A 55,618-nucleotide genomic window follows, 5' to 3' on the forward strand; every position below is an offset into this window, starting at 1 on the left:
CATCAATCCTTTTTTTCAAAAGGCAGAGCTCGCGCCCTCAATACGGGCATTGCGATGCCCTGCCTGTCTAACCCTATTTTTCTGCAAAGGTACCATATATGTGTTCAGGCAAAGCGAATAGATTACATTTTTTCTTTTAAATGGTTCTGATATGCATCCAAAATGGCCGACGAAGCCATGTCACCAATAAGGAACTCTGGTTCACCTAAATCTTTCAAAAGAGATTCTACATTCTCGCGCTCACCAGTATAGAGCCAATTATTTCGAATCCACAATCCTAGGCCAAAGTGAAAGAAAACCATATCTTCTGCTTCCACTATTTGCTTTTTCTCTTCCAGTGTTAGCCTCTTATCCAGACATTTCCAAGCCTCCGCTGTTGTTTTAGGACACCTTGCCATACGAATTTATATTTTATCACCTAAAACATAGTTCATAATACAGTCCGTATAATCGAGCTTTTCATCCTCTTCCTGTTCAGAATAGAGCTTATAATCACCATATTCAGAATCCATATACATCACATCTGTATTATTAATCTGACACGTGTACGAATCTTCTTTGTTAGTGAACTGAATAGCGTCGTATCTTCTCAACTGCGGAATTCCATTAATTTCCTTTACTGTCCCATCTGCGTTTAAGATGAAAAACATACTCAAATTCTTTGGGGTAATCTCTTTTGTGAATGATGCCATTTTGCCTGTTGCAATATCCTTAAAAACATCTTTGTTAACTTTGAGTTTTAGAATATTGTCATTGCTATCAGCCATTTTAGGAATTTCCAACACATCGATTGTTTTTCCTCCACAGAAACTTTCAAATTCACCTTCTTCAATTTTCTTACCAAACATGAACTGTGCAACCATCCATGCAATTTCGTTGCCAGTAAAATCCATAATGAAATAAGGCTTTGTTTCATCTTGTGGATCTGGGAGATTGTATATGCCAGATTCTTCAGCTAACTCAAAAGCCACATAACTATTGCCACAGAAAACTGTCACAGTTTTAAATGACTTCATTTTGAATGCGTCATCTACACATAGTAGATCAGTCAAATAAGGAGTCAAATACAATTCTATCCCCCCAAAATCGCCAGCCTTAATCTTTTCGAATGTTTCCTTTGTACAAGGTATTTGCACCTCAGTTTCGTCTTCAGTAACATCAACATTCTCCAACTGTACTTGATGAGCAGGAGGCAGATTGTTCTCATCCAAATCATAGTCGAAGAGGTTTAACTTGCCTTTCACGTCGAGTATTGGCTCATCAAACAACCATGCATCTTCTAGTTTCCATTTTATTGCACCAGCGTCAGCCCAAACAGAATCTACATCACCTTCTTCAAAACCAGTCACTGTAACATATCCAATAATGGCGCTTGTTGGCAATGTTTCTAGTTCCGGAATATTTCCAAAGCTTATTTGATTCTCAATACATGACTCCAGAGTTTCTGGAATTCCTGCATAGAAGTTCTTAGTAATTTTTTTAGAACTTGCGTGAATCAGAATCCTTCTAGGAACCTGAGCTGCTTTCCAAGTTCTGTTCTCTACATCTTTAATACCTGCGCATACCAATGATGCCCAAGGCTGCTGAATTGACAAGGTTTTCATAATTCTAAAGTATTTTGTTGTTATTTATCTCCGTACTTTTCTTTATTAAAGTCATGCTTTGCATGCTGATAGACATAGTTTATTGCCTTCTTCAACACATCTGCATCATTGCTCATTAGGTCGCCAAAAATGTCATCTTCTGGAACATACTTAATAATGTTACCTTTATAACCTACCATAAAATACAACCCACTAGGATCATAAACTGGATGGAAAATTCCCTGATAGCATGAGAACTCAAATGCTACTTCACCATTCTCGTTCTCAATGCGCTTACGAGAGAAAACCTGGCCTTTAGAGGTTGTGATTTCAAGACTAAAGACCTTTTCAAAATCGATTATACCATTCTTTTCCATAACTATATATTTTAATTTTTTCGGCAAAGTTAAAGATTATTTGTTCAGTCAAAATGAACAGATTTGAAAAAGTTCACTTTGCAAATAAAAATTAGATAATTTGATCTACACATTCTTTAGGAAAAATTTATCAATTATACAATATAAAATGAAGTATCATTAAAGTATCTTTGACTATAACAAATACTGTTCAAGCTACCAACTGGGAGGCAATATGATATTCTTGACATCGTGAGCTTTTTTGAAGAGAGGTGAGATTTCTTCATCGGTGAAGCCGGCGATGCCGCAACCGATGCGGGTGACGAGGAACGTCAAGTTCTGGTGCTGCTTGGCGAACTCGATGAAATCGTCGACGTAAGGACGGATGCTATCTACCCCACCTTGCATAGTGGGGATGGCATAGCTCTGACCCTGCAGACCGACACCTTGACCCATGATGGCACCGAAGTGGCGATATGCAACATATGCTGCACCTCCGCCATGCATACCGCGAAGGTTTGAGCCGAAGACGAAAATCTCGTTTGGCTGGAGCGAAGTAATATGCTCCGGAGTAGTACGCTTTTCTTCCATAGTTCTTCTTTTCATGAAATCCATAGGTGCGGCACAAGGTGCTGCCTCTTCCAGTATAGGTTCGCCAACTATGCCGAACTCCGGCATAATTTCAGGCATGTCAAAGTCCATATCAAAGTATTGACGGAAATACGGTACGATGATGTCTTCCTTGATTTTCTTGTATTTCTGTGATATGGCTGCAGGAGTCATTCCCATCTGGGCGGCAACATCCTTAGATTTGAAGCCCTGCAGGAGAATCATATCTATGATAAGTCGCTCCTGACGGCTCATAGGAACATGGTCGCAGACATCTTCAACCATATGATTAAACTGCAGACGGAGATTACTCGAGACATCGAATGACTGGAGATAGTCCTCAAAGGTGATGCTGCCGTATTCCTTGCGGTACCATTTCAGAGCATCGAGGACTATGAAACGAAAGCCGTTGATAAGCCAGGTCTTTAGGGAAACGTTTGGGGAATGGTCCTCCAGTGGCTTCCAATCATGTTCCATCAGGAATATAGCATACTGATGGGCAAGTGAGAGGAAGTCCAGATTCTCTTTCTCATGAAGCTGATAACGCTGGTCGAAAATGTAATAGCCGACCTCACAATATCCGTAAAAATAGGTACGGATAATGTCGGCGTCGCCCTGGCGGAAGCCCCTTAGAATCTCCTTGTCTGATAGTCGCCTATATGTCATATTATTGTTTTATGGGGCGAATATACGAAAAAAAATCGTGATACTACTTAATTTTTTTTCTAAAATCTTCTTTAAAGTGATAAAGACATGTCGAAAATAGTATTCACCCTTTAAAATTTACAACTATGACAGATTTAATTCCAACAAGAGTTCACAACTTGATTATTGTAGACGAAAGCGGTTCAATGGAGTGTATCCGCAAACAGGCCTTCACAGGTATGAATGAAACCCTGCAGACTGTTCGCATGATGCAGAAGAAGTACCCCAACCAGATTCAGTACGTAACGCTGATTACCTTTGACAGCGACCACACTAAACTGCACTTTGACAATACGCTTGCTGACAAAACAACGGATCTGAAGTGGAAAGCTTACCATCCTTGTGCTGCCACACCTCTTTATGATGCTATCGGAAAGGGAATCTCAAAGGTTAATGCCCAAGTGGAAGATGGCGATCATGTCCTTGTGACCATCATAACAGACGGTTACGAGAACTGTTCAGAGGAATGGACGCTGAAGATGGTACGTACCCTTATCGAGAAGCTGAAGAAACAGAACTGGACCTTCACGCTGATTGGTACCGACAATCTTGATGTGGAGGAGATGGCCCAGTCGTTTGCCATCGAAGAACACATGGAGTTTACTCAGGATGAGAAAGGTACCAAGGAGATGTTCGCCCGTGAGCGCCGTAGCCGCGAACGCTACAACTGCTGCGTGGCTGAAGGGGCACCAATGAATAAAGGTGATTTCTTCAAAGAAAACTAATGAAGAAGAAGCGGCTACTTTATGGTGGTCGCTTCTATCTTAATATCCGTATTTTTCCATTTCTTTCTTTGTAATTCTTTCAAGAATGTCAGATGTGCTTCCTTCAGTACTTACTCCTGCACGCTTAGCTTGTTTCACAACATCGGCATGAGTGATTCGCTCCAGTATCTTATTTCTCCAAAGCAACCAAAACCTCCTCTATTGAACAACAAATGTTATCAAAGAGTTTATACATCAGTTCTGGCTCCTGGCGTTCAGGAATATACACAAGAGTCTGGCATCCCGTTCCTGCTAACCAACCAGCTTCAGTATGTGCACTACGTCCACAAGGCAACACTATTACACAGGCATCACATTTTCCCATAGCCTCAAGGTCATTTGCAAATTGCCGTTCTGCTTTAGGATGATTTAGATTCTCGCGATACTCTTGAGGACTCCAATTCATATAATCCTCGCTAACGCAACTCCACTTAAACCCAGGATCACCCGACGGAGGATTTCGAAAATCATAAACTTCATGCCCTGCTTTCCTTAACCGCTCTACAACCTCTGAGTAATATTTGTTACGCCAGCTACTAGCAACATATATATTCCGTGCTCTTTTCATTCAATATTCATCCTCATTAAATAAAAAATCTTCTTTTGTTGGATAATCTGGCCAAATATCTTCTATACTATCGTATATTTCACCTTCATCTTCTATTTCCTGAAGGTTTTCTAATACTTCTAGTGGCGCTCCAGAGCGGATGGCATAATCTATAAGTTCATCCTTGGTTGCAGGCCAAGGCGCATCTTCAAGTTTTGAAGCTAATTCAAGTGTCCAATACATAATAAATATACTTTAGTTCTTTATATTATTCTAATTCGTGCGCAAAAATAATCATTTATTTTTTATAAACCAACATTTAAAACAACTATTTTATTTTTTTCTGATTCAAAATAATAATAAAATGATAGATATATATTAAAAATAGATTAACTATAAAAATTTGCGTGATTAGATATACAATTGTATCTTTGCACCGGATAAATCAAAAACATAACCGTATAAGTATTGTATTTATGGATATGTTTGTTAAACTAGTTTATAAACTAGAAGAAAAGAGAGACCAGCAGTGACATGCTCGTCTCTCTATCTTTTATGCCCACATACAATTAATTGTTATTATGGATGTTGGCATTCCTATTATTTGAATATCAAACTTCAAACTAGGTTCTATTAATGTCGAAGCATTATGTATTCTAAAACTAAATTGCCAGCCATTATCCATGTATAATTCTGCAGTATTATTACTTTTAGGCTTTAATCCAAAAGAAATAATTCTTGTTGGCAGTAACGATATTGGTATTTTTCTACTTGGCACCTTTGTCTTAGAAGCATGATTTAATGTACCTCGAAGATTAAATGCCATAAGTTGAGTCATTTTTGATGAATCTATACCAATAAGTTTATAAAAATCATATTTACCTAGTAAGTATTCAACCATACGAGAAGGAACCGTTTTATCTTTTTCATAATCCTTGTTAATTTCTTTAATAAAAGCCTTTAACAAAGGAACATATACGGTTGATTCTTTATTAGGGAGAGCACTCCAAGCAATTTTACCCCTGTTTTTTATCAGAGGGGCAAAAATTGGGGCAATTTCATCCCAATATGTTTTTGAGCATGGCATACCTAACCAACTATTGCCAAAGTCCAACACATTAGACAATCTACTATGTTTAACAGCCAGATGGTTATGCTTTACACTTATACCTATTACCCATTTTACACTATCTCGAATAATTAGAATATCTCTAACATCACCAATAATTCCTTCTTTGTCAGATTGTAATCTTATTGTGAGTATATCCCCAGAATTATCTTCTATCATAGGTTCAAGCTCACGTAAAGTTGGAATAGCAGCCAATGCTTCCTTTTTCATAATCGTCTTAGTATTCTCGTCAAGACAATTCCAATTATTCATATCCTGTATAAGGTTGTTGTTGTTTGCTACAACAACAGACCTTATTTTAGATATTTCTTCTTCGAGACATTTAACACATATGTATTCAAATGCTCTTCCGAGTTCGTCACTTTTTGGCATAAGCTAGAATTCTATAGCATCTTTAATCGCTAGGGCAATTTCATATGCAAGATTAACTGGAACAGCATTTCCAATCATCTTGTATGCATTGTCTACCTTGTCATAAATAAATTTAAAAGAGTCGGGGAAACCTTGTACTCGTGCAACCTCTCGAACAGTCATTCTTCTATACAAATGCTCTTTCCCTTCAACAAATCTACAATCATTTGTGTCAAATTTAATCATCTTTGGAGCTTGTGGATGTAATTGGCATTGTCTTCCAGATGCCTGAACAGTAAAACCTTGTTCATCCCAAGCCTTAACTCTATTTCTACTCATATAAATTGTAGAATAAGCGCCAATAAAATACTCATTGTTATTAATAGCCTCTGGATTATGATGGTTCTTTTCAAGTGCAGGTACTGCACTATCTTTTAAATCCCAAATAATATCACGTAGTGTAATTTTTTTCTTATCATCACGTGTACTACCTTCTGGAAATTTAAAATCTATATTTAAATCATTTCTAAAACCAATATAAAATACTCTTTTTCTTTCTTGAGCTACTCCATAATCTTTTGCATTAACTAAAGTAAGAGAAACATTGTAGCCACTTTCCTTGAACATATTTAATATATTCTGAACGGCACCAGAATGTCTATCCGCAAGCATACCGCTTACGTTTTCTGCTAAAAAGAATTTAGGTTTTACTTCCTGTAATATTCTTATATAGTCAAAGAAAAGCTGACCTCTAGCATCTTCAATACCACGTAAAGAACCAGCTTCACTCCAAGATTGACATGGAGGTCCACCTATTATACCATCAACATCTTTAGGGAAGTCACTTTCCTTGATATTTCTAATATCACCCCTGATTAGCTTTGTTTTGGGGTGATTTGCTTCAAAAGTTTCCCAAATAGAGGGATCAAACTCGTTTGCAACAGGTACTTCAAATCCAGCTCTTTCAAAGCCAAGATCTAGACCTCCACAACCGCTAAATAAACTTATTACTTTCATTTTTAAATTTTATATTTTATATTTTACTAGTTTTACTTCTATTAAATCAGCTGTATTATTGGGGTTTTGAACAAAAGTATCTTCTATTGTAAGATTATCAATCCTTTGAGAAAGCTCTGACAATTCATCTATGTTCTCAAAAGAATTATACTTATCACTTGGTATAATAGCCATTAACTCAAAATTACTTTCATCATATCTGTATATATCGGCAAAACTACCTACTTTAAATGGATGAGATATACCCCACATTCCCCTAGCTCTAAAAAAAGTTATTCTCAACGGGTCAACAGCATTTATATGCGCAAGTTCTTTGGTTTCTTCTAAATCTAATTCAGATGATTCTTCAATGCTTTGTTTCACACTATTAAAAACATTTTCATAACATTCTTTACTTGCACAATATACTGAACCATATACCAGGGCTAATGACTTTAAATTATTTTTCTTTTTTTCAACACAGCCAATGGCATATATTATATCTTTTACATCCCAATCTCCATTTTCTATTTCACGACAAGCCTTTGATATTTTACTATCATTTTTAAACAAATGAGATTTGGGATAGCTACTATTTAAATTAATGTTTCCGATTGACTCAACTTTTTTCACTTCAATTGCAGCTCCTCTTTTAAGAACTGCATCTGGGGGATTATTCTTTCCACCGCCATATGACAAAGCCTCTGCACGCTTCCTTGTTTTGTCAACACCACTTAAACCAAGAGAATTGGAAAAAGCATCTTTAATATACTCCTCTAAAGGCTCTCCTAACGAATGTAAACGATTATTAGAATTAGGGGAATTTCCAATAACTCTTCTATTATCTTTAATTATATTAATAATTGCAGTAATAATATTGTAATTGCTCATAAAATGACACTAATTAAATGGTATAAAATATGGTGTTATATCTAAATATTTTTGGTGTACTTGTGAACAATTTACAAATCTATAACCATTCTCTTTTTTATAAATATCAAATCTATATCGTTTTTCTCCTATCCTTAGTCCCTGTTTCCAATAGCAACCTTTTTTATAATTTTGTATTTGATCCATAGGTACGACTACTATACCACAAAGACCTATTGTAAAAATCATATATTTTACTCCTAAATCAAAATATCTATCTGCATATACATAATACCATGACAAAGCACCTTTATCATATAATCTTGAATTAGAAATGCTAATTAAATTTCCGTTTGCAGCACGATATACACCTCTTGAATGCCTTTCGGCATCCAACTTAAAATCATTAGGCAAGATTTTGTTTATATCATCAAAATCTAAAAAGGTTTTACCAGTATCACTTCTTTTCATTATATTATAAACTCAATTTGTTTTGAAAAAGAAAAATTTTCGTTCATCTTTAAAGAAGGGCGTGGAATGGTGTAGTGATACCAAGGTTTAGGACGACCTACATCAGGCAACAACCATTTAAGTCCACGCCCTTATAGAGAGCGCGAACATCCGTTGCCTCGTCTGACTGATGTGTTTGCAGAGGTCCTAATTCTGGTATCTCAGTCTTCTCAAGGATGTTCTATTGACTCAGTTTCTCTTTTGCTATTTCATTTTACTTTTCACTTTTATTAATATTAATTACTTGACTGCCATTTTTGGATGGCATCGTCCATTGTTTGGAAGTCAGCATCTGCAAGCAGTGCTATCTCCCCATTTTTGTACTCAATTCGAACAATGTCTTCGGTATCGTTGAACACGCGCTTAACTTTGTCTGTGTTTACGTTGATACATCCGTTGTTCTCATCGACTAACTTAATCAGCATATATAATGCTGCATTTCTCTTGGTTCTTGCATCCATAACGTTTAATCTCTGCAAAATTAATGGTTTTATTTGGAATATGCAAGCATTTAGTTTTTTTTAAATGAATATAGGTGTAAATTCAAAAATGCTATCTTTAGACGGTTGTGAGAATGAAACTTTATACTTAACTTTGCAGCCGAAAACCTGACTCATTCGGAACAAGGGATTCTGCACGAACTTCGTCGGCCAAATGTGCGCACAGAACTGGCTGTCCTTACGAAAAGCTAATTCCTCCGTCTGTTTAATTGGCAAGTGCTGCGAGCTGCACGATTCTTGGCAATAATGACTGTTGTAAATCCGCGAGGTCTTCAGTGAGTGCCCCTGTACGATCACTCTCGCCGCCTTGCCAAAGGTATATTTAATAATTATAATTATGGATATAGCTTTATCAATTACCAAACTCAGAACAAGTAGGCTTTATACCAGGAAAGGTTTTGCCTATAAAACAGGTATTGAGCTTAGGCATCTTATTGCAGTAGAGGAAAGACGGGTAGCTGCCACTCAAAATGACATTGAAGCAATCTGTAGAGCAATGAAGTTGAAATATGATGATTGGATTAGGTAATAAGGAACGTTATTGTATATATACTCGACTCGTTGATGATCCCAATGTACGACTGTATTACAAAGGACTGGATAAGTCGGAAAATGCATCGAGTGTACTAAGTGTAGTAGTTGGATTTTCAAAAGAAGACTCCATTGTGATGAACAAAGATACTGCAAAAGAAATATGTAGCCAACTTAATGAAAACTTAGACACTCTTCTTGCGCATGGATTCGATAAATTCAAAATTTCCCAGCTGACAGTAGTGAAAGCTGGGAAATAGTATGATTGTCGTAAAGATTATTCTTTAGACGAACCTTCTTTCTGGAATTCTTCAATTATAAAGTCGAATACAGAATATAATTCAGAAACGGATCTTTCTAATTCTTCATTATAGATCTCTGGTGCTAAAGTACGAAGTTTTGCAAAATTGAGTTTCATATCATAAAACTTAGCTTTAACCTCATTTTTTTTCTCAGACAAATCAAACTTTTCCCTGATGCCCCAATCCTTCTTCATTTGCTTTATATCATAATTTCGAATAGATTCACCATTGTCGAAATGTTCGATTTGGTCATTAAAAAGCATTTCCTTACTAACATAAGTGCGAATCAAATGAACAGTTCGGAATCTATATGATTCACCAAACCCTAGCCCTTCTTCCAATGCTACCACAATACCTTCGTTGCCATTCTCTAAAGAGTGGAACTTAACTGTCATTGGACCGACTCTATTCATCAATTTGTGAATTACTGCCTCACTGCATTCTTCAATGCCCATACGCTCTTTATAGCGACTAAAAAAATGAGGTTTGTAGACTATTGTTTGTACATTGTCCCGGTCGTCTTGACTAAGTTCATAGACAAATTTTCCATTAGATGATTCGTGAATGCAGTATATACTTGTAAGCGGTTGATTAATATTTTTCTTTGACAGAGCCAACATTGTTATAAACCAGCGATTCTTTCTAACTGTTCGCTGTTCATATCTCATTGTGACAGGAAATTGTTTTGCCTTAAGAACTTTTCTACGGAACTCTATTTTTTTATAATCTCTTTTGGCAAGGATATTTTCTAGATCGGCCTTTGATTCGTGGTCGATTTCTTCAGGAGTCATATTTGCTGTGTACATATACTTATTTCTAAAAATATATTATGGTGTCACCTTCCCAGCGGTAGTCGATAGTGACACAGACGTTGATACTAAATGATATTAAATCCACTCCGAATTCTCGGTATGCACTACGTATGTTTGTAACTGTGGGATTATACAGTTCATCCGATGTGGATTCTGGGCTTTTCTTCAAATAGCCCTGGAATTTCTCACGGAAACGATGGATACTATCAACATTGGTAGTAATCAGGCCCTGGCTCTCCTGAAAGTACTGGGGCATGAGGTTGAGCTGTTCATCTTTGTTGCAGCTAACAAAACTGAACAGTAAAGCTCCAAAGATTAATGCAACCAATGGGCGACCACATGTTGCGTTAATCTTAAGCCAAAAGCTTAAAAAGCTATTAGGAAAATCTTTCCCGTAAAACCTATTTCCCATATCTACCTGTTTATGATCTTTGTTTTCGGCAACAAAAATAAAGCAAATATTTGAAAGCACCAAAGGAATTTTGTTTTTTCCGGAAATAAAATGAAAAACCACTATGTCTATAAAGAAAATAAATCCTGCTATCAATAAGTGTAAACGTTAATGATAGCAGGACAGGATACTAGATTTTTTTAACCAATGCGTAAGTGTTTAGTGTAGAAATCCTGCAGGGGGAAGTCTTTGTTAGGAATGAATTCTATGTCGTATGAAGTGGTGATGTGTATTATTCTGTCAATTGGAATCTTGGCTGCGCGCTTGTTCGTAGAGTCGTGACAAAGGAGATAATATTTCGGGCAGTCGAACATGATATAGTACGGATGTACAACAATAACTTCTTCAGCTTTTTTGTTTGATTTACAAGTAATGAGAGCTGGCGATTTTGAACGGATATGCTGGTAAATAGACTTGAATATTTTACAAGCAGATTTAGAAGGAGTTTTCTTATAAAGCACAATAGGTTCACTTTCGACATCAACTTCAAGCATGTCAGAAAGCCTACGAGAAAGTGATTCGTAAACTAATGTACCTTGTATAGGGTCACAAAAAAGGATAGACATCAGAGCCGAATGAAGATGTTCTATCTCATCAAAAGTGAACGTATTTTTGAATATTGAATTACCGATTTGCTCATAACGATAATAGTTCTCATGACTGTGACGTTCTACGCGGATTTTCCTTCGATACACATACCGGATTGTATCGATATCGTTTCTAATGGTGTTTGTAGAAACCGGCGGAAATCCGTTAGCTTCAAGTCCGTCATTTACTGCTTCCAACATCTCTTTTACTGAGCTTCCATGTTGTCTGTTTAATAGGCGGTCGATGATAATTTCTCGAGCCGCAGCATGTTTTGTATTTGCCATTTTTGCTATAATTAAATCTAATGTTCCGTAAACGAGATGCAAAATTATAAAATAAATATTCAATAATAACAGATACCATCTGAAAACAGAATGACATCGTGCACTTTTTCCGAAATATGAACTAAACTGTTACAAATTGACTGGAAAAGATGGCAATTTACATAATACCACCCAATGAAATAGGATATGTTTCATGCTGGGGAAACTTCTCACAACCGATGTAGAGGGTATCAAAAGCATCGGTGCCGTCGGTTCGATGCTCGAGCAGGTCCTCTTCAGACTCGGGCTGCTTCTCCATAGACTTGTTCTTGCGGAAGCCCAACCTGCCCCGCTCTACCCCAGCCGACTGGATTGCCAGTATGAGATCGTCGTTGTTCTGACGATTGAAGAACGGCATGAGGCGCTGCTTACCAGCGAAGCCCTGATTGATGAGCAGGTACTTCTCATCGTGGCGCATAGGGTTGCCCAGGTACACATCCTGTACCTGCCACCCGTGGCGCTCAAATTCATGGACGACGACGTAGCGGAAGTCCTGGTCATTCACGGCATAGTTCGAGCCGAGGGCCGTGGCGTCGTAGTAGAAGATAACCGTCTTGTTCTGATGATAAGCGTAGTACGCGCAGAAATCATCGACCAAGGCGGGAATCTTACGCTCGAACTTGACGTAGAAGGATTTGAGAATATTCAGGCGGGAGCCAGATGGCTGGCCGGCTACAATCCAGTTGATATTGGCATTGTAGTCCATGCCGATGCAAATCGGGGCCAGGGGATTCACATCCTCGTCGGTGCGGCTGTCAAGCTGAGAGCCGAGGGTGCTGAACTGCGAAGCTGCTTTGATGTCGTAGTTCTGAAGGCTCGTCTCCTTCAGAATCTTGTCGTAACCGAGCTCGTCGAGGTACGCAAAGTTCGAGGCATCATACTTGTGGTGCTCCTGCATCGAGGAGTAAAAACCGTCGTGTGTGATGCCGATACGCTGGCAAAGGATACTGGTCTGAAACGTCTTGGGTGTCAAGTCACGTTTCATCTGACGCAGATACTCTTCGCCCAGGAGCTGCAGATTCTCAATGGTGCTGTACTCTTTGTAGTACACCGCCACTGAGCGGAACTTGTTGAGCGACTGGTCCAACCATTTCAAGTAGCCTTTCAGGTACTGAGGAATGGGCTGGTGCTGCTCTTTCAGACGGGCGATACGTTCCTTTGTCTCCCAAATCTTATAGATGGTGCCCTGAATGGTGGCAATCAGTTCTGGGTCCATCTTCTCTCGATAATGCAAGAACCAGGAGCCTTTCTGGGTCTGGGGCATATCGGATAGAACCATCATTGAGTGATTGAACGAATGATGGCCGAAATATGAGCGAATACCGCCGTTAGCGGGAAGTGTCTCATCTTTCAGTTTGTTGTAATCAATGAACTTGGCTTCGTCTATTAGCAGCCAAGAGAGTGTCAGAGAGTTAGAAGATCCAGGACGGTCCTGAGAGATGATAACTGCTATGGATCCGTTGTAGAACGTGATGACGTGTTCATAGTCAGCAGGTTCGGTAATTGGCTTGGCAAATGACCTCGGAGGCTTGCGACCAACGACGTAGTGGATACCGTTGAGATAGCCCCAGCGCTTCCATGCTGCAAGCAGACCAGGAATGGTGTTTGTCAGGCCGTGTTTGAATGTTGGAACCACAATTCCCCCAGTGGAACCGGGCATTCTCTGCATATTCCTTAAGACGAATGGCGAGGCTATGGAGTCTGTTTTACCGGTACGGCGACCAGCGACAATGACGGTTGTCTTGGCACCGATGTACTGTGCCATTAGCTGGGGCTTGTTGAAGTACACGCGCTTTTCGTGCTTACGGGCTTCATTGTCCCATTGCTTCAGGAGTTCAGGGTTTGTATGAGGGGATTGTGTGGACATAATAATACCTTTGCTTTTAGGGCAAAGGTATTATTTACTGACAAGACGAAGAAAGACATGGAATATTGTTCAAATCGATACTTAGTAACAACCGCCAATTATCAACATCGTCACTCTTTTATTATGCCTTGTTAAATCTTTATTTTGTTAGGAGGATATGCTACGTTGTTCTTGAATAGGAGCTCCTGTAGCACATTGATATAATCATTCTGCTTTTCAACAATACTCTTGAATTTAGATAGTTTATCCTCTGAAAGCAGTGAAGAAACCATACGTGATTCAAGAATCGTTGATTGGCTCTTGGACTGTTTACAATGCTTGAGTTCCTGCTCTAACTGAGTGATTCTTACTCGTGCCTCTTTCAGCTTTCTTTTGGCTTCTGATGCATTTTCTTGAACTTTCTTGGCTTCAATGTAAAACCTCGCCCATTTATCTTGGTCTTTTCTATAAGCCTTGAGAATGTACTTCATCCTTACCTCGAAAGGAATCTCGTCATCATCCAGTATATATTTGCGACCGATAAACTCGTAGTCGCTCTCTTCTTCGTCTATTCGAGAATTTAATTCTTTCATTGATAAATAACTTGTTAGAACCTTGGTTTATATTAAACGAGTGCAAAGGTATATAAATCCATTTAATTATCCAAAGGTTTATATGGAAAATGCAGGAAAAAGGGGAAGAGCGCCGATGTATTGAGCAATCAGCTTGGGAGTGTTGAAGTGCACGCGCTTTTCGTGCTGGTGTGCTTCGGAGTCCCATTGCTTCAGGAGATCTGGGCTTGTATTAGGGGATTGTGTGGACATAATAATACCTCGCTTTTGAGGCAAAGGTAAGTATTACTTATCGGTAGTAGAAAGACACTTACGCTATATTATTGGTGGCGGAAGTGGTCCGCGCCAATTGTGATTCTGAAACCACCAGTTCTTTTTCTTGCGCTTTCGTGGCTTCTTTTCCTCAGGCTCGGCTCTAATTATTGCAAGCACTATACCTATAAAGAATACTATTCCAAATATGTATATCATATTTTATATTTTTCTTTTTTTGGCAAATATAGGGAATTATTTTGAGAAATGCAAGTGGGAAAGGAAATTTTTGTTATTCTTGGGGCTTTTCGTCGAAAATCTCCTCGAAATTCATGTCGGCTTCCTCGTACTCGATATTGAGCGTATCAGGATTAGAAGCGCCCAGTTCCTTGGTAAGCTTCTTGATACGCTCGTCGATATTTGGTACGGGATTAATACCAACGACACGCGGATCGGTGGTAGGAAAGAAGGGCTGCACTACTATCATATGATAAGGTACTGCAGACTCGTCTTCGACATCGATGCGGTTGTACTTAGCATACGAGGTGGCCGCTTTTTCCATCGTTTTCGTATCCTTGCGCTTCTTGGCCATCTGGTATGTCTCGAGAATCATCTCGTTATAGCGCCAACGGTGGAAGTCGCGGGTGGCCTCACTTAAGTTAGGCAGCAGCGACTTCACGATTTTCAAGTCAGCGTAGGCAGTGACTTTGCTCAGGCCGTAACGTTGCATAATCTCATCAACGAACTGGCGATCCTTGGCATCAGGGTTAGCGATGCACCAAGTGACCATATCGCGTAGGCGAAGGATATGGTCGACTTGGGGGATGGCGTACTTTTCCTCTAACTCAGATTTCTGAGTGTAGAGGTCCGTACGGGCGATATCGACGATACTTGGTAATGGCATAAAGAAGATACGGATTACAATGTTATTTACTCGTCATCCTCCATATCCATGAGGTTTTTCTGAGCGTTTTCCAACGCGAGGGGGCTGCCGACATAGGCTAACTGCATTTCTTGGTGCAATAGTTTTACCTTTGATGCAGCCTTTCCTTTATGGTAGCGTTTGCTTACTTCAGTAGAACGATCGGCAATATCCTCGCGGAGCTGCTCGGCGGGGATATCGAATAGTACGGCTATATCTGAGATTTTCAGATAGATAGAGGCGTACTGCTCTACTTGATTGAGCTGTTCGGGGGTGTATTCTATTGTAGTCATCGTGATTATTCTGCTTGGATACGCTGAGAGAAAAGGTCAGTTAGCGGAACGCTGTGATTATTGATTAAATCAGTAACCTCTGCGTGGAGCGTGGCGAAAATGGCTTTGTCCGTAGAGATAAAAGCTGACTCGTGGCGATTTCCACGTGTCAGATTCTGTGAGGTAATGACTGAGACTGTCTGACCGGACTCAGCCTGTACCAACAGGATCTTCGAGTGATTGTCAGTAAGATAAGTACGCTGGATGACCTGTGTCATGAATGACCAGAGCTTCAGTGTCTTATTCGTGGCCTTGTGGTCGAGAACCAGATTAAACTCGGTGACTCTCCCACTCTTTTCTATGAAAAACAGGCGGCGTAGGAATTCCTCGGAGATGGAGAATGAAGTTTGCCACACCTTGGCATTTCCTACCTGCTCCAGTATCCATTCAAGGAGGTCAGCCACCTGAACGGCATTGGAGAGGTAGGCTTGTGAAGGACACTCGGCGAGCGGCTTCACAACGTCAGCCATAGATGCGGTACGCTTCATTCTTTCTTAGCGGTCTTCTTTGTGGTACGCTTTGCTGTGGTCTTTGCCTTTTTAGGCTTGGATTTTTCGGCTTCATCAGTAGGATTAACCACATCTGGCTCGGGATTAACCGAAGTAGATGAAGAAGAGCCGATGATGTAATGATCGTAGATATCCCAGTTCGAGACACGTTTCTTATCGAGAGTAATGATTTCCTTCAGGAAAGGATATCGCTCGCTATCTGGACAGGTAGTGTTATCTAGGCTCAGTGTGCGCAACTTCAAATGCAGCTCACGCATACGATGAACGATATCCAGATTCTCTACATAGAGTGCCTGAACTTCCTCAGGAAGTGAGTCATGATCAGCGCGCTTACCCGCTTTGAAGTCTGCGTATTCCGCTGATTTGTTGGGTGATACAGAATTATTATCTACTAATTCTGAAGCAACTACTGATGGAATAGCCAAATCTGGCTTAATTACAGATTTAGCGATTTCATCGACCTTTGCCTGCATGGCTTCCACCTCGTCATGGGTGAGCTTCTGCAGGCGGAAATTGAGGTATTTCTGCAGCTGACCCTTGATGAATTCGGCTTTTCCCTTGGGATTAACCGAAATGTTATGGTACATGATACGGTTGCCCGAAAGCTGAAGCAGCATGAGGGCTCCGGCATCCCAATTCTTTTCACTGTCAGGTGTGTTCATCCAGGCCTGCAGGGTGTTCGTAAAAGTATTATCTTGTTTCATACATTTAATATGTTTTGTACGGATTAATGTGAACTAAAATTCTATAATATACTTTAGAGTTTGTTGTTTATCCCGCTGAAAAACAGCAAGTTCTTGTTGTACGGCTCTAACGCTCGAAGCATTGCTTGAAGTGTCTGACCTGTGGTAACAAAGTCATCAAAGCAGATAATATTCTGTTCATCTGGAACTTGTTGAACATTGAAGATGGCCCCTACTCGCTGTTTTGTCCTACAGGTACAAACATCCTCGTAAAACGGGATGTTCAAGAGGTGGGCAATCTGCTCGGAGATGCGAGTGGCAAAGTTCTTCACCAGGTGACGACGCTTCGGCGTGGTAATGATGCACCAGGAGCCGCGTGAGAGGTCCGGACCGATGATATCAGAAATAAATGATTTCATCGTGCCGGCAAAGAACGGAACCATCGAATCATCGGCTTTGATTTCGGTGAGAGTACGGCCATAGACGGACTTCTGCCAATACGAGAGGAAAAAGAGCCCGGAACGGCGTGTCAGGCGTGGGCGCGGTGTGAAGTCGCAACGCGCTTCCACCGTCTTATCCCATCCTTTGCGCTTCTGCTCTGCAAATATATCTTGCTCGCGCTTTGCCTGAATATCTTTTAGAGCAAGCTGCGCACTCCCGATATCAGGGACTTCTATCTCTGATAGCAGTTCGCCCATATCTATTGGAGTGCGCATCTTCTAGTGAAGTTTTAAAGGATTAGTCGCCAATTGGCTCGCCGGCTTTAAGTATAGAGATTGTGAACCACAGCTCAATCGAATTTCCTGAAGCAGAGTCGCCTCTATAGACATCAATCGTATTTGGATAAGAGATACTGCCGCTCCACAAAGCCTCTGAGCCTCCGTTAGATACTGGAATCTGGGCTTCTGACTCTTTGTTGTTATAAACGATAGACAAACCATTCATGTTTTTGCCGGTAATCTTGATTGATTTTATCGGGCCATAAGCGCTTTGATTGCCATGTTTACTTACGGTATATGGATAATTGTTTATATATACTGTGTTATCATACGAAGGCGTACCACCTGTGCTGGTATTGCCGCTAGACGAGCTACCAGTATTCTGATTCGGGTTGCCCTCAGGATTGATGGTACCCTCATCGGCTTCGATAGAGCCAGCATAGAAAGGCGCTGGGCACTCATCCGTAGCTTCCACATTAATAGTGGTGGAAGTACTGCCTGTAGCCCCCTGGCCAAGGTCCTGAGTGACAGTAGTCTTGGTAGGCCACTTGTCAGAGCCTACGACACGGAAGGCACCACGCATATCCTCGACAAGGAACACGTTGTCATTGTTATTGAGGTATGCTGCAGCTGCTGTAGCTTCGGCTTCGACACCAGGGTGAACGGCTACCAGCTTGTTCAACTGTGTCTGCGATGGGTACTCGCCCTGAGCCTCAGATGTCAGCTGTGACTTGTCGGAGATGATATCGATGAACTTCCACTTCACATCAGAGCGCAGAATGAAGTCGCCTGAGTAGGAAGCAGATGTCAGACGGCCGTTGGCATCATGCTGGAGCGTGGGCCACTTAACAATGTCATACTTAGAGATATAATAGATACGGCGTTTTACGCCTGGTAGCTCGGGGCGTCCTTGACACCAAGCTAGTGATTTTTGTATTGAAGAACAATTTGGCATGATGTATTATTAGTAATGGTTATTGAAAATTAAAGCAGATTAGTCACCCCATGACTCATCTTCGTCATTGCTGCTTGAGCTTGTAACAAGTTCGATGGTAAACCAGACAACAACTTGTTTGTTATCTCCCTGGCCCTCAGTTCGACGAATAGTTATTGTTTTGGGAGCAGTAATATTTCCATTCCATGTGGCTACTGTGCCTGCTGGGTATTCAACGTCTATATCAGATTCTAATTCTCCTTGATATTCATAGGTAATAGAAGTCATGTTCTTACCAGTGAATTTCATCGAGCTCAGATTACCTGCGATAGTAAGCTTGCTTCCCTTGGTGATATTATATAACACGCCATTGAGATATACTCCTGAGTCATAAACAGGAACGCTGCTACCGCCACCAGAAGAACTACCACCAGAAGACTGGCTAGAGTTACCATCCTCATTTATTGTGCCTTCGTCAACCACGATTCTTCCGGCATAGAATGGAGCGGGACACTCATCGGTAGCTTCTACATTAATAGTGGTAGAAGTGGTACCAGTAACTCCCTGTCCGAGATCCTGAGTAACAGTAGTCTTGGTAGGCCATTTTTCTGAGCCAACGACACGGAAGGCACCACGCATATCCTCGACAAGGAACACATTGTCATTGTTATTGAGGTATGCTGCAGCTGCGGTGGCTTCGGCTTCAACACCAGGATGAACGGCTACCAGTTTGTTCAACTGTGTCTGTGAAGGATATTCGCCCTGGGCCTCAGATGTCAGCTGTGACTTATCAGAGATGATATCGATTAACTTCCACTTCACATCTGCTCGCAGGGTAAAGTCGCCTGAATATGCAGCCGAAGCCAGACGACCGTTGGCATCATGCTGGAGCGTGGGCCACTTTACGATGTCATACTTAGAGATATAATAGATACGGCGTTTAACGCCAGGTAGCTCGGGGCGTCCTTGACACCAAGCAAGCGATTTTTGTAGTGATGAGCAATCTGCCATATAAAATAAGGATTAAGCGTTAAAAATGGGAGCCAGAGCCTTCACAAGTACTGGCTCCCCAAAACTCAATATTATGAATACAGAAAATGAAAGAGTTCGAAACGAATTCAAGTAAAAGCGATGTTTAGTCGCCAATAGGGCCGCTTCCACCACCAGTGCCGGCATTGTTGTTGGTACTTGTTGGCTCAGTACCAGCAATCTCAATGACCTTCAGGCGGCGCTTGTCGATAGACTCGAACTGGCAGCCGAAGAACATGGTAGCAATATATGAGAGAATGAATGGCTCATACTCCTTGACCATGACAGTCTCGGTGTCGCCCATCTGGTCGTAGCCCACGAGCATGTTGATCTTGGGTGAGACGTGAATGAACTTCGAGTCTGCCTTGTTCGCCAACGGACAGAGAATCAGTTTCCCGTTCGAGCCCTCGACGGCGGTCTGATTGTACTGGTTGTTGTAGTTGATACCAGCGTGGGACAAGAGGTAGCCCTCGTTGTACTTGTCAGCGAAGTCCTGCGAACAGTACATGTAACAGGTCTGAGCGCGGAGATGAGGATCCAGAGAGAAGAGAACGGCCTTGGCGATATCCACGGCATTGGCGGTGGTGATTTCGTCGGTAAACTTCAAATAGTTGCCTTCTTCCTTAGAAATCTTTCCACTTGTGATTTCCTGGGCGGTGATGGTATCGAAGCCATCGAAGAGATCCAGAGTAGTATCACCAGAAGCATTGCGCTTACCTGCCCAGATGGCGTTGTTCAGATTCTCAGAAAGCGATTTGGCAATCAAGGCCAATACATGCTTTGCGGTGGGTGCCTGCATCTGTCCGTCGCCCTTGGTGTCGCCGATGGCGCCAAGAAGGGTGCTGATGGCTGAGTTAGGCTCAAACTGGGCTACTACGGAACCGAAGAACGTCTCCAGTGTACGGAAATCCATGTCGAGATTGAAGTTAGAACGGCGTGCGGGCTTGTAGGGGGCGAACTGTGCGTTGCCATTGAGAGCAGCCACGCTTTCCTTATAACGGATGCCTGGACGGCCTGTCATGAACTTCAGTGTGTCCTGAATGCCGATGATGGGCAACATGAGGAGGTCCTTGCGGTACTTACGTGCCGCGTCCTGGTACTCCTCGAGCGTAAAGTTAAGTTTTCCTGCCATAGGATTCTTTTAGTGTTTAGTGATTGTTTGTGTTGATGTTTAAGGGAGCGAGTCGAAAAGCGACTGAGCATTAGCACGAGACTCAAAATACTGTTCGGCCTCCGATTTTTCGGCAGGCTGATCGGTATGCTTGTCATTAACTACGTGGGCTGTAGTGTCACCGGGCTTCTGCTTCAAGGTGGCCACTTCTGCCTGCAGCTGTGTGTTAGCATCAGTCAGAGACTGCTTTTCACTCTTAAGAGTGGTAATCTGCGCGTTGAGGTCGCTGATGGTCTGCTTGTCTGCGCTAATAGCAGACTCGATGTCCTCCATCTGAGAGTCCGAAAGCGTGATTTTGCCTTCATTGCTCATCAGGTGCTCACAAGTCAGGATAGCACAGATAGATTTGAAGATCTTTTTCATTGGTGTTTGTGTTGAATTATTTGTGGATTGGATTTTCTGATTGCTGAATAACTGTCCCAATGCACCAAGGAACTTGGCGAATGCAGACTGCTCCTGGGCGGTGAGATGCATTGTGGGCATATTCGGGATGGGAATTCCTGCAGCAGACATTGCACAGGCCATTGTGTCGGTAAGGACTGGAGCTGATTCATCAGCGTAGTCCGTAAGTTCATCAACAAAGCCCCACTCCAGTGCCTCCTTTGCTGTGAGCCAACCGCCTTCTTTCATCAGTGCAAGAAGGGCCTCGGGCTCTTTCTTGCAACGTGTGGCATACATCTGGGCGATGTTAGCGTCCAGTTTGTCTAAGTCAGCCTTCTGGTGCTCGATATTGGCGATGAGCGCCTGCAGGCCGTCAGAGTTGAGCTGGCCCCACTCGAAGAAGCCTACGCTGCATTTATGAACCAGGTACATGGCCGAAGAATCCATTGTGATGTGCTTGGCGCCGAGGCTGGCGATTGTTGCAGCCGAGGCGTTCATTCCAACGAAATGCACATTCACATTGCCATGGAGCTTGAAAGCCGAGAAAATACTCAAGGCGGTAGATGACTGACCACCGAGCGAGTCAATCAGAACGTTGACCTCTGTATCCTTATGCTTGGAGAGCACGTAGTCAACGTAATCAGCATCGAAGTCATATCCTCCGACGAAACCCTTCAGGTGAAGCTGATAAGTGTTAGTTTTTGTGTTGGATGCCATAATTCAAATGATTATGGCGCAAAGATAATTACCTTTTATATAGGGGGAAAAGACGGAAAAAGCGAAGATTTACTCTTCGCTTTCTCTATAGATTCTTTAGAAAAGGAACTCTATTCAAGACGTCTTCCTCTATAGTAATCATGAAATGCATCTTTGGCATAGCCGTCGCCAGTGTATTTAAACGAACCCGCAGAGGCCCCCTCTATCTTTTTACCATAATAGAACACATCAAAGGCGTCCTTGGCGTAACCTCCTTCCAACAACTTAAAACTACCGGCAGAAGCATCAATCTTTCTTCCATGATAGAAAACATTAAATGCATCCTTGGCATAGCCCTCACCAATCTCCTTGAACGAACTAGGAGACGCGTCGATTTTCTTATCTCCGTAATAGACGTTGCGATCTGATTTATAATAGTCATCGTACCTTCTGCCGTGGTCATAACTATCATAGTGGTCGCGGAAGTGTGATTTAGAGTGCGGTTTTAAACGGAAAGAAGATGGGTCGACATATTCCAAGACACGACCGTCGAGATATACATTGTCGCAGTCTTTTGCATAACCACAACCTAAATCCACGAACGTACGAGCATCGGCATATGGCATCGACTCTCTTTCGAAATATACTCTACCTCGGTCGATTCTATACGACTGTGCAAAGCTCGACATACTCCATCCAACTAATCCTATCACCATGAGTGACTTAAGTGAAAATGCTATCTGTTTCATAACCTTTACAATTTTGAATCTTAAATTTCTGATGCAAAGGTATGACATTTCCATGAAAACACCATAAGAAAATCCCTATCTATCGATGGGGATATTCCTATTCCTCTTTGCGAAGCTTAAAGATTGTAGGGAATCAGAGCCTTGCGGGCGGTGAATGAAACCTCGTAGCGGTGAACTGCGGCTTCAGCATCGGGCTTTGAGGTGTTCGAAGTAACCTTAATTGTCGGGTATAGCTTTTCGCGCGTACCTAATATATAGTGATTGCCAGCAGTAGTGGTAATCAGGAAAGCCAAGGGCATACTTGTGGGAAGCGTGTCCAAAGTGGTGAACGATAGCTTGGCCTTTTCAATTTGTGTGTTGTTATCTGGCGATTCCTCCAGTTCGCACGAGGGAATTGATTTCAGGGATATTTCTGTAGTGCTGGAGGATATGTTGACTGGAAAGCCTGTCAGGGCTTGATAAATCAAGTCCGCAGGTAAGCTATCACAAGGTACATAGCTAATGGCGGTGATGCCGGGAAGAGATATACAATTCATAATCAAACAAATCAAACAATACCATAATTAGGACAAATACAGGCTTCAAGTCGGAATATTTTTCTTCTTTTTTCTGTTTTGGGCTGTTTTGTAGCTGTTCCGCTTGCGCTGGTATATCTTCTTGATGGTGTCCGATGACGTGCCGTCCTCCTTGATGCCACGCAGCTCCATGAACTGATATATGAGCCCGTTGAGCTCGCTGCCGCAGCGGTCGATGTCGTGTAGGTATTCCCAAAGATCGACCTTGAAGTCGTTCTTTAGCATTTCCAACAGGCAGCTTTTGCCGTTTTTGGAAAGGTAGTTGTAAGTGCGCGGGTCGTGGCACTTATAATAGGGAATACAGATTGCCAGTTCCCCTTCCTGCTGACGTGGCGGCATAACCCCGTCTGGAAGCTTTGATGTTGACTTCTTCAGGAAATCACTTTCAGCCGAACCACGCACGAGCGAGATTGGTTCACTTCCTCCATGTCGATGGATTAACCACTGTCGGAGATACGAAGGCATTTTCAGATAAATACAAATTTGGCTCATTGCAGTAATACTTTTTATTCTGCTGCAAAGATACTAAAAATCAATTAGATAACAAAAAGACAAATCAAATATTTCAAACGAAATCGATAAAATTAAAAAAAGGATAAAACCTCGATGAAGTCGGAGAAATTTTGTAACTTTGCCAGCGAAAAAGAAATTAGTAATGACAGAGACGATAATATATATACTCATCGGCATCAATGTCCTAACCTTCTTTGTCTATGGTTGGGACAAGTGGAAAGCCAAGCATGGAAAATGGCGTATATCCGAAGCCACTCTTCTGATGCTGGCTCTTGTTGGCGGCACTATAGGTGCACTCTTAGGTATGCAGGTCTGGCACCATAAAACGATGCACTTGAAATTCAAGTACGGGTTGCCATTGATATTGTTGGCTCAAATTGCTTTGATTGCTTTATTATAATGGCTTGGAAACTCAAATATCGCTGTCGAGAATGTGGCTACGAAGCCGAGGTGTACGAAGGCAGAGGACTCTTCCGCCAGGAGATCCGTGCCGTGTTGTGTCCTGACTGCAAGACCATCCAGAACATTGTGGTGGGTGGGATTATAGCCGACGTGGCACCTTCCTATAGAAGCGAGGTCGGCAGGCTCTGTTTGCAGTGCGGCAGCGATAAAATCAGAGTGTGGGATGGGCATACCTGTTCCAAGTGCCAGGGTGAGATGGAACAGACTGGCGAGAAAGAGTTTTGGACTTGAAGACTGACAGAATTTTTGGCCAATGTTTAAGGGAGTTTAAAGAAATGTCAGTCATGTTTAATTGAGTTTAAGGGATTGTCAGTATCGTTTAAGCGAGTTTAAAATCCTTGCCATCTTGACAAGGTAACGAGCGCTTTCTCCTGTAGGCATGTACTTTGCTTTTCAGTAAGTGAAAGCTGAAGCAAATAAGCCGAAGCGATCAAGAACAATTAAGTTAAACTAAAAATATAATTAGGAGGTAAAAGTTATGTTGAACGGATTAATGAAAAACAACAGTTGGTTCCCAACAATGTTTGATGATTTCTTTAACACTGATTTTATGCCTCGTGCCAACAGTACAGCACCTGCAGTCAATGTCAAGGAGAGTGAGAAGGCCTACACGATGGAACTTGCAGCTCCAGGCATTAAGAAAGAATATTGCCGTGTAGGTATCAATGACGAGGGCAACCTCACCATCGCTATTGAGAACAAACAGGAACACAAGCATGAGGACAGTCATCGCCATTATCTGCGTCGTGAGTTCAGCTATTCTAACTATGAGCAGAACTACATACTTCCAGATGATGTGGTACGCGACAAGATTTCTGCCAAGGTTGAGGACGGCATCCTGACCATCACGATGCCGAAGACCGAACCGAAGGAGAAAGTGACGAAAGCCATTGAGGTGTCATAAGGATGATGCTTCCTAATATGTAGAAAAGCCCTGGCTTGCTGATGCAGGCCAGGATTTCTTTTTTATATATGTTATGCAAATAGATAGTGATGAAAGTTGAGGTGTGGCGTTTTGCGTATTGTGCGTATGTATATGGAATGAGCGCACAATGGTGCACACAGTCGCTGCTATTTTGTTAAGTTGTTGATACTTAATGTTTTATGTTTTCTATTTAATTGCACAAACCCCTAATATTGTTGTGCATTTAGATACTTATTTGTGCAAATCATTTTATTTGTGCAAGATTTGTGCAGCGTTGAGCTGGATTTGTGCAGAAGTTAAAGCATCTTTGCAACCGGCTTAGTGCCTGATCTTTAGTAACATACAGATTCCTTGTGCAGTCTTGTGCGGTGTTGTGCATGGATATTCTCGCGCGTGCGCGCATATAAAGGAAAAATGTAAAAGCATAAAAATAGGCCTCGAGTGCTTCACAGCAGTCAGAGGCCCTTCGCTAATGAATAACTAACCAAAATCTAAAAAACAATTTCTTCTTTTCTTTCAAGTTCATCTGCCTCAGTGGCAGAGAAATGTTCCAAATGCAATCCGTAACGATTCTGAAGTATTTCGTAGTCGAAACAGAGACAGCGGTCAAACTTGTATGCAGTCTGTCCATTAACGGTCTCTTTTATACCATCTTTGATGGAAATAAAGCGTTCGGACGACTTCTGTCCGAGATAAGCGTTTCCTATCGTCAGGTAATAACGAATTGAGTCACGATCCATGATTATCTTCTTTTCACCTTCACGCTGGGCCAACTGCTTGTACTGAGAAACGAAGTTAATCAGACGCAGCATAAGCACGCGATGGTTTTCCTTGAATTCCCTTTCACCTTTGTCCGTCTTTAGCCTTCTCAATACTTTAATCTTAAAGTCGCAATCGAGATAAATCTTTCCCTGGTCGTAAAGTGTAGAAAGCGCGTTCCAAAGATTTCCAAGCTCATTGTTAGATGTCACCTCACTGTTCTGGCGTTTAATACCCTCTATACATAGCCGCTTAATATCGTCGTACTCAAAAGGCAGATTAAGCGTGGACTTCAGAGTTTTGTAACAAGTTAGCATGATAGACCAGTTACGCCAAAGGCGGTCTTCCACATTATTACCATCGATGCTGTCACATACCTCATTAGTAACATCGTTATATGTATCATAGAAAGCACTTTCAAACAAGGCTCTGTGTGAGAGAATCTCCATGGTCAGGTGCTGCAGCCCAAGTTTACGGATATCAGACAACCTATTGAAACGATCCTTTGCTTCGCGGTCATGAACCGTAGAGTCAGTAGGTAAATAAATCATTCTCGAGAACATCGCGATATCGAGTGTTGGCATCTCCTGTCCGCAGACGATTACACCGCAGTCGACAGGTGTACGCTCAATTTGTTTGCCGCGGTCCATATCCATTCGTGAGCGGCCGACACCGTCGTACGCCCCTTTGATAATTTCCACAATCCTCATGTCCAGCGTATTCTTATATTCGTCCAGCAGTACCAGTGAGTTAGCTGCCATCGAGAGCATTTGTGAAAGAGATGGAGCTGTTGTGTTTCTTAAGTTAAGGGGCTTGTCGCCGATTGTAAAGAAACGCATTAACGTGATGCCCAATTCTGTTTTACCACTTCCCTTCGGGCCAAAGAGATTGAGGATTGGGAAGTTTACCGTGTATGAGGTGATAATATCCCTATGGAGAGCAGCTAAAAGGTAACAGATACCTATTTTAGCGTTGTCACCGAAGACAGAAGCCATCAGACTGGCCATATCTTTTAATTCTATGCTTGCATGGGTAGATGGGAGAACAAACTGCCGCTCGAAAGAAAAGTAGCTTGTGTCGGCTGCATAGATTTCCGAGGCCCCCTGCAGATAGTAATTGTCCAAATGAGATTCTGCATCATGTAAGTGTACAATTCCCATGGCATCGGCCGGATACCATTCGTTCTGATAGATGCATCCGTTGCCAAAGGTAAAGAAACCGCTGTGATGCCAGCCATACTGCCGGATGCGAACAGCCGTTTCTGTCTGCTCGAAAAGGTATGTCTTTAGCTTGGTCAATTCTGGCATACCTACCTTCCAGATAAAGTTGCCTATGGACTCAACCTTCACCATGAACTTAGGCTGTGAGACCAGCTCTTCAGCAGCTAATTCGAGGATACGTGTGGTGCCGTCGATATTCGTAATTTCATAGAGACGGCGTGAATCATCGATACCCATTACATGATAGAGGGGACGCATCTTGAAATTCGACCATTGCTTCTCGTTACCTTCGTCATCGCGGCTCCAGTAACAGTTGTGATCCTCGTAGAAACCATATATAAGCGGGTCGATGCCCGTCCTTTTTGTCGTCGCCTTTGCTTTTTCTTCTGCCCGGCGGTGCTTAGCTTCGTTAACTGCGTTTTTCCAAAGGCCTTTATGGCCGTTGTGTTGCTTAACCAAGGCATCCAGGAGCGCCTTTTGCGTATATTCATCTTTTTCCAGGATAAGAACATCACATATCTGTTTGACGATATCAGAAATGTCTGTCTCGGTAGAAGATTTGCGCTCGATGTCATCAAATAGCTTGTTGGCATACCAGAGCACAAAGTCCTCTTCAGCTAGCAGTTTAACCTGCTCTCTGTTCTGGAAGTAACTGTCTGCATCCTGCTTTCCTCCACCCTCCTCCTCTGGCTTTGGTGGAATCTCCTTGACAGTGACACGGAAGCCTTCTTCCATGGCTGTACGACCGTTTTTGATGACCGCCTTTATGCCAGGAGCATCAGCATCGGGGATGAAGCACAGTTTTGGATGGAACCGCTTAAGTGTGTGCAGATGCTCCTTTGTGAGCGCTGTACCCAATGGCGCTACAGTATTTACCACACCAATCTGCTGCATTTTCATAACGTCGGGGCCTCCCTCTACCAAGTAGAAGAGCTCCTCGCGTGCCCCCACTTTCATTGCTGTATCCAAGCCGAATAATACGCTTGATTTATGGAATAACAGCGAGTCGCGGCCGTTAAGATACTTTTGAACATCCTTATTATCAGAAAGAGTGCGAGCTGTATAGTTAATTACATTGCCCCACCGGTCGCGTACGGGAATCATCAGACGGTCGCGAAAGAAGGCATATTCGCTTCTATCGTCGCTTTCAGCTATGAGTCCTGCTTCCTTACAAAGTTCCCAGCTCAGGCCTGTTGATTTGATAAAGTCAAAAAAACGTTTATTACCCTTTGGTGCATAACCCAGTCCTCGCTCCTCGATGGCCTCTTCCGACCAACGATGTTTAGCATAAGCCATCATAGCCTTAGCTTCTGGTGTATCTTCGTGGAGGCACTTTACGTAGAACTCCTGCACCCGAGAATAGATGACCTGCATGGACTCTTTTTTCTGTTGCTCCGCCAACTCTTCGGGTGTAGGATCCTTTTCTTCAAATTCTATATTGAACTTGTTAGCAATTATCTTGCAAGCTTCATAGAAATTGACATGCTCGTGCTCCATGATGAAATGGATGCCGTTGCCTCCTTTTCCACACACAAAACAATGGCAGATTCCTTTGGCAGGACTCACCATGAAAGAAGGATTCTTGTCGGCATGAAAGGGGCAAATGCCTTTATAATTGACGCCAGCTTTCTTTAGCGTGATATAGTCTGATACTATATCAACAATAGGCTGATCGTTTATCTTATCTAATGTTTCAGGCTTTATCATATTTTTTTCTTGCAAAAATAGCTATACCTTTTCTTCTTTTGGAAGACATGGCTCTATACGTGGATTTTTCCAAGACTGATGGTGCTTCCGACTGGATTCTTTGAATTTTTCCATCAGCTCAGTAGCTAATTCCAGTGAACGAGGGGGCGAAATGACCTCCCGTTCACCTGTCAGTCTGTTGATTGCAGAGATAATATACATCATACTACCCTTTCTAAGGATGTAGCCCCTAGCCTATCTAACACCAGAAGGTAATCGAGGAACAGCTGAAATTCTTCTTCGTTTCTGAATCTCAACTGTTTTTTCTGGCAACTCCCATAAAATGTCAGGATTATATGACCTGTATCTGTTTTCTTTTTCTGTATTACCGGCTTACTCATTTTCTGTCAACTCAGTGTTAATTGTTACTTCTTTAATCATAGGGAACCATTCCATTAAAAGCTCAGCCGCCAAGATTGGAGCTGCTTGGCTTCTTCGATAATGAATGATAGCCCTTATATAGTCCTTAATAGTCCATTGTTCTTGGACCTTAATCTTATCTTTGTATCTTTGAATTCTGATTTTCATTACAAATAATTATTTTTAAATATTCAACATACTGTTTGTTTCTCTCGCAATAACGTCCGTTGATGCAGTTGCATCCTTGATTGCATGTTCGACATTTATCCGGCATAGTAACTTAAAAATATGCCCTGGCTACGGTCTTCCCAGAAAGTAACTCAGGGACTTTACCAGTTCGAATCATTTTGCTTTCAAGCCTGCAATCAGCTCTTTCTTAAAGAAGTAGAGTCTTCTTCCATCTTTGTGGAATTGAACCATCTTTCGCTGAACTCTCTTGTACATAGCCTGCACATCAACCTTAAAGAACTCAGCTGCTTCTTTAATAGTCATTGGTTCGTCGCTCATGTCAATTTCGACTTGTCTGTCTGACTTTCTCATTGCTTTATCAGTTTACGCCATTCATTTTTATAGTCCGGGTCAGTAAGTTCCTTTCTTCTCTGTGCGAGGGTAACACCGACGAGTATCACACAAAGCTCGTCATAGAGATATTTGGCATGAATAAAGACGCCTTTCTCCTTCCCGATAGATCTATTGAATCGTGTCAACTGAACGTTGAGAGAAGTTATTGAACCATACGTAGGAAACTTGCCTTTTGCCACATCACCTGGTTTGATTGTCCTGAACCAGTATTCCTTATTCCTAATTTTCTCTGCCTTATACATATTATATATTATATATATTGGCCATTAGTAATGTTGGACTTAAATGCGTTACCTACTCTCTTTCCAGTTGGAATTAATTTTTTGATAATTTGTTTCATTTCGTAATTTATAATTTTATTAGTTAATATAAGATAGTACAACTCCTTTAGAATTGCGGCACAAAAATATAGCAAATAAATCCAATAGAATTGCATCTTTTTCAAAAAGGCTACTAACTAACTAAGTCTTTAACATGCGCAACTAACAAAATTAAGAATATAATACATTAATTAACTGTTAACTAACTCACAAACCAACTTACTGACCCATAAACTTGTCTGCAAATGCTCTCTATATAATAAAATAGGTGTTTTTTGCAAATTATGTAAGAAATATATTTGGTGGTAACAAAATAAATACGTACCTTTGCATCAACAAATAGTAAACAAACTAACTAACATAGTTCTACGAACTTGTTGGAAGGTTAGAGATATAAAGTACGATATAGAGATATCGACATGGCTGCTCATCTTAAGTCGTTTGTTACCAGTTTGAAAAGAATTTGTTACCACATGCGGATTAGTAACAAAATAATTCGCAACTTGCTGATAATCAGCATGGGTTCGACTTTCTGCGGGTGTACGAAATCTAAAAAAGGTAGACATTCAAGTCTACCTTTTTTTTTGTACAATCCATAAGAAATCTATATAAAACTAGCAATTATCCAAAACTTTTCGTACCTTTGCAGCGGTTTAATTAATCTCAATTATGAAGTTTACAATCATAATAACTACATTACTTTTCATGGTCTGCAACTCGGTCCAAGGACAGCCAATAACCGAGTGGAAGACAGGTCAGATACACGAAACGGGTACCAACGATTTCGATTATCGTCATGTTCGAATTACTCCTCAAGCCTATCTACATACCATTAGGATTGGAGTTGAATCGCTTGGCGATGGACATTATCACGATTCGCTCATCAGCCGTTTCGATAAAATAGTAGAGTATTATCCACAGATAGAAGACACAGTGAGTAACCGCTATTATCATGCAATCTTTAATGGCGACACACTCAGCTATCGAGAACGTAAAACCATATTCATCAATACTTATTTAGGCCGCAAGATACTCGAGGTTGAGAGCCTACTGTCTCCACATCAGCGATTTGGCGCTAATGTTTACAGCCTTGATACCGTCCAGATAACTGCACTCACCGATTCTATGCGCTACATGAAGACCTACGATAGTCTACTTAACAACGAGCAGACCTGCCTGTTTTATGCCCTTAACTGCTTTCTCGATGCCAATGGCATAAATCCAGCGCCAGTCATCACCCGCAACACCAACTTCACCAATGGCAATCAGCTAAACGCCTTCTTCAATCACATTCTTAAGCTTAAGGCAACCTATAAATGCCGATATAGCGTGATGAAGAAAGCCAATCTCCCTGATCAGTGCGTGATTGTGTTTCAGGATACTGACAAACAATACATTCATGCGGTATATTACCGCAAGGATCGCAACGAGTATTATACCAAAAATGGCTTCTGGTGCCCCGCTGTACTCAAAAGTCTCCGTCCCATAATCAAATGCTATAAACAAGCTGATGCATTACTGATATACAGTTTGTAATAATGTTAAAAAGTAATGAACCATAGATTATGAATAGGAAAGCCTTTTTCGCTACACTTCTTACTATCATTGCTATAACTGCAGATGCTCAACAGAGATTTTTCGTAAAGGATAGTCTTACACAAGATCCCGTAGCATTTACAAGTGTATGGTTCGGAAATAATACAGGAGGATATACTAATGAATCTGGAATGATAGTGATTCCTGAAGGAACAAAACAGATACGGTTATCACATATCTGCTATGAGACGAAAAATATATCAATCGTTGACTGCAGTCGAAATACGGTATTACTTGTCCCCAAGAGCGTTATTCTCGAAGATGTCTGCATTAGTGCTAAGTCTCCTAAAAGAATGAAAACTACAACAGTTGGCATGATAAAGGAGAAAACACAGATATGCCATAGAGGTTCTACCGGATTTGAGATGGCTTTATTCATTCCGTACGATAGTACATGGACGAATGCTCCTTACATTCATTCCATTCTGGCTAATCTCGACTATTCTACACACTGGCTTGCATTTACAATTATCAAGACTCCAATTTATGCTACTCTTCGCTTTGACCTTCGCCTGCCTGATTCCCAAACTGGTTCACCAAGAAACGAGTCAATTATAAATGGTGGTATTATTATTCAACCAAGTCAAAGGGTCAGCAAAGAAGGAGTAAAACTCGCCACTCCTTTGGTATTCCCGAAAACAGGTGTATTCGTTGTGATGGAATGGATAACCACAGCAGCTATTTCCGAGTCTCAAAACCTTGTGCCAGCTATTAACATGACACTGAGTATTAAAGAGAATCAAACCTGGAATAAGAAAGCCTTTCGTGGTAAAGACTGGATGCGGGAAGAAGACGAACCAATCAATCAGGACAAATCAGCAAGAGAATTATATAAGGGTAAAACTCCTTGCGCCAAGTTGGGCTTGGAAATTTCAAAATATGAAGTATTTCAATCAGACAATTGACAAGTTTTGCAAGAATAACATAAAAAACGTTCACAAATTTGTGAATATCAAAATAATATTGTATCTTTGCCCCCAAAATAAGAAAATATGTTAGTTATCTTTGAAAGAGATTATCTAAAAGAGCTCTATGATAATGGTCAGGCCAGCGATAAGAAGCATCGCTTCCAGCCACAGATAGTCAGAAAGTACACTCGCGTCATCGACTTGATGAATGAGGTACAGAATGTACAGACGCTGACTCAATATGGCAGTCTTCACTACGAGAAACTTCATGGTGATAAGGCAGGACTTTCATCTGTCAGAGTGAACGACCAATACCGAATAGAGTTTCGTGAAATTTTAAAAGGCGAGCAAACAATCGCCGAAGTAGTAAGTATAACAGAATTGTCGAACCATTATAAATAAGGTACATTATGAAACATATAGAAGGCGTAAACGACAACATGATTGCCAACAACCTGGAGCCACATTACTTGACTCATCCTGGTGAGGTAATTAAAGACGAACTGGAGTTTCGTGGTATTAGTCAGCGACGACTGGCTAAAGAAATAGGTATTCCTGCAAGCCAACTTAACGAGGTGCTTAACGGCAAGCGTTCGCTAAGTGCAGAATTAGCTCTGCTGATAGGCAAGGCACTTGATCTAGATGCAGCTCCCCTACTCTCACTTCAGATGAAATACAATCTCCTATCGGCCAAACGTAATAAATCGTTTATACAGCGCTTAAAGGAGATTCCTAAAATCGCTGCAGTATTCTAAAAAAGTGGGTTCGATATTTGGTGGTAACAAAAAAAATACCTATCTTTGCATCAACAAATAGTAAGCAAACTAACTAACATAGTTCTACGAACTTGTTGGAAAGTTAGAAATACTAAGTACGATATAGAGATATCGACAGGCTGCTTATCTTAAGTCGTTTGTTACCAGTTTGAAAAGAATTTGTTACCACATGCGGATTAGTAACAAAACAATTCGCAACTTGCTGATAATCAGCATGGGTTCGACTTTCTGCGGGTGTACAAAGAATAAAAGAGATGAGTTCAAAGCTTATCTCTTTTTTTTTATACAGAATTAAACAATCATGAGTATGAATAAGATAGTAGACGAAAAGTTTAGCGATGAAACGATTGCTGCCATTAATGAGGCTAAGTCAGGTAAGAACCCCAATAAGGTTTATGATAGTGTTGATGAACTCTTTGCTGATATGGATTGACGAAGAGATCGACACCATTGAACTTGTAAGACTTGGCTCCCACTCTGAGCTATTCAAATAAGAGTATTTATATCAATTACAATCAATAATAAATCCATCAATAAATGAAGAAACTTTTATCAACTATTGTGCTGGCCATTGTTGCAACTGCCGGGTGGGCACAAACTCGAATATGGAATAACATTGTTACAGGCTATTCCAATGTACCATTTGTTAAAATAACCAAGGTTGTACTGAGTGCCGACAGCACTGAGGTGTTCATGCATTTCGACATGCCAGAACGTGCTGCAGGCCAGGAAGGTGTATTGGCTGCGAAATCGCTACTCCAGGCCGACGGTAAGACCTACGAAGCAAAGAACGCCGTAGGTATGAAACTGGGGCAGCCCGTCAAGATACCTAAGGACTGTAAGGTAGACTTCTCGCTGGTGTTCGATGCCCTGCCAGCATCTACATGGCTGTTTTCTATAAGTGATCCCGGCATATGGATAATTAATGCTGTACGCGATGCTGATGCGAATGCTGATGTTGATGTAACCCCCGTTGGCATCACCGACACCTATTGGCGCAACACGCTTACGGGCGACTGGTTGATAGGATTCGCCCAGCACCACGTTATATATAATAATAAGGTGTGGGATATCCTGAATCAGACCGAGCAGAAGGACACCTACGTGCTTACTCTTAACGACGGACTAACCATCAAGGTGGGCAAACTCAAGAAAGGCATCCGTCCCATCACCATCGGTACCGGAAAGGCCATTGCCTGCAATCCGATAACCCAAGAAGCCCTACCCGACTATCCTACCAAAGACACTCGCAAGGGATTTGTTGACAATGGCTATCGTGAGGGCGACAGCGTAACCATCGTAGGCTGGCTGAAGGATATGCCCGAGCAAGCTTGGAAACAGAGCGGCGAATTTGAAGTCTGGACAAGTAATTTTATCACCGATAAAACAGAAAGCTTTACAGCAAAGCTCGACTCGCTAGGTAGATTCACCCTCCGTATGCCCCTGCTCAATTCTGCAACCGTTACGCTCGCCCCGCGCCAATCATGGGTACATCCTGTATTAGAGCCAGGAAAGACCTACTTCTTCCTCAACGACTTCAATACTGGTCAGAAACTGTTTATGGGCGATGACGTACGCCTGCAAAACGAGCTTGTGGCTTGTCCTGCAACATGGCCGGAGACACGCATCAATCCAGGCGAGAGCGCCATGCAATTCATGGAACGCGCGAATAAAGTCTTTGATGCAATCATAACCAAGATGCAGGCGGATATCACTCATCGCCCCAACCTATCGCAGCGCTTTATTGATTATATTAAAGGTCTGTGTATGGCTGGGCAGGGCTATTCGATGATGCAGGCCCGCTTTGATGTACCAGGCCGAAGTCTGCCCAAGGAGTATATGGATTATGTCAACACCAAGTTGTGGCAGCCCGCACCTAAACCCTATACGCTCTATTCTGAATTCCCGCGATTTATGCGCGACTATCTTGACCAGCTGAGAGATGAGCGCCACTCTGTGAGCATTGATCCTTACAGAATAACGTTGAACGACGGTGCCTATCCCATCATTTTGCGCCAGGCTAGGGCTGATGGCAAGGTATCGATTACCGACGAGGAGCTTGCCCTAATGGAGCGTTATGCAGTGGAATTTCACAAGGAGTATGCCAAACAAGCCAAGAACCAGAAGATAGATAGTCTAAACATTGATTTGGCTGGTACCGATTTAGATAAGCTTGGCATTGCGGAGCAGTATCTTGCCATTATGGAGCGTCCTGATGTGAAGAAGGAGATAGAGCAAGAATTCTCGTTGATAGATTTGTATTACCAAAAGCAGGCTATCGAATCGGCAACTACCGATAGGGCATTGATTGATCTGGCCTTGGCTCGCAAATTCTATTGGAAGCTTAACTCGTTCCGCAAGTCGCTTGACCCTTCTGATTTGAATTTCGCCAATAAAGAAATCAAGTTGGCATCGGCACTAAACTTTGTTTTGACCGAAAACGATAAGTATGTAGCTTTGGAGCATCAGGACTTGGCTAATGCAGCCAGTCTGCGACCGTCAACCGATGTGGCGAACATGACCGATGGCGAGAAGATGCTGCGTAAGATCATCGAACCCTATAAAGGTCGCGTCATCTATCTCGACGTGTGGGGCACATGGTGCGGCCCTTGCAAGCAGAAACTCAAGGACTCGTGGAAAGTAAAAGAGGCACTCAAGGATTACGATATCGTGTATCTTTACCTATGTAATGGCAGCAGCGATGAATCATGGAAGAATGTGATTAAGGAGTACAATCTGACAGGACCAAACTGCGTTCACTATAATCTGCCAAAAGAACAGCAGAGTGCTATCGAGCATTACCTGAGTGTAAACAGCTTCCCCACATATAAGATTATCGATAAGCAGGGAAACATTCACGACCTAGGTTGGCTCGACGATCAAAATCTGGAGGCATTCAAACAGACTATGGGCAAGTTCTGCAAGTAATGAGAATCATTTTCATTCATAAAGGGAGTTAGAAATTGTTCTAACTCCCTTTTTTACTAAATGGGTACAATATAATAACGTCTCTAAAATCAAAAAACTAAGTTCAATATTTGGTGATAACAAAATAAATACGTACCTTTGCATCAACAAATAGTAAACAAACTAACTAACATAGTTCTACGAACTTGTTGGAAGAAAGCAGACCTTTAAGGCCTGCTTTTTTCGTATATATTAGTTCTCCACTTTATACCCTTTTACGATGATTGGTGGGCAGGCTGGAAGTTTTTTCATCTTACCCTTTACGGCGTTGCGGGCGTAGCTGCTTTTAAAGTTGGCTGGGAAGAATATACCACCATTACCTTTATGGTCAACCACACTCACACTGATACAATATTTCTTTTTACCCTTAAGCACGATGTGTTCATCGGGACTTACGCTGAATTTCTTGCCATCGTCTGCGGGTGATATATGTTTGTATATGGGTTTGTTCATGATGTTGATAAACTTTTTGCCCTGTAGCTCATAGACATTGAAACTAAGCACGCACTCATCATATTTACATTTAGCTATGGTCAGAAGCATCTCACTTAGTACATAGTCCTTGCTGTTCTTGAATATCGGCCCCCACTCCGTGTCGCCGTTTATGTTTCCTATGAATCCTACTGTCCCTATTCTTACAAGCGAACGCCCCGATAACGTGTTCGTTTTGTTTTTCTTGCCGATTACCACCTCAGCCAGTTCTATCACTTTATCCTTCAGTACTACCTTCAGATCATTTCCTTTGCTGTAGGTGGCATAAGGCACGATAGCATCTTGATACGACACATGCGTGAACGATAAGTCCTTATTTCGTCCCGCAGGTATGGTGAGCGTAAAGTGCCCCTTCGCGTCGGAAATCACGCCCACACTATCCTCATCAAAACCAATGCTGACATATTCTACAGCCTCGCCGCGTTCGTTTACTACGTTGCCTCGTACAATGGTCTGAGCACTCGCTGTAATCATCAACTGCATAAATACAGTTAAGAGTATGGTCTTCTTCATTTTTTTGTAATTATAAGTGTTGCAAATTCGCATGCAAAAGTAGTTATTATCCCTGAATTACTCGTCGTTTTTCAAATTCTTTGTGATATGTTTTGATAGTTTCAGGTTTATGATGATGTTTTACCACGTTTTATTTGTACCTTTGCAGCCCGATATGTCTATTACAATATGATATGAGTAATATAATGATTAGGAATATTGCATTTGATTTGGGCGGTGTGGTTGTAGCCCTGAGCTATGAACAGGCTGTTAAGCGATTCGAGGAGCTTGGTCTCCGCGATGCCAGGAAGCATCTGGATGCGTTTTGTCAGAAAGGCATTTTTGGCGATCTGGAGAAAGGCATGATATCGCCTGAAGAGTTCCGTGCAGAGCTGAGTCAGCTTGTGGGTCGTGAGTTGTCTCACGATGAGTGTAAGTATGCCTGGCATGGTTATGTTGAGGCTGTACCACAAAAGAATCTGCAGATGCTGTTGAGATTGCGTGAACTCGGCTACAAGGTATGTCTGCTCTCCAACACCAATCCGTATATGATGCAGTGGGCCAAGAGTAACGAGTTTGATGGCAATGGCCACTCTATCGAATATTACTTCGACCATCTCTATCTGAGTTACGAGTGTAAACAGATGAAACCATCGGCAGAGATTTTCAGGATGATGCTCGATGGCCAGCAATCTTCAGCCGAAGAAACGCTCTTTATTGATGATGGACAAAAGAATATCGAAGCAGCGAAAGCACTTGGTATTCATACGCTCTTTCCTGAGAATAATGAAGACTGGACAGAGCCACTCGAAAGATTATTAGGCATAGATAAATAATACTATATTACGAATATTAAAAATGGAATATTTACCCAAAGATCCCGCTATATTGGTTTCGAGCGTGAACATGCTCCTGAGAGATGAGGAGTTTGACACGCTGGAATCACTTTGCTATAATTTTGAAACTGAACCCGCAGATATCAAAGATTACCTGTTCGGTCATGGATATGTGTATAGCGAAGAGCAACGTCAGTTCCGCCCTATTGGATATAACTCAGAGCAAAATGATAACAAAAGATAGTATCGAGACCGCCTATAGTTTCCTGCATCAAAAGCAGCGCATCTATGTTCACTCCACGCTCGACTGGCAGAAGGATGACATTGAGATGGCTATTGCTGCCTATGCCGACGATATGAGTCAGGAACTGTTTGAGGCCATCAGTGGTGGCAGGGCTGATTTCTTACACGATCATAAGCAGTTTCAAGAAGATATCACCAAAGCGGTTGAGATACTCGAAAACATGCTATAATTTTAATAAAATCAAGAATATGAGTTTTTTAGATTTAGTAAAGCAGAGATATAGCTGCAGAAGCTATCAGGAGAAAAGTGTGGAACAGGAGAAGCTCGACTACGTGATGGAGTGCGTACGCTTTGCTCCTTCGGCTGTGAACAAGCAGCCTTGGATGTTCCGTGTGGTTAAGAACGATGCTGAAAAAGAAAATCTGCGTGAGTGCTATAGTCGCGATTGGTTTAATACTGCACCTATGTATATTATCTGCAGTATCCTGCACGATGAGGAATGGGTTCGCAAGGATGGCAAGCATCATGGCGATATCGACATAGCTATTGCTGTTGAGCATCTGTGTCTGGCTGCAACAGAGCAAGGTCTGGCTACCTGCTGGGTATGCAACTTTGATGCCGAGAAATGCAAGCAGCTTTTTACTTTTGCTGAGAATGAGGAGCCTGCCGTGCTGATTCCTATCGGTTATGCAGCCGACGAGGCGAAGGAAAAGAAACGCAAGGATATGGATCAGATTTGCAAATAATGAATAGCCGCCATCGTTGGTGGCTATTTTTAGTATAACGAGAAAAGGCTCGCTTCACAGCGAACCTTTTCCGTACAATTACTTAAAAAACTAAATTAATCAACCATAAACCTTAACCATATTATCTATGCTGCAAAAGTACACATAAAACGGGAAATCAATGTTTGTTTATCGTTTATTTATGTTCAATCTACATTATTTGGCGCAGATTAAACAAAATTACACCGATTTTAAACATCGCCAGTCTATGCTACTACATGCTTGATGTGACGCGCTGTAGTTTTGTTGGCATCGTAGAGAACGGTTATCTCACGAGTGCGTGGATTGTACTTGGTATCCTTCACACCGTTGATACGCTCTGCCCGCGCCATCATCTTGGTAGGAGAATCGTGACGACTCAGCTTGAATGTGCAGATTCTCATCTCAGGATGATATGCATGTCTCTTGTCGAAGTGAGCAGTATGCTTATCAACCCTGTCGAAGTGCGTCTTTTTCTTGTCAACTACTGCAACCACTTTCTTATCGCGGTTGTTGTGATGCTTATTACCTGCCATTGCTGGCATTGCTGCTGTCATTGCCATCATCATCATGGCTGCTATCAGCCGATTAGTGCTAACTATCGTCATTTTCATAATCGTAATCTTTAAATGGTTCAACATTAAGTTATTATTCACATTGCAAAGATATGACGATTATGTGGGATATGAAAATGAAAACTCCTATACTTAATGGGGGAATACCCTATACTTGCGTAGGATATTCCCTCATGAGTGTTTTTATGAGTGGTACATACCATGTTTTTGTTTCCTGTTCGGTTGGCGTGTGGGCGCCGGGGAAATGGAATGCGTGCTGGTAGTGCTCTAAGAAGAGCGGTTCGAAGTGGGCCAAGGTATCTTGCTCGCCAAATAGGCCCCATATACGTTCGGGATTACGGCATGAATCGTTAGAGAACTGCTGGGTTTCCAGTTCAGCGAATTCATTGATAAGTGCTTCGTCGATAACAAAATCCTGATTACCATTGGCACGTGGCGATTTGTATTGCTGGGCGCCGATTCGGGGTTTCAGAAACTCGGTCATCTTGAAATGTGGATTACCAAGCAAAGCGGGAATGCCGATAGCAGGCGCAATCATCTGGGCGTAGAACGATCCGCAGCTGTTACCTACCAATACATCGGGCTTTTCGCGGTCGCACATATCGCGGATAAACGCCAAAGCCTCTTTGGGATGCAGGGGCAGATCGGGAGTCAGTACGATAGCCTCGCCATCGAATGCCTCCCTTAGTGCCTTTGCCGGCACGCATTGGCCACTGGCGTAGAATCCGTGTAGGAATAGAATCTTTGGGGTATCCATCGGATGCTTGATAGTGTTATGAGATACCTAAGAGTTCGATTTCGAAAATGAGTGTTGAACCACCGGGGATGCCAGGCTGCGAGAACTTACCGTAGCCCATTTCGGCTGGGATGTAGAGTTCCCACTTGTCGCCCACATGCATCTGCTGGATAGCGATGATCCAGCCCTCGATCAGGTCGCACAATCTGCAAGCCAGAGGCACACCACCACGACTGCTATCAAACTTCTTGCCGTTAATCGTTCGGCCTGTATAATGTGCTGTGATGATACTGCGAACCGTTGGTTGGGCACTTGTCTGATCGCCCTCGCTTAATACCTTATAATATATACCCTTGGGCAATGCCTTTACGCCCTCCTCTTTTGCTTTAGCCTCCAGCCAATCCTTGTTGGCCTGGATATATTCACGTTTTCCCATATTTTATATCTTAATTTTTCTTGCAAAGATAGTAGATTTTGCTGAATATTCGAGTTTTATGTGTAATTTTGTGCCCAAAATTAACAAATTATGGGATACATGGATAAATTCACGAAGTCGGAAGACTTTCGTCGAGAAGAGTTGATACGAATAATCGAGCACTCTGTAGAGCACTTGACTCTACAGGAGCTCGAGGCATTATATTATGATATGACCACCAAGAATTTTATTAATGATTGAGGCGTTACCCCCAATCGCTGGTGGCTATTCTCTTCTTAAATTATAAGGATACGACAGTTTCCAAGGTGAATCTTCGAGTTTGAACTTCTTGGCGCCCTCTTGTGTGGCAGGAGTGCGTACAAGGGGAATGTCGGAGAGGTCCATCAGGTAATAATAATAGGCGAACAGCTGGGTTAAGCCGCCTTTTACCGAATAGCGTGCCGAGATATATTCGGGTGTGATGGCATCGTTGCCACGTATGGCTTCTACCTCTTTATTGTAGGCTATCAGTTTGGCTATGGCATTTTTATAGGATGCTAAGGTTGCTGTTGGCGATTTCTGAATCCAGCGCTGTAAAAGCTTGCGGTTGTACTGGGCTACAATCTCGCCTTCGCGCTTACGTCCCTCTATAAACCAGTCGGGTGTTTTCTTGGGGTTTTCGGCTGCTACGCGGGCACGCAGTTCGTCTTCGATGGCCTGCACCTGCTTGCACTCAGCCGACCCGAACCACTCTTTAATTATCTGCTTTACCAGTGGTGAATAAATATTGTAATAGAATCGTGGTGCACCGCCCTGTTTCTCGAGCAGCCACGATCCTCTGTCAAAATCTGCAGCCTCGGTATGAAGCACAATGTCGGTATTCATTTTGTAAAGCGATGTAATAACAGCTTTCATCTTGTCGAGCACCTTATTATATTGGGGCCATTTCTTGTCTACGTGAATGGTATCGAACGGCTGACCTTTGCGCGCTTTCTTGGCAATCTCCATTCGTAGCTTATTAAATCTGTCGCTTTCTGCTTTCAGTTCGGGTTCGGGCTCGTAATTATTCACGCCCTCGTTCAGTGGTCCAACTACACATACTGTATAGCGGGTCATTTTCTCACGTGTGTCAACTTCTGATGGATTAGGCAGTACGGGCAGATTCTTGTAAGCTTCCTCGTATGTGCTATACGAGTATTTCTCTACCAATGCCTTATGCTCCTCTTTACTGATTTTAAAGTCGGTTTGCAAGCCATTTCCTTCTTTGGCGGTATAGTCCCAGAACATGTGTCCACCCAGGTTCTGTGCGTAGTTACGCTCCTCGGGTTCTACATAAAGAATGTTAGTTTTTGTTGTTGTACCTTTGCCTTTGCTTTTGGCTTGGGTTTTCTTCTGTGCCTGCATGGGAGCAGCTCCCGCTAACAGTAGAGCAGCAACACAGATGTAGAGATGATGTTTCATAAAACTGATTAATTGATTCTTGTTTCTAAATATTTTTTATATCGACTGCAAAGATACTAATAAAAAGTGTAATTAAAATATCCTATGCCACCTGACGAACATAAAATATGAAACAAAGAACATTGATTTCTCATTTTTTATGTCTACTTTTGCACCCGACAACATGAAATATCGAATATTATATGGATATCAAGGACTTAAAACCAAGAACTGGAGCAGGCAGCTTACGAATAGCCGACAGCGACGAACTGGTGGTTATGGAGCACTTTGGTGGCGTTCCAGCTGGCAGGGTACGTCCCTTAGATCATGGTCTTGTTATTATCTGTACTGCCGGTGTGGCTCAATTTGAGTACGACGGTCATACTGTACAGTTAAGTAAGAACGACTTGTTTTTATTAATGGCCCACTCGGTGGTTGAGAAGTTTATGTCGTCGGTCGACTTTGATTGTCGCGAGCTATGGTTCTCGCGCGGTGAAATGTGGAATATGAATATGTATGTAAAAAATAGTTTGGCCGATCTGTTGCCGCTCAAGCATAATCCTAAGGTAACACTGAGCGACGTCGATGCAGCCCTGTTCGAGACTTACTTCAAGCAACTTAGTTACCACATACGTAACAGTTCGCAGCTACTTTATCCCGAGATTACGCATTCTATTGTTGGTGCCTTCCTGCTCGAAGTTCTATCGGTACTGCGTCGCGGCAATAATATGCTGAAGGATAACCACCTAATTAATAATAGCGGACTGCACGGCAGGAAACTGGCCGACCGCTTTGTACAGTTGGTTGAACAGAGCGATGGACGCATACGTCGCGTGGATGAGTTTGCCCAGATGCTGAATGTTACACCCAAGTATCTGTCGAAACTGCTGATGGACACCATGCACCGTAAGCCCAGCGTGATAGTGGCCTTTTTTACGCTTCAGGCCATAGAGAACAGATTGCGATATACCGATATGACCATGCAGCAGATAGCCGATGATCTACACTTCGCCAATGCCTCGTTCTTTGGCAAGTACTTCAAGGAACACTCGGGCATGACGCCGATGGAGTATCGCATCAAATATCATCAGGACGAGAAGAAATAATCCTACACCTATTATATAATAATACACGAAAATTAATTTATGGCTCTTATTAAACAGGATATCGAAACACTTTTGAATTTAAACTTAGTTGAGGCTGATGCCATTCGCGAGCGCAAGTTCCATGTATGTGTTGATGCAGTTAACTCTGACGATTGCATTGTTTTGGCAGAGTTGTTCCGCGCTCTTAACGTTGATTTTCTGATGCTGCAGAACGATAAGTATGGCATTTTGAATCGTACTAGAAAGGATGGGTTCGACCTTGGTTTGGTGGTTGATACTCAAACCTGCAGTTTGTCGATTATTTGCGAAGATGGCACTATGTTTGGTCAGGACTATACGCTGGTTGCTGTGGCCGACTACGTGCTTGGCCGTACTCCAGGTCATACTGTTAGCAGTCTTAATTGCACGCGGGCATTGCACGATATAACACTGAAACATGGTGGCATCCACTACACATCAGCCGTAGGTCAGACCAGCGTTGTGGAAAAGATAAAAGAGGTGGGCGCTGTAATTGGCGGCGAGGATAATGGTGGCATCATCTATCCCGAGTACAGTTACGAAAGCAGTGTACTGGTGGGCATTGTGCTTTTTCTCAGCAGCCTGGCTCAAAAGCAATGCACGGTTAGTCAGCTGCGTAGTACCCTCCCCAACTACCACATCGTAAAAAATCATATCGACCTTGCACCCAGTATTGATGTAGAATCAGTACTTAAGAGAGTTGAGAATCGGTTTGTACACGACGATAGCGCACAGATAAGCGATGTTGACGGACTAAAGATTGACTTCCCTGATCGTTGGGTATATCTTCACAAGTCGGCTGCCACGCCTGCTATTAGCGTATATAGTGAAGCCAAGAGCTTTGAGAATGCTGATAATCTGGCCAACCAACTGCTGCTGTTTATCTACAATCTGCAGAAGGATATTCTGTTAATCCGTAAAATACATATATGACATAAAAAAATTTAAGGGGTATTCTCACGAATACCCCAAAAATAGACTAACCAATTACTAACTAAAAACAAATATGAATTCTTACTTTATTATTCCACGGTTTTTGATCGTGGCATTGAGAATGGCCATGTACTTACTCATCTGTTCGTCGTTAAGTACGTAGCTCATATGCTTCACATCAGTATCGATAGCGCGCTTAACCATAATCTCGCGCTCGCTACTGCTGTACTGTGTAGCATAACTCATCTCAGTATTAAACATGTTGTAGATGTTCTCTACAGCCTCTTTCTGATCGTTTGTCAGATTCAGAGCGTCTGAGAGTCTGTTGATATTGATGTTCAAATCATAAGCAGCAACGTTTGTTGCCTCGGGGGCAGCTGCTTCGTTCTTTGCAAAAGCTGTAGTCATACACAGCAAAGCAATCATTGTCAAAAATATCTTTTTCATCTTTTTACCCTTTCTTTTCTTTACTCGGAACGGTCTTTTTTGCCGCCCTACTTTTACCTATTGTAGTTATCCTTTATGTCTTTCGACGATGCAAAGGTACGACGTTTTTTGATAGATTGAGCATACTTTGTGTGTTTTGTGTGCGAACACAGTCCTTTTATTGACCAAAATCAAAACATTGATTTATCTCAACAGTGTGCTGAATACACAAAAAATCAGGCTTAAACGAAAAAAAAGGGCGTAAAATTTGCAGGTACCAAATAAAAATGTTACTTTTGCACCCGCTAAAGGAGACCTGCCGATATGGCTCAGTTGGTAGAGCAACGCATTCGTAATGCGTGGGTCGCCGGTTCGAGTCCGGCTATCGGCTCTCCTCAGCAAAATCAGAGATCTTATTCAGCATTGCGGAATTAGCACATCGGTAGTGCACGGGCTTCCCAAGCCTGGGAGGCGGGTTCGATTCCCGTATTCCGCTCATAGATGTAGAGGGCACTGAGCCCCCTACTATTTTTTTATCTTAAGCGCAGACCATCACCCACACGAATCTGGTAGTCGGGCGTCAGATGGTTCATCTTATACAGATTCTTCAAACGGATACCGTACTTCTGGGCGATAGTGTACATCGACTCGCCATCGCGCACGTAGTGCAGTCGACCCTTGTAATCCTTTGGTGCCTTGCGCTGTTTCTTCTTCAACCAGATAATCTCGCCCTCTTCCAACTTGTCCTTGCGATAACGCTCGTTGTATTTGGCTATCTTGCGGTAGCTGATGCCAACCTCCTCGCCTATCGACTTGAAGGTGTCGCCGCGACGGGCAATCATATAATAGTTCTTATTAAATATCTTGATGGAATGCAGCGAAGCACCGCCCACCTCCTGATCCTTGGTGCGCTGAGCCATAAAGTGATCGTAGCCCCTGGCGCTGTCGTATTGGTAGAGCTTATACATCTGTATAATCTCAATCAGCTTCTCGGCATAAATAGGATTGGTGGCATAACCGGCAGCCTTCAGTCCGCGAGCCCAACCCTTGTAATCGGTGGTTTTCAGATTAAACAGCGAACGGTAACGCTGGTTGGCTGCCAGGAATTTCGAGTGGTCTTCGTACGACTCGTAGGCATTGCTGTACACACGGAAACAGTCGTTACGTGCATCATCATCGTGATACGTACGTGGACCCGTCCAACCGTTATTGCACTTAATACCAAAGTGGTTGTTACTGGTGCGGGTGAGCTCGCTTCTACCAGCGCCGCTCTCCAACAAACCCTGCGCCAAAGTAATCGATGCAGGTATGCGATAACGCTGCATCTGCTCGATGGCAATGTCCTTATATTGATCTACATATTGTTGATAAGCTTGATTCCATCTGATCTGCGAAAACGCCGAAACCGACAGGAAAAAAGCTATGAAGACTATAAATTTTCTCATATTATGCATTTTATTTGTGCAAAAGTAATGATTTCTCTCGAATTATTTGTATTTTTGCAGAAAAATATAGGATTTTTATGAGAGAACTGGAGCTAAAGTCGGTTATTAAAGTGTACGCCATGGAAGAACTGAGTGCTGAAGAACGCCACTTGGTAGAGCTTGCTATCGAGGCTACAAGCCGCAGCTATGCCCCCTACTCTAAGTTTTGTGTAGGTGCAGCAGTACGTTTGGACAATGGTGTTGAAATTATAGGTTGCAATCAGGAGAATGCAGCTTATCCATCAGGCTTATGTGCCGAGCGTACCGCCTTGTTTGCAGCCGGCGCTCAGTATCCCGATCAGCCCGTACGTATGCTGGCCATTGCCGCTCGTGGTACTCATGGCGATCTGGAAGAAGAACCCGTTGGTCCTTGTGGCTCATGCCGTCAGGTCATCATCGAATCTGAGACCCGTGCCAAAGCCCCCATACGCATTCTGCTTTACGGAAAGAAGTACGTATATGTGATTGATGGCGTAAGAGAGCTGATGCCGCTCACTTTCTCAGAGTTTTAACGATAACATCCCAATCCCGCCGCTGTAGATAAAGCATCGAGGTGGAAATCGTAGTCAAGGTTGTCTTCATCAATCTTGATGAAATGGGCTTTTCCTTGAATCTCATCATTGGGCGATTCCCAGATGATATCGTTGAAATGGGCTGTATCGTCAATCTTTGGTGTTCGCAGCAGACTATGGGCAAACGTATAGTTAAACGCTGCACTATCTTTGGCCTGTTCGCCTATCAGCACATCATCGTCGTAACCTGTGATGATGGTTCCCTCGCACATTATATTATATAAAGGTGATGTTTGGTTGGTAAAACGCAAGGCAGCCCCGCGCCCACCTGTAAAGGGATAGAATTGCGCCAAGGTGCAATACACTATTTCTACCATTCCACCGTTAATATTCAGGCAGTCGCCCATCGCATTCGTCAGCTGACAGTTCTCCAAGCGCACGTGCGCATTGGTTAACTTTACGCCGTCGCCCTGACAATTATGTACCACACATTGCTGCATTTTAAGGCGATAACTTACGCTGTCGATGGCTGTAGAATCGCAAATCAAACCTTGATTAGAATTACGTATCTGTGTGGTGTTCAATACGTTATTGTTTGATGTGTTATAGAATCTGATACCCTTCCACTGACCAGGCACGCGATCGTATGGCAGATACGAGAACATACGATCCAGACGGTCGCCACGCATGGTGCAGTTGTCGGTATGCAGTGTTCCATATATCTCCATCCCAGCGTCGGCATGGAAGTAAAGTGTGGTGTTACGGATGGTGAGGTGTGCTCCTTCCTTTACGATGAAATCTTCGTAAATCACCAAGGGCTTATCTGATTCTATCACCGAGTCGCGCTCAATCACAGGCTGCTCGCACTTGATGGCATCCCAAGCCCATGCCTTCAAACAAACGCTCTGTTCGGTACCGCTCTCCATTAAAAACACCAATTCATCGGTAATCTCTTTGGGCGCAGTCTGATAGGTTTCATACGGCGTTATCTCTACAACCACCAGAACGCTGTCGTTCTTACGAATCTCTACATCGTTGGTTTGCGAACCATTGTTGTTGTCCAGATACATGCCATCCACATTTACGCGAAAGCCGGTCTGGTTGCCGCGTTTCAAGCGTACGCTTTGCAGTTTTACGCCATTGTCATTGCGGTTGTTTACCCAGAAGGTATAGGTAGAAGACGCCGTACGACTGAATACGGTATCGAGTTTGATAGTGTCCGAAGGAAAATCGAGGCGCAAGCCTGTACTGGTCGAGAACGAGTCGTCATCGGCGCAGGCCACCAGGCCTAATATCAGTGGTATAAAAAAGAAAATCCGTTTCATCTTAATGATAAAACGGATTATTCTTTAATTTATTGTGTAGATTACTTGCCAAAATAGCGTTTCAGCAGTCCTGCAAAGCCTGCACCATGACGGGCCTCGTCCTTAGCCATTTCGTGAACGGTGTCGTGGATAGCATCGAATCCGGCAGCCTTAGCGTTCTTGGCAATACGGAACTTATCCTCGCAAGCACCAGCCTCGGCAGCAGCGCGCTTCTCCAGATTGGTCTTGGTGTCCCATACGCACTCGCCCAGCAGCTCAGCAAAACGTGAAGCGTGATCAGCCTCCTCGAAAGCATAACGCTTAAATGCCTCTGCAATCTCAGGATAACCCTCGCGGTCGGCCTGACGAGCCATAGCCAGATACATACCTACTTCGCCGCACTCCCCGTTAAAGTGTGCACGCAGATCGTTAATCATTTCTTCTGATACCCCCTCGGGCTTACCATCGCCAATACGATGAACGGTAGCATAAGTTACGTCGCCATCGTCCTTCAGCTCAGAGAACTTAGAGGCAGGAGCCTTACAGATTGGACACTTCTCGGGAGGATTCTCGCCTTCGTAGATGTAACCACAAACAGCGCAAATAAATTTCTTTGTCATAATTGTAATTTGTTTAGTTATTAATACATGATATTTTGTTAGTACAATATTCTTCTGCTGCAAATATACGCATAAAAAATAAATCCCGCAAGTATTTTGCAGGATTTATTTTAAAATGTTGCGCAATTATGTTATTTCTTACGATATTTACTCAGTATGGGAACCTCTTGACAGAGTGCATCGGCCAGCAGATTGGCTACCACTCTGGCGCCATATATATTATAATGTGTATTGTCCTGCTTGCCCTTTGGCTCCGATGGCTCTTCGCCAGGTCGATACCACATGTGCAGCTTCTTCGACGCCTCGGTTCCCAAACCCTGCTCCAGGTTGTGGGTAATGGTGTTGGCATCTACAAAGTGGCAGTTCATACGGGTGGCCACATCCTTTGGTGCCACACGATACAGGCCGTGGGTATCGTAAAGCGTGTCGCCCTCAATCATTTTTACGCCATCCTTAAAGGTAGATGTGCGCAGCTTCTCGTCGTCGTCGTTCTTAGGTGCTACCACAAAAAAGTTGCGGCGCACCACCGGGTTCATCAGTACGGGAATGCCGCCACGTTCACGGGTTTCGCGCACGTATTTGGCCAGATTGTAGTCGAACGTAGAACCTGGGTCGGTATGGCGGTCGGCTTTGGGCTTCTCGTCGTTATGTCCGAACTGGATAATCACATAGTCGCCTGGTTTGATACGCTCCAGCACCTTGTCCCAGCGACCTTCGTCGATGAAACTCTTCGAGCTGCGACCGTTCACAGCGTGGTTGTCTACCACAATGTAATCGGCATCAAAGCACTCCTGCAGCATCATGGCCCACCCGCGCTCCTGCTTACCACCGGTTGTGTCCTTGTTGGCAGCTGTCGAGTCGCCAATCACAAAAATGGTGGTATGCTTGTCGGGAGTCATCGCCGTAAAGAGCAACAATCCGCCCAAAAAGAATAAAAAGGTAAGTTTCTTCATTGTTTTAATTGTTTTAGTAGAAATCCCCCTCCAACGTGCGGAGGGGGATTGGATAGTTATATCAACGATTACGCAAGAATCGTTTTGATAATCTCGTCGATGGTGATCAGGCTCTGCTCACCAGTCTCCATGTTCTTCAGTGTCAGCTTGTCGGCAGCCATCTCGTTCTCACCAGCCAGTGCTACGAATGGAATCTGCTTAGCGTTAGCATACGACATCTGCTTCTTCATCTTGGTCGAATCAGGGAATATCTCTGTGTGGATGCCAGCCTCGCGAGCCTTAGCAACCGATGGCAGACAGTAAGCTGTCTCCTTTTCGCCAAAGTTGATAAACAGCAGCTGGGTGCCGTTGGTAGCATCCTTTGGATAGCAGTCGAGTGCGTTCAACACGTCGAAGATACGGTCTACACCAAAGCTGATACCTACACCCGAGATACCAGGCATACCGAAGATACCAGTCAGGTTGTCGTAACGACCACCACCTGTGATCGAACCAATCTGTACGTCGAGTGCCTTCACCTCGAAGATGGCACCTGTGTAGTAGTTCAAACCACGAGCCAGTGTCAGGTCGAGCTGAATCTCGTTCTTCAGTCCGAGTGTCTTCAGTGTGTCGAGGATAAAGCGTGTTTCCTCAACGCCCTTCAGTCCAGTCTCGCTGGTAGCCAGCACCTCGGCAATGGTGTTCAGCTTCTCGTCGTTGGTGCCCTCGAGCGAGATGATAGGCTGCAGCTTCTCAATCTGCTCGTCACTCAGGCCGTCCTCGCGCAGCTCCTGGTTCACGTTATCGAGTCCGATCTTATCCAGCTTGTCGATAGCAACGGTGATATCTACAATCTTCTCGGCAGCACCGATTACCTCGGCTATACCAGTCAGAATCTTGCGGTTGTTGATCTTGATCTGAACACGTACGCCGAAACGGCTGAATACGGTATCTACAATCTGCATCAGCTCCACCTCGTTCAGCAACGAGTCGGAACCTACGATGTCGCCATCAAACTGCCAGAACTCACGGTAGCGCCCCTTCTGTGGGCGGTCGGCGCGCCAAACGGGCTGCATCTGGTAGCGCTTAAAAGGCAACTGCAGTTCTTCGCGATGCATCACCACGTAGCGGGCAAAAGGTACGGTAAGGTCGTAACGCAAACCCTTTTCGCAGAGTTTGGCTGCCAGTCGCAGCGAGTTACGCTCAGCTAGTTCCTCGGGTGTAACCTTCGAGAGGTAGTCGCCCGAGTTCAGCACCTTAAACAGCAGTTTGTCGCCCTCTTCGCCGTATTTACCCATCAGTGTGCCGAGGGTTTCCATAGCGGGGGTCTCTATCTGCTGAAAGCCGTAGAGCTGATACACCTGTTTGATGGTATCAAAAATATAATTGCGCTTCGCCATCTCCATTGGCGAGAAATCGCGCGTGCCTTTAGGAATACTTGGTTTCATATTTTATTAAACATTAAACATTAAACATTAAACATTGTTTTGCTTTGTGGTATTCACAATCTTAACTAATGTTCCTGTAATTCTTCCAAGATCATCCGACATCGAATCGTACTGTTCTTGGCTTATATACTTAGTTTCATACAGAAGATCAAGCCAGTACTTTGTTTCGCTGGCTTCTTTTAATGATATGCTCATCTTGCTGACAAAGTCCATACGGCTTTGAGCAAACACACTTTCGCTGATATTAGCTCCAATACTTGTGCCGCTTCTAAGTATCTGCTTAGAAAGTACAAACTCTTTTTGCATATCCGAAAGATATTTATAGAGTCGTATAATTCTTATAGCAAACGACTTGGAATCGATGAGTATCTGATTATCAGCCTTCATAACAATGTATAACGTTTAATGTCTAATGCGCTTATATAATGTTTAATTTTTAATCTTTAATCTTTAATGTTTAATGTCTTACAATTGTTTGATCGCGGTCGGGGCCGATAGAGATAATCTTGATAGGAGTCTCTAACTGGGCCTCGAGGAATTTGATGTAATCGTTGAACTCTTTGGGGAACTGATCCTCGCTGGTAAACTGGGTCATGTCGGTCTTCCAGCCTGGCAGCTCCTGATATACGGGCTCGATACCATCCTCGATGTTGTATGGGAAGTAATCGATCTCCTGTCCGTTCTGCTTGTAAGCCACGCAAGCCTTGATGGTGTCGAAACCATCCAGCACGTCGCTCTTCATCATAATCAGCTGGGTAACACCGTTCACCATGATAGAGTACTTCAGGGCTACCAGGTCGATCCAACCGCAACGACGCTCACGACCGGTAACAGCACCGTACTCGTGACCCAGGTCGCGAATCTTCTTGCCTGTCTCGTCGAACAGCTCTGTGGGGAATGGACCAGCACCTACACGTGTGCAGTAAGCCTTCATGATACCGTAAACGTCGCCAATCTTGTTGGGACCGATACCCAGACCAGTGCAAGCACCAGCGCAGATGGTGTTAGATGATGTAACGAAAGGATACGAACCAAAGTCGACGTCGAGCATAGTACCCTGAGCACCCTCACACAGCACGCTCTTACCGCTCTTCAGCAGGTTGTTCAGCTCGTGCTCTGAATCTACGATGGGAAACTGGCGCAGGTACTCGATACCCTCCAGCCACTTCTTTTCTACCTCGGTGATGTCGTACTCAAAGTTGAGCGACTTCAGGATAGCCTCATGGCGAGCCTTTGCCTTAGCGTACTTCTCCTCAAAGTTCTCAAGGATATCACCAACGCGCAAACCTGTGCGGCTTACCTTGTCGGTATAAGTAGGACCGATACCCTTACCGGTAGTACCTACCTTATCCTTACCCTTCTGAGCCTCGTATGCAGCATCCAGCACACGGTGGGTAGGCATGATAAGATGGGCTTTCTTTGAGATGTGCAGACGGCTACGCAGCTCGTGTCCGCTTGCCTCGAGTGCCTTGGCCTCTTCCATAAACAAGTCTGGAGCCAGCACTACACCATTACCGATAATGTTTACCTTGTCGCCCTGGAAAATACCTGAAGGGATTGAGCGAAGCACATACTTCTGACCCTCAAACTCCAGTGTATGACCAGCGTTAGGACCACCCTGAAAACGGGCAACCACATCGTACTTAGGGGTCAGCACGTCGACCACCTTACCTTTTCCTTCGTCGCCCCACTGCAAGCCCAGCAGGACATCAACTTTACCTTTGTTCATTTTTCAGTTTTATTCTTGTTGTTACTCTTTTTTGTCGTGGTTGTTGTCTTCTTGCGCTTTGTCATCTTAGTCTGACAGGTACTGCACACGCCGTAAACATACAGCGTAAAGCCGTCTTTTCTGAATCGTTTCAGATGCATATTCTCCACAGCAGCTTTGATCTCAGGCGATTTAACCTCAGTAACCTTACCGCACATGGTGCAAATCTGATGACAATGACTTTGGTTATCGTAGCAGGCCTCGTATTTGGTCGTACCTTGAAAACGGTGCCTAACTACCAGTCGGAGCGACATAAACAGATTCAGCGTATTATATAAGGTAGCCCTGCTAACGGGGAAATCCATCTCCTGTGCCAGTCGGGCTTTCAGGTCGTCGAGTGTAAAGTGCCCGTTGATGCTGTAGATGGCTCTGAGGATGGTGTATCGCTCAGGTGTCTTGCGATGATTGTTCATCTCAAGATAGTTGTCCAAAAGCCTTTCTACGGCCACAATCACACTTTCTTTCATCTGAATCTATCAAGAAAACCGCACAAAGGTACGCATTTTCGGGCAGATAAAAGAAACTTTATTTAAAAAAATTCTAAATTAGCCCTTTTTAATGCACTTTTTGCAAGACGTTCGTATACTAATCCAAGTTCTGCAAATCTAATCATGGCATTCATGGCTGCTTTCTTCACCATCAAGCTGTCGCCTTCGAGGGCGGCCAATGCCTGATCGATAAACTCGTTGATGCCACGCTCGTTGGGCTCCTGTTTATTCATAAACAGACGCGACAGAATATGGAATCCGCACAGCTGATACAGCTCCTTATCCGATGCCATCCAGGTGTAAGCCTTGTCGGCAGCATAAGGCAGATACTGATATAAATTAAATGAAGCTTGCTCTGCAATCTCCTGACTATCAGTTTGTTCCATCCAAATATCTACTACTTCAGGCAGCATCTTGTCGGCTGGCATCAGCATGGTGGCCAATATCTTGCATTCGCGCACGTTCTCCTTCCACAACGCTATTGCTAAGTCATATTGATTAAACATTAAACATGAAACATTAAACATTTGTTTCAGTTCTTCTGCTTTATCTCTTAGCCTGGGAAGGGTGGCACCCCAGTTCAGTTTGTAGTTGGCGCCTTTATTGCGCATAGAAGCAGCAACCATTCCGTCCATCATCAGGCGGAATGATTGCTTAATCTCTTTTATCTGTTGGTTTAAATCCATTAATCTTAAAGTATAATGTTTAATCTTTAATGTTTAATCTTTAATGTTTAATGTTTAATGTTTAATGTTTAATGTTTCATCAAATCAGCGTTCCGTACTCCGCGCTGTAGCGCAGCATCTGGTGGGCATAACTTTCGCTGTAGCTTACCGTAATGTCGCTTATTTCGCCGTTTTCATCGTAAACGGGCATCAGCTGCGGATTGATAAAGCCCTTGTAAGGTGCCAGGTTCAGCTTCTTGTATCTGTCTAATACTTCAGCGTGCAGCTCGGCATCTACCTTTACGGCATAACGCTCCACCAGATCGCGGGCAGCCTCGTAGTCACCCTCGCTCTTAATACGCTGAATCTCAGCCAGCAAGCGGGCAATCAGCGAGCGCAGTTCGGCATAATCGCTGATCTCAACGTAGGTTTTACCCTCGCGCTTCACCAGCTTGATTACGTCGCCGTTCTCGTAGCACCAGTGGGCTATCAGTGCGCGGTTACGCATGTGCGCCTCCTCCAGCTGGTTGCCTGGGGTAATACGTATCAGCTGTGTCATCAAGCCATTCATCATATACGTATAATACTGCGATTTGTACGCCTCTTCATCGGGTACCAAGCCTAACTCTACCAGCTTCTTGTCGGCTATATAATACAGTCCGAATAGGTCGGCTCTCGCCTCCTCTATCGTGCTGCTGTAAGCCTTCAGCGCATCGGGATCAACGCCAGGCAACAACTGTCCGCTACCATGACCCAGGCACTCGTGCAGATCGGTATGCAGGTCGTCGCACACGTCGCCGTATTTCTCAATCAGGTGCAGCGTCTCTTCGTCGCTTACAAACTCCTCCTTGAAACCGCTGCCCTTCGAAGCCTTGTTATACGCATCGGTAATATTGCTGATGGTAATGCTCTTACTGCCGTAAGCAGCACGAATCCAGTCGGCGTTTGGCAGGTTAATGCCGATGGCCGTAGCAGGATATTCGTCGCCCCCCAGCATAGCGGCACAAATCACGTTGGCCGATACACCTTTTACTACAGGCTTGCGGAAACGCGAATCTACTGGCGAGTGATCCTCGAACCACTGGGCGTTCTGGCTGATGGTCTGTGTGCGATGAGTGGCCTCTTCGTCGATATACTCCACCAAGCCTTCCCACGAACCTTTCAGTCCTAATGGGTCGCCATACACCTCGATGAATCCGTTGATAAAGTCGATTTTCGACTCTTTATCCTGCAGCCATTCTATACAATAGTGATTAAAGAACTGCAAGTCGCCTGTCAGATAATACATAATCAATAAAGTAATGCTTGATTTCTGCTTATCATTCTCGGCCACATCGTAGGCTTTTCTTAACCAATATATAATATGGCGGATGGTGTTGCCATACTTGCCGTCGGCTTTCCATACCTGCTCCTTTACTTCGCCGTTCTCCTTTACCAAGGTAGAGTTCAAACCGTACGAAGGTGGTGTGTCGTGCATTTTGTTCTGCTG

67 protein-coding genes and 2 tRNA genes (1 of these 69 cut by a window edge) are annotated in these 55,618 nt (G+C 43.1%); 22 read left to right on the plus strand and 47 right to left on the minus strand.

All coding sequences use genetic code 11. The features are described from left to right. Window positions 1-122 precede the first annotated feature (122 nt). From PRU_RS04785 to PRU_RS04800, 4 genes are all read right to left on the minus strand, one after another. Complete coding sequence (locus PRU_RS04785; RefSeq protein ID WP_041385698.1) at window positions 123-398, minus strand: DUF6794 domain-containing protein; 276 nt, start codon at window positions 396-398, stop codon at window positions 123-125. 6 nt (window positions 399-404) lie between these two features. Then, window positions 405-1,604 (minus strand): ASCH domain-containing protein, encoded by a 1,200-nt coding sequence (locus PRU_RS15220; protein WP_013063404.1) that lies wholly within the window; start codon window positions 1,602-1,604, stop codon window positions 405-407. A 20-nt stretch (window positions 1,605-1,624) separates the two neighbouring features. Further along, window positions 1,625-1,960 carry a hypothetical protein gene (locus PRU_RS04795; RefSeq protein WP_041385699.1) on the minus strand — a complete coding sequence of 112 codons (336 nt, stop codon included), beginning with the start codon at window positions 1,958-1,960 and terminating at the stop codon, window positions 1,625-1,627. A 195-nt stretch (window positions 1,961-2,155) separates the two neighbouring features. Then, window positions 2,156-2,530, minus strand: coding sequence for an A1S_2505 family phage non-structural protein (locus tag PRU_RS04800; RefSeq protein ID WP_041386640.1), 375 nt, complete (start codon window positions 2,528-2,530; stop codon window positions 2,156-2,158). 809 nt (window positions 2,531-3,339) lie between these two features. On the opposite strand from PRU_RS04800, the gene PRU_RS04805 reads away from it, so the two are divergent. Next, window positions 3,340-3,978, plus strand: a complete 639-nt coding sequence (locus PRU_RS04805) for a vWA domain-containing protein (protein WP_041385701.1) — start codon at window positions 3,340-3,342, stop codon at window positions 3,976-3,978. Window positions 3,979-4,147: 169 nt separating this feature from the next. Here PRU_RS04805 and PRU_RS16260 read toward each other — a convergent pair whose 3' ends face one another. The 7 genes from PRU_RS16260 to PRU_RS04840 all read right to left on the minus strand — a co-directional run bounded on the left by PRU_RS16260 (window position 4,148) and on the right by PRU_RS04840 (window position 8,881). Further along, the gene (locus PRU_RS16260; protein ID WP_224083020.1) at window positions 4,148-4,423 is read right to left on the minus strand and encodes a TIR domain-containing protein; all 276 of its coding nucleotides are present in this window, start codon (window positions 4,421-4,423) and stop codon (window positions 4,148-4,150) included. Window positions 4,424-4,585: 162 nt separating this feature from the next. Continuing rightward, complete coding sequence (locus tag PRU_RS04815; protein ID WP_013064562.1) at window positions 4,586-4,807, minus strand: DUF2795 domain-containing protein; 222 nt, start codon at window positions 4,805-4,807, stop codon at window positions 4,586-4,588. A gap of 310 nt (window positions 4,808-5,117) precedes the next feature. Then, window positions 5,118-6,065 carry a HaeIII family restriction endonuclease gene (locus tag PRU_RS04820; RefSeq protein ID WP_013063750.1) on the minus strand — a complete coding sequence of 316 codons (948 nt, stop codon included), beginning with the start codon at window positions 6,063-6,065 and terminating at the stop codon, window positions 5,118-5,120. Window positions 6,066-6,068: 3 nt separating this feature from the next. Continuing rightward, window positions 6,069-7,061, minus strand: coding sequence for a DNA cytosine methyltransferase (locus PRU_RS04825; protein ID WP_013063123.1), 993 nt, complete (start codon window positions 7,059-7,061; stop codon window positions 6,069-6,071). Window positions 7,062-7,070: 9 nt separating this feature from the next. Continuing rightward, window positions 7,071-7,931, minus strand: coding sequence for an NgoPII family restriction endonuclease (locus PRU_RS04830; RefSeq protein ID WP_013065582.1), 861 nt, complete (start codon window positions 7,929-7,931; stop codon window positions 7,071-7,073). A gap of 9 nt (window positions 7,932-7,940) precedes the next feature. Next, window positions 7,941-8,381: a hypothetical protein gene (locus PRU_RS04835; protein WP_041385705.1), complete on the minus strand. Its 441-nt coding sequence runs from the start codon at window positions 8,379-8,381 to the stop codon at window positions 7,941-7,943. A gap of 275 nt (window positions 8,382-8,656) precedes the next feature. After that, on the minus strand, window positions 8,657-8,881 hold the full coding sequence (locus tag PRU_RS04840; RefSeq protein ID WP_041385706.1) for a hypothetical protein: 225 nt from the start codon (window positions 8,879-8,881) through the stop codon (window positions 8,657-8,659). A gap of 376 nt (window positions 8,882-9,257) precedes the next feature. On the opposite strand from PRU_RS04840, the gene PRU_RS04845 reads away from it, so the two are divergent. Continuing rightward, window positions 9,258-9,449 (plus strand): hypothetical protein, encoded by a 192-nt coding sequence (locus PRU_RS04845; RefSeq protein ID WP_028907040.1) that lies wholly within the window; start codon window positions 9,258-9,260, stop codon window positions 9,447-9,449. Beyond that, window positions 9,430-9,711 (plus strand): hypothetical protein, encoded by a 282-nt coding sequence (locus tag PRU_RS04850; RefSeq protein ID WP_041385707.1) that lies wholly within the window; start codon window positions 9,430-9,432, stop codon window positions 9,709-9,711. Before PRU_RS04845 ends, PRU_RS04850 begins: the two co-directional genes overlap by 20 nt. A gap of 17 nt (window positions 9,712-9,728) precedes the next feature. Here PRU_RS04850 and PRU_RS04855 read toward each other — a convergent pair whose 3' ends face one another. From PRU_RS04855 to PRU_RS04935, 17 genes are all read right to left on the minus strand, one after another. Further along, entirely contained in the window at window positions 9,729-10,544 is an 816-nt protein-coding gene (locus PRU_RS04855) for a hypothetical protein (RefSeq protein ID WP_013065505.1), read from the minus strand. Window positions 10,545-10,569: 25 nt separating this feature from the next. After that, window positions 10,570-11,112 (minus strand): hypothetical protein, encoded by a 543-nt coding sequence (locus tag PRU_RS04860; protein WP_041385711.1) that lies wholly within the window; start codon window positions 11,110-11,112, stop codon window positions 10,570-10,572. A gap of 44 nt (window positions 11,113-11,156) precedes the next feature. Beyond that, the gene (locus PRU_RS04865; RefSeq protein ID WP_041385712.1) at window positions 11,157-11,888 is read right to left on the minus strand and encodes a helix-turn-helix transcriptional regulator; all 732 of its coding nucleotides are present in this window, start codon (window positions 11,886-11,888) and stop codon (window positions 11,157-11,159) included. 157 nt (window positions 11,889-12,045) lie between these two features. Beyond that, a complete protein-coding gene (locus PRU_RS04870; protein WP_013063882.1) occupies window positions 12,046-13,794 on the minus strand; it encodes a hypothetical protein in 1,749 nt (582 codons plus the stop codon). A gap of 131 nt (window positions 13,795-13,925) precedes the next feature. Beyond that, window positions 13,926-14,366, minus strand: coding sequence for a hypothetical protein (locus tag PRU_RS04875; protein ID WP_013063301.1), 441 nt, complete (start codon window positions 14,364-14,366; stop codon window positions 13,926-13,928). Window positions 14,367-14,889: 523 nt separating this feature from the next. Continuing rightward, on the minus strand, window positions 14,890-15,501 hold the full coding sequence (locus tag PRU_RS04880) for a hypothetical protein (RefSeq protein ID WP_041385714.1): 612 nt from the start codon (window positions 15,499-15,501) through the stop codon (window positions 14,890-14,892). 26 nt (window positions 15,502-15,527) lie between these two features. Further along, window positions 15,528-15,812, minus strand: a complete 285-nt coding sequence (locus tag PRU_RS04885; RefSeq protein WP_013063214.1) for a hypothetical protein — start codon at window positions 15,810-15,812, stop codon at window positions 15,528-15,530. 5 nt (window positions 15,813-15,817) lie between these two features. Continuing rightward, window positions 15,818-16,339: a hypothetical protein gene (locus tag PRU_RS04890; protein WP_049769081.1), complete on the minus strand. Its 522-nt coding sequence runs from the start codon at window positions 16,337-16,339 to the stop codon at window positions 15,818-15,820. Further along, window positions 16,336-17,064 (minus strand): hypothetical protein, encoded by a 729-nt coding sequence (locus PRU_RS04895; protein WP_041385715.1) that lies wholly within the window; start codon window positions 17,062-17,064, stop codon window positions 16,336-16,338. The genes PRU_RS04890 and PRU_RS04895 overlap by 4 nt, the downstream gene beginning before the upstream one ends. Window positions 17,065-17,117: 53 nt before the next feature. Further along, window positions 17,118-17,741, minus strand: a complete 624-nt coding sequence (locus PRU_RS04900; RefSeq protein ID WP_224083021.1) for a hypothetical protein — start codon at window positions 17,739-17,741, stop codon at window positions 17,118-17,120. Between the two features lie 40 nt (window positions 17,742-17,781). After that, window positions 17,782-18,717 carry a hypothetical protein gene (locus PRU_RS16025; RefSeq protein WP_013063853.1) on the minus strand — a complete coding sequence of 312 codons (936 nt, stop codon included), beginning with the start codon at window positions 18,715-18,717 and terminating at the stop codon, window positions 17,782-17,784. Window positions 18,718-18,756: 39 nt separating this feature from the next. Beyond that, window positions 18,757-19,707 carry a hypothetical protein gene (locus PRU_RS16030; protein WP_074684074.1) on the minus strand — a complete coding sequence of 317 codons (951 nt, stop codon included), beginning with the start codon at window positions 19,705-19,707 and terminating at the stop codon, window positions 18,757-18,759. Between the two features lie 124 nt (window positions 19,708-19,831). Continuing rightward, window positions 19,832-20,857, minus strand: a complete 1,026-nt coding sequence (locus PRU_RS04915) for a hypothetical protein (RefSeq protein ID WP_177168197.1) — start codon at window positions 20,855-20,857, stop codon at window positions 19,832-19,834. A gap of 39 nt (window positions 20,858-20,896) precedes the next feature. Continuing rightward, a complete protein-coding gene (locus tag PRU_RS04920; RefSeq protein ID WP_013064795.1) occupies window positions 20,897-21,994 on the minus strand; it encodes a Clp protease ClpP in 1,098 nt (365 codons plus the stop codon). A gap of 110 nt (window positions 21,995-22,104) precedes the next feature. Then, complete coding sequence (locus tag PRU_RS04925) at window positions 22,105-22,689, minus strand: DKNYY domain-containing protein (RefSeq protein WP_224083022.1); 585 nt, start codon at window positions 22,687-22,689, stop codon at window positions 22,105-22,107. 149 nt (window positions 22,690-22,838) lie between these two features. Continuing rightward, the gene (locus PRU_RS15805) at window positions 22,839-23,189 is read right to left on the minus strand and encodes a hypothetical protein (protein WP_143040165.1); all 351 of its coding nucleotides are present in this window, start codon (window positions 23,187-23,189) and stop codon (window positions 22,839-22,841) included. Window positions 23,190-23,303: 114 nt separating this feature from the next. Then, on the minus strand, window positions 23,304-23,789 hold the full coding sequence (locus tag PRU_RS04935) for a hypothetical protein (RefSeq protein ID WP_041385720.1): 486 nt from the start codon (window positions 23,787-23,789) through the stop codon (window positions 23,304-23,306). Between the two features lie 163 nt (window positions 23,790-23,952). On the opposite strand from PRU_RS04935, the gene PRU_RS04940 reads away from it, so the two are divergent. The 3 genes from PRU_RS04940 to PRU_RS04950 all read left to right on the plus strand — a co-directional run bounded on the left by PRU_RS04940 (window position 23,953) and on the right by PRU_RS04950 (window position 25,176). Further along, window positions 23,953-24,210 (plus strand): DUF1294 domain-containing protein, encoded by a 258-nt coding sequence (locus tag PRU_RS04940; RefSeq protein WP_041385721.1) that lies wholly within the window; start codon window positions 23,953-23,955, stop codon window positions 24,208-24,210. Then, complete coding sequence (locus PRU_RS04945) at window positions 24,210-24,503, plus strand: hypothetical protein (protein WP_013063053.1); 294 nt, start codon at window positions 24,210-24,212, stop codon at window positions 24,501-24,503. Before PRU_RS04940 ends, PRU_RS04945 begins: the two co-directional genes overlap by 1 nt. Before the next feature lie 247 nt (window positions 24,504-24,750). Further along, window positions 24,751-25,176, plus strand: coding sequence for an Hsp20/alpha crystallin family protein (locus PRU_RS04950; protein ID WP_013064574.1), 426 nt, complete (start codon window positions 24,751-24,753; stop codon window positions 25,174-25,176). A 512-nt stretch (window positions 25,177-25,688) separates the two neighbouring features. On the opposite strand, the gene dnaG is transcribed toward PRU_RS04950, so the two are convergent. The 3 genes from dnaG to PRU_RS04970 all read right to left on the minus strand — a co-directional run bounded on the left by dnaG (window position 25,689) and on the right by PRU_RS04970 (window position 29,822). Continuing rightward, window positions 25,689-28,883 carry a DNA primase gene (gene dnaG, locus PRU_RS04955; RefSeq protein ID WP_013063739.1) on the minus strand — a complete coding sequence of 1,065 codons (3,195 nt, stop codon included), beginning with the start codon at window positions 28,881-28,883 and terminating at the stop codon, window positions 25,689-25,691. Window positions 28,884-29,255: 372 nt separating this feature from the next. After that, on the minus strand, window positions 29,256-29,450 hold the full coding sequence (locus PRU_RS04965; RefSeq protein ID WP_041385725.1) for a hypothetical protein: 195 nt from the start codon (window positions 29,448-29,450) through the stop codon (window positions 29,256-29,258). Between the two features lie 174 nt (window positions 29,451-29,624). Then, window positions 29,625-29,822, minus strand: coding sequence for a helix-turn-helix domain-containing protein (locus PRU_RS04970; protein WP_013063165.1), 198 nt, complete (start codon window positions 29,820-29,822; stop codon window positions 29,625-29,627). Window positions 29,823-30,853: 1,031 nt separating this feature from the next. Between PRU_RS04970 and PRU_RS04985 the strand changes: the two genes are divergently transcribed. From PRU_RS04985 to PRU_RS05005, 6 genes are all read left to right on the plus strand, one after another. After that, complete coding sequence (locus PRU_RS04985; RefSeq protein WP_049769082.1) at window positions 30,854-31,720, plus strand: hypothetical protein; 867 nt, start codon at window positions 30,854-30,856, stop codon at window positions 31,718-31,720. 29 nt (window positions 31,721-31,749) lie between these two features. Further along, complete coding sequence (locus PRU_RS04990; protein ID WP_041385731.1) at window positions 31,750-32,685, plus strand: peptidase associated/transthyretin-like domain-containing protein; 936 nt, start codon at window positions 31,750-31,752, stop codon at window positions 32,683-32,685. Between the two features lie 87 nt (window positions 32,686-32,772). Then, on the plus strand, window positions 32,773-33,090 hold the full coding sequence (locus tag PRU_RS04995) for a type II toxin-antitoxin system RelE/ParE family toxin (protein WP_013065059.1): 318 nt from the start codon (window positions 32,773-32,775) through the stop codon (window positions 33,088-33,090). Window positions 33,091-33,098: 8 nt separating this feature from the next. After that, a complete protein-coding gene (locus tag PRU_RS05000) occupies window positions 33,099-33,443 on the plus strand; it encodes a HigA family addiction module antitoxin (RefSeq protein ID WP_041385732.1) in 345 nt (114 codons plus the stop codon). 328 nt (window positions 33,444-33,771) lie between these two features. Next, complete coding sequence (locus tag PRU_RS16400) at window positions 33,772-33,897, plus strand: hypothetical protein (protein WP_255327036.1); 126 nt, start codon at window positions 33,772-33,774, stop codon at window positions 33,895-33,897. 104 nt (window positions 33,898-34,001) lie between these two features. Further along, window positions 34,002-36,392, plus strand: coding sequence for a TlpA family protein disulfide reductase (locus tag PRU_RS05005; protein WP_013064002.1), 2,391 nt, complete (start codon window positions 34,002-34,004; stop codon window positions 36,390-36,392). A 231-nt stretch (window positions 36,393-36,623) separates the two neighbouring features. Here the strand turns inward: PRU_RS05005 and PRU_RS05010 are convergent, their stop codons facing one another. Beyond that, window positions 36,624-37,436, minus strand: a complete 813-nt coding sequence (locus PRU_RS05010) for a carboxypeptidase-like regulatory domain-containing protein (protein WP_013064134.1) — start codon at window positions 37,434-37,436, stop codon at window positions 36,624-36,626. A 185-nt stretch (window positions 37,437-37,621) separates the two neighbouring features. Between PRU_RS05010 and PRU_RS05015 the strand changes: the two genes are divergently transcribed. From PRU_RS05015 to PRU_RS05030, 4 genes are read left to right on the plus strand one after another with little or no spacing between them, the layout of a single operon-like run. Then, entirely contained in the window at window positions 37,622-38,251 is a 630-nt protein-coding gene (locus PRU_RS05015) for an HAD family hydrolase (RefSeq protein WP_013064044.1), read from the plus strand. A gap of 22 nt (window positions 38,252-38,273) precedes the next feature. Beyond that, entirely contained in the window at window positions 38,274-38,495 is a 222-nt protein-coding gene (locus PRU_RS05020; protein ID WP_041385734.1) for a DUF4250 domain-containing protein, read from the plus strand. Further along, window positions 38,479-38,724: a hypothetical protein gene (locus tag PRU_RS05025; protein WP_041385735.1), complete on the plus strand. Its 246-nt coding sequence runs from the start codon at window positions 38,479-38,481 to the stop codon at window positions 38,722-38,724. The genes PRU_RS05020 and PRU_RS05025 overlap by 17 nt, the downstream gene beginning before the upstream one ends. 19 nt (window positions 38,725-38,743) lie before the next feature. Further along, window positions 38,744-39,241 carry a nitroreductase family protein gene (locus PRU_RS05030; protein ID WP_013064691.1) on the plus strand — a complete coding sequence of 166 codons (498 nt, stop codon included), beginning with the start codon at window positions 38,744-38,746 and terminating at the stop codon, window positions 39,239-39,241. Between the two features lie 245 nt (window positions 39,242-39,486). Here the strand turns inward: PRU_RS05030 and PRU_RS05035 are convergent, their stop codons facing one another. From PRU_RS05035 to PRU_RS05045, 3 genes are all read right to left on the minus strand, one after another. Further along, window positions 39,487-39,873, minus strand: coding sequence for a hypothetical protein (locus tag PRU_RS05035; RefSeq protein WP_143010855.1), 387 nt, complete (start codon window positions 39,871-39,873; stop codon window positions 39,487-39,489). Between the two features lie 109 nt (window positions 39,874-39,982). Further along, entirely contained in the window at window positions 39,983-40,591 is a 609-nt protein-coding gene (locus PRU_RS05040) for a YqiA/YcfP family alpha/beta fold hydrolase (RefSeq protein ID WP_013064069.1), read from the minus strand. Between the two features lie 16 nt (window positions 40,592-40,607). Continuing rightward, window positions 40,608-41,006 (minus strand): FKBP-type peptidyl-prolyl cis-trans isomerase, encoded by a 399-nt coding sequence (locus PRU_RS05045; RefSeq protein WP_013064915.1) that lies wholly within the window; start codon window positions 41,004-41,006, stop codon window positions 40,608-40,610. A 99-nt stretch (window positions 41,007-41,105) separates the two neighbouring features. On the opposite strand from PRU_RS05045, the gene PRU_RS16035 reads away from it, so the two are divergent. Continuing rightward, entirely contained in the window at window positions 41,106-41,246 is a 141-nt protein-coding gene (locus PRU_RS16035) for a hypothetical protein (RefSeq protein WP_170857791.1), read from the plus strand. 24 nt (window positions 41,247-41,270) lie between these two features. Here the strand turns inward: PRU_RS16035 and PRU_RS05050 are convergent, their stop codons facing one another. Continuing rightward, window positions 41,271-42,446: a hypothetical protein gene (locus PRU_RS05050; protein ID WP_139294585.1), complete on the minus strand. Its 1,176-nt coding sequence runs from the start codon at window positions 42,444-42,446 to the stop codon at window positions 41,271-41,273. 182 nt (window positions 42,447-42,628) lie between these two features. On the opposite strand from PRU_RS05050, the gene PRU_RS05055 reads away from it, so the two are divergent. Both PRU_RS05055 and PRU_RS05060 read left to right on the plus strand, forming a co-directional pair. Then, window positions 42,629-43,531, plus strand: a complete 903-nt coding sequence (locus tag PRU_RS05055) for an AraC family transcriptional regulator (protein WP_013064644.1) — start codon at window positions 42,629-42,631, stop codon at window positions 43,529-43,531. 39 nt (window positions 43,532-43,570) lie between these two features. Then, window positions 43,571-44,482: a phosphohexomutase domain-containing protein gene (locus tag PRU_RS05060; RefSeq protein WP_013063850.1), complete on the plus strand. Its 912-nt coding sequence runs from the start codon at window positions 43,571-43,573 to the stop codon at window positions 44,480-44,482. A gap of 81 nt (window positions 44,483-44,563) precedes the next feature. Here PRU_RS05060 and PRU_RS05065 read toward each other — a convergent pair whose 3' ends face one another. After that, window positions 44,564-44,929, minus strand: a complete 366-nt coding sequence (locus PRU_RS05065) for a hypothetical protein (RefSeq protein WP_013063550.1) — start codon at window positions 44,927-44,929, stop codon at window positions 44,564-44,566. 297 nt (window positions 44,930-45,226) lie between these two features. Here PRU_RS05065 and PRU_RS05070 point away from each other — a divergent pair. Together PRU_RS05070 and PRU_RS05075 are read left to right on the plus strand one after the other, a co-directional pair. Continuing rightward, window positions 45,227-45,299 (plus strand) — tRNA-Thr (locus PRU_RS05070). 34 nt (window positions 45,300-45,333) lie between these two features. Next, window positions 45,334-45,404 (plus strand) — tRNA-Gly (locus PRU_RS05075). 37 nt (window positions 45,405-45,441) lie between these two features. On the opposite strand, the gene PRU_RS05080 is transcribed toward PRU_RS05075, so the two are convergent. Further along, window positions 45,442-46,353, minus strand: a complete 912-nt coding sequence (locus PRU_RS05080) for a glucosaminidase domain-containing protein (RefSeq protein WP_013065085.1) — start codon at window positions 46,351-46,353, stop codon at window positions 45,442-45,444. A 77-nt stretch (window positions 46,354-46,430) separates the two neighbouring features. Between PRU_RS05080 and PRU_RS05085 the strand changes: the two genes are divergently transcribed. Next, entirely contained in the window at window positions 46,431-46,904 is a 474-nt protein-coding gene (locus PRU_RS05085; protein ID WP_033150890.1) for a cytidine deaminase, read from the plus strand. Here PRU_RS05085 and PRU_RS05090 read toward each other — a convergent pair. From PRU_RS05090 to PRU_RS05130, 9 genes are all read right to left on the minus strand, one after another. Further along, the gene (locus tag PRU_RS05090; protein WP_013065254.1) at window positions 46,901-48,229 is read right to left on the minus strand and encodes a right-handed parallel beta-helix repeat-containing protein; all 1,329 of its coding nucleotides are present in this window, start codon (window positions 48,227-48,229) and stop codon (window positions 46,901-46,903) included. The genes PRU_RS05085 and PRU_RS05090 overlap by 4 nt on opposite strands. Window positions 48,230-48,270: 41 nt before the next feature. After that, entirely contained in the window at window positions 48,271-48,828 is a 558-nt protein-coding gene (locus tag PRU_RS05095; RefSeq protein WP_013064684.1) for an NADH peroxidase, read from the minus strand. A 131-nt stretch (window positions 48,829-48,959) separates the two neighbouring features. Then, entirely contained in the window at window positions 48,960-49,781 is an 822-nt protein-coding gene (locus PRU_RS05100; protein WP_080517168.1) for a rhamnogalacturonan acetylesterase, read from the minus strand. 68 nt (window positions 49,782-49,849) lie between these two features. Continuing rightward, entirely contained in the window at window positions 49,850-51,208 is a 1,359-nt protein-coding gene (hisS, locus tag PRU_RS05105) for a histidine--tRNA ligase (RefSeq protein ID WP_013063851.1), read from the minus strand. Between the two features lie 27 nt (window positions 51,209-51,235). Then, complete coding sequence (locus PRU_RS05110; protein WP_013063401.1) at window positions 51,236-51,595, minus strand: four helix bundle protein; 360 nt, start codon at window positions 51,593-51,595, stop codon at window positions 51,236-51,238. 70 nt (window positions 51,596-51,665) lie between these two features. Further along, on the minus strand, window positions 51,666-52,937 hold the full coding sequence (locus PRU_RS05115) for an adenylosuccinate synthase (RefSeq protein ID WP_013065731.1): 1,272 nt from the start codon (window positions 52,935-52,937) through the stop codon (window positions 51,666-51,668). Further along, window positions 52,934-53,443 (minus strand): Fur family transcriptional regulator, encoded by a 510-nt coding sequence (locus PRU_RS05120; RefSeq protein WP_013064934.1) that lies wholly within the window; start codon window positions 53,441-53,443, stop codon window positions 52,934-52,936. The genes PRU_RS05115 and PRU_RS05120 overlap by 4 nt, the downstream gene beginning before the upstream one ends. Before the next feature lie 62 nt (window positions 53,444-53,505). After that, on the minus strand, window positions 53,506-54,150 hold the full coding sequence (locus PRU_RS05125; RefSeq protein WP_033150893.1) for a DNA alkylation repair protein: 645 nt from the start codon (window positions 54,148-54,150) through the stop codon (window positions 53,506-53,508). A 79-nt stretch (window positions 54,151-54,229) separates the two neighbouring features. Continuing rightward, on the minus strand, window positions 54,230-55,618 hold the 3' portion of the coding sequence (locus tag PRU_RS05130) for a dipeptidyl-peptidase 3 family protein (protein WP_080517225.1). 519 nt of this gene lie beyond the right edge of the window; only the last 1,389 of its 1,908 coding nucleotides appear in the window; the start codon falls outside the window, past its right edge; the stop codon is at window positions 54,230-54,232.

It is taken from the genome of Xylanibacter ruminicola 23, from assembly GCF_000025925.1.
Classification (GTDB): Bacteria; Bacteroidota; Bacteroidia; order Bacteroidales; family Bacteroidaceae; genus Prevotella; species Prevotella ruminicola.

Bases quoted from the DNA above. Each gene is read 5' to 3' on its own strand.
- PRU_RS05055 (WP_013064644.1), top strand. From the start codon at position 42,629: ATGGATATCAAGGACTTAAAACCAAGAACTGGAGCAGGCAGCTTACGA.
- PRU_RS05025 (WP_041385735.1), top strand. From the start codon at position 38,479: ATGATAACAAAAGATAGTATCGAGACCGCCTATAGTTTCCTGCATCAA.
- PRU_RS04915 (WP_177168197.1), bottom strand. From the start codon at position 20,857: ATGGCAGGAAAACTTAACTTTACGCTCGAGGAGTACCAGGACGCGGCA.
- PRU_RS04965 (WP_041385725.1), bottom strand. From the start codon at position 29,450: ATGAAAATCAGAATTCAAAGATACAAAGATAAGATTAAGGTCCAAGAA.
- PRU_RS05040 (WP_013064069.1), bottom strand. From the start codon at position 40,591: ATGGATACCCCAAAGATTCTATTCCTACACGGATTCTACGCCAGTGGC.
- PRU_RS04865 (WP_041385712.1), bottom strand. From the start codon at position 11,888: ATGGCAAATACAAAACATGCTGCGGCTCGAGAAATTATCATCGACCGC.
- PRU_RS05125 (WP_033150893.1), bottom strand. From the start codon at position 54,150: ATGGATTTAAACCAACAGATAAAAGAGATTAAGCAATCATTCCGCCTG.
- PRU_RS05110 (WP_013063401.1), bottom strand. From the start codon at position 51,595: ATGAAGGCTGATAATCAGATACTCATCGATTCCAAGTCGTTTGCTATA.
- PRU_RS05120 (WP_013064934.1), bottom strand. From the start codon at position 53,443: ATGAAAGAAAGTGTGATTGTGGCCGTAGAAAGGCTTTTGGACAACTAT.
- PRU_RS05015 (WP_013064044.1), top strand. From the start codon at position 37,622: ATGATTAGGAATATTGCATTTGATTTGGGCGGTGTGGTTGTAGCCCTG.
- PRU_RS05065 (WP_013063550.1), bottom strand. From the start codon at position 44,929: ATGAAAAAGATATTTTTGACAATGATTGCTTTGCTGTGTATGACTACA.
- PRU_RS04880 (WP_041385714.1), bottom strand. From the start codon at position 15,501: ATGCCATTACCAAGTATCGTCGATATCGCCCGTACGGACCTCTACACT.
- PRU_RS04830 (WP_013065582.1), bottom strand. From the start codon at position 7,931: ATGAGCAATTACAATATTATTACTGCAATTATTAATATAATTAAAGAT.
- PRU_RS04885 (WP_013063214.1), bottom strand. From the start codon at position 15,812: ATGACTACAATAGAATACACCCCCGAACAGCTCAATCAAGTAGAGCAG.
- PRU_RS16400 (WP_255327036.1), top strand. From the start codon at position 33,772: ATGAATAAGATAGTAGACGAAAAGTTTAGCGATGAAACGATTGCTGCC.
- PRU_RS04990 (WP_041385731.1), top strand. From the start codon at position 31,750: ATGAATAGGAAAGCCTTTTTCGCTACACTTCTTACTATCATTGCTATA.
- PRU_RS04800 (WP_041386640.1), bottom strand. From the start codon at position 2,530: ATGGAAGAAAAGCGTACTACTCCGGAGCATATTACTTCGCTCCAGCCA.
- PRU_RS04900 (WP_224083021.1), bottom strand. From the start codon at position 17,741: ATGGGCGAACTGCTATCAGAGATAGAAGTCCCTGATATCGGGAGTGCG.
- PRU_RS05035 (WP_143010855.1), bottom strand. From the start codon at position 39,873: ATGAAAATGACGATAGTTAGCACTAATCGGCTGATAGCAGCCATGATG.
- PRU_RS05005 (WP_013064002.1), top strand. From the start codon at position 34,002: ATGAAGAAACTTTTATCAACTATTGTGCTGGCCATTGTTGCAACTGCC.
- PRU_RS04940 (WP_041385721.1), top strand. From the start codon at position 23,953: ATGACAGAGACGATAATATATATACTCATCGGCATCAATGTCCTAACC.
- PRU_RS04935 (WP_041385720.1), bottom strand. From the start codon at position 23,789: ATGAGCCAAATTTGTATTTATCTGAAAATGCCTTCGTATCTCCGACAG.
- PRU_RS04845 (WP_028907040.1), top strand. From the start codon at position 9,258: ATGGATATAGCTTTATCAATTACCAAACTCAGAACAAGTAGGCTTTAT.
- PRU_RS04870 (WP_013063882.1), bottom strand. From the start codon at position 13,794: ATGTCCACACAATCCCCTCATACAAACCCTGAACTCCTGAAGCAATGG.
- PRU_RS04820 (WP_013063750.1), bottom strand. From the start codon at position 6,065: ATGCCAAAAAGTGACGAACTCGGAAGAGCATTTGAATACATATGTGTT.
- PRU_RS05060 (WP_013063850.1), top strand. From the start codon at position 43,571: ATGGCTCTTATTAAACAGGATATCGAAACACTTTTGAATTTAAACTTA.
- PRU_RS05000 (WP_041385732.1), top strand. From the start codon at position 33,099: ATGAAACATATAGAAGGCGTAAACGACAACATGATTGCCAACAACCTG.
- PRU_RS16030 (WP_074684074.1), bottom strand. From the start codon at position 19,707: ATGGCAGATTGCTCATCACTACAAAAATCGCTTGCTTGGTGTCAAGGA.
- PRU_RS04970 (WP_013063165.1), bottom strand. From the start codon at position 29,822: ATGAGAAAGTCAGACAGACAAGTCGAAATTGACATGAGCGACGAACCA.
- PRU_RS05050 (WP_139294585.1), bottom strand. From the start codon at position 42,446: ATGAAACATCATCTCTACATCTGTGTTGCTGCTCTACTGTTAGCGGGA.
- PRU_RS04875 (WP_013063301.1), bottom strand. From the start codon at position 14,366: ATGAAAGAATTAAATTCTCGAATAGACGAAGAAGAGAGCGACTACGAG.
- PRU_RS05115 (WP_013065731.1), bottom strand. From the start codon at position 52,937: ATGAACAAAGGTAAAGTTGATGTCCTGCTGGGCTTGCAGTGGGGCGAC.
- PRU_RS16035 (WP_170857791.1), top strand. From the start codon at position 41,106: ATGGATAAATTCACGAAGTCGGAAGACTTTCGTCGAGAAGAGTTGATA.
- PRU_RS04805 (WP_041385701.1), top strand. From the start codon at position 3,340: ATGACAGATTTAATTCCAACAAGAGTTCACAACTTGATTATTGTAGAC.
- PRU_RS04835 (WP_041385705.1), bottom strand. From the start codon at position 8,381: ATGAAAAGAAGTGATACTGGTAAAACCTTTTTAGATTTTGATGATATA.
- PRU_RS05090 (WP_013065254.1), bottom strand. From the start codon at position 48,229: ATGAAACGGATTTTCTTTTTTATACCACTGATATTAGGCCTGGTGGCC.
- PRU_RS05020 (WP_041385734.1), top strand. From the start codon at position 38,274: ATGGAATATTTACCCAAAGATCCCGCTATATTGGTTTCGAGCGTGAAC.
- PRU_RS04985 (WP_049769082.1), top strand. From the start codon at position 30,854: ATGAAGTTTACAATCATAATAACTACATTACTTTTCATGGTCTGCAAC.
- PRU_RS04795 (WP_041385699.1), bottom strand. From the start codon at position 1,960: ATGGAAAAGAATGGTATAATCGATTTTGAAAAGGTCTTTAGTCTTGAA.
- PRU_RS05095 (WP_013064684.1), bottom strand. From the start codon at position 48,828: ATGACAAAGAAATTTATTTGCGCTGTTTGTGGTTACATCTACGAAGGC.
- PRU_RS04785 (WP_041385698.1), bottom strand. From the start codon at position 398: ATGGCAAGGTGTCCTAAAACAACAGCGGAGGCTTGGAAATGTCTGGAT.
- PRU_RS05030 (WP_013064691.1), top strand. From the start codon at position 38,744: ATGAGTTTTTTAGATTTAGTAAAGCAGAGATATAGCTGCAGAAGCTAT.
- PRU_RS16025 (WP_013063853.1), bottom strand. From the start codon at position 18,717: ATGCCAAATTGTTCTTCAATACAAAAATCACTAGCTTGGTGTCAAGGA.
- PRU_RS05010 (WP_013064134.1), bottom strand. From the start codon at position 37,436: ATGAAGAAGACCATACTCTTAACTGTATTTATGCAGTTGATGATTACA.
- PRU_RS04945 (WP_013063053.1), top strand. From the start codon at position 24,210: ATGGCTTGGAAACTCAAATATCGCTGTCGAGAATGTGGCTACGAAGCC.
- PRU_RS04825 (WP_013063123.1), bottom strand. From the start codon at position 7,061: ATGAAAGTAATAAGTTTATTTAGCGGTTGTGGAGGTCTAGATCTTGGC.
- PRU_RS05100 (WP_080517168.1), bottom strand. From the start codon at position 49,781: ATGAAGAAACTTACCTTTTTATTCTTTTTGGGCGGATTGTTGCTCTTT.
- PRU_RS04925 (WP_224083022.1), bottom strand. From the start codon at position 22,689: ATGGTGATAGGATTAGTTGGATGGAGTATGTCGAGCTTTGCACAGTCG.
- hisS (WP_013063851.1), bottom strand. From the start codon at position 51,208: ATGAAACCAAGTATTCCTAAAGGCACGCGCGATTTCTCGCCAATGGAG.
- PRU_RS15220 (WP_013063404.1), bottom strand. From the start codon at position 1,604: ATGAAAACCTTGTCAATTCAGCAGCCTTGGGCATCATTGGTATGCGCA.
- PRU_RS04950 (WP_013064574.1), top strand. From the start codon at position 24,751: ATGTTGAACGGATTAATGAAAAACAACAGTTGGTTCCCAACAATGTTT.
- dnaG (WP_013063739.1), bottom strand. From the start codon at position 28,883: ATGATAAAGCCTGAAACATTAGATAAGATAAACGATCAGCCTATTGTT.
- PRU_RS04995 (WP_013065059.1), top strand. From the start codon at position 32,773: ATGTTAGTTATCTTTGAAAGAGATTATCTAAAAGAGCTCTATGATAAT.
- PRU_RS04850 (WP_041385707.1), top strand. From the start codon at position 9,430: ATGATGATTGGATTAGGTAATAAGGAACGTTATTGTATATATACTCGA.
- PRU_RS05085 (WP_033150890.1), top strand. From the start codon at position 46,431: ATGAGAGAACTGGAGCTAAAGTCGGTTATTAAAGTGTACGCCATGGAA.
- PRU_RS04815 (WP_013064562.1), bottom strand. From the start codon at position 4,807: ATGTATTGGACACTTGAATTAGCTTCAAAACTTGAAGATGCGCCTTGG.
- PRU_RS05045 (WP_013064915.1), bottom strand. From the start codon at position 41,006: ATGGGAAAACGTGAATATATCCAGGCCAACAAGGATTGGCTGGAGGCT.
- PRU_RS04855 (WP_013065505.1), bottom strand. From the start codon at position 10,544: ATGACTCCTGAAGAAATCGACCACGAATCAAAGGCCGATCTAGAAAAT.
- PRU_RS04890 (WP_049769081.1), bottom strand. From the start codon at position 16,339: ATGAAGCGTACCGCATCTATGGCTGACGTTGTGAAGCCGCTCGCCGAG.
- PRU_RS16260 (WP_224083020.1), bottom strand. From the start codon at position 4,423: ATGAATTGGAGTCCTCAAGAGTATCGCGAGAATCTAAATCATCCTAAA.
- PRU_RS04840 (WP_041385706.1), bottom strand. From the start codon at position 8,881: ATGGATGCAAGAACCAAGAGAAATGCAGCATTATATATGCTGATTAAG.
- PRU_RS04895 (WP_041385715.1), bottom strand. From the start codon at position 17,064: ATGAAACAAGATAATACTTTTACGAACACCCTGCAGGCCTGGATGAAC.
- PRU_RS05080 (WP_013065085.1), bottom strand. From the start codon at position 46,353: ATGAGAAAATTTATAGTCTTCATAGCTTTTTTCCTGTCGGTTTCGGCG.
- PRU_RS04920 (WP_013064795.1), bottom strand. From the start codon at position 21,994: ATGGCATCCAACACAAAAACTAACACTTATCAGCTTCACCTGAAGGGT.